At 61.8% G+C, this 57671-nt stretch carries 41 protein-coding genes (1 of these 41 cut by a window edge); 34 read left to right on the top strand and 7 right to left on the bottom strand.

From position 1 onward, the window contains the following. The 6 genes in view from ABLE92_RS12375 to ABLE92_RS12350 are tightly spaced (at most 34 nt apart) and all read left to right on the top strand, a layout consistent with a single transcriptional unit that may run on beyond the window. A protein-coding gene (locus ABLE92_RS12375; protein WP_348805056.1) for an AfsA-related hotdog domain-containing protein crosses the window boundary here: on the top strand, window positions 1–940 show its 3' portion. Its footprint begins 98 nt before the window's first position; the window shows 940 of its 1038 coding nt (coding positions 99–1038); the start codon falls outside the window, past its left edge; its stop codon occupies window positions 938–940. After that, window positions 937–1644 carry an HAD family hydrolase gene (locus ABLE92_RS12370; protein WP_348805055.1) on the top strand — a complete coding sequence of 236 codons (708 nt, stop codon included), beginning with the start codon at window positions 937–939 and terminating at the stop codon, window positions 1642–1644. The genes ABLE92_RS12375 and ABLE92_RS12370 overlap by 4 nt, the downstream gene beginning before the upstream one ends. After that, entirely contained in the window at window positions 1641–3215 is a 1575-nt protein-coding gene (locus ABLE92_RS12365) for an MFS transporter (RefSeq protein WP_348805054.1), read from the top strand. Before ABLE92_RS12370 ends, ABLE92_RS12365 begins: the two co-directional genes overlap by 4 nt. After that, a complete protein-coding gene (locus ABLE92_RS12360) occupies window positions 3212–4435 on the top strand; it encodes a cytochrome P450 (RefSeq protein ID WP_348805053.1) in 1224 nt (407 codons plus the stop codon). Before ABLE92_RS12365 ends, ABLE92_RS12360 begins: the two co-directional genes overlap by 4 nt. Before the next feature lies 1 nt (window position 4436). After that, complete coding sequence (locus ABLE92_RS12355) at window positions 4437–5942, top strand: FAD-dependent monooxygenase (RefSeq protein WP_348805052.1); 1506 nt, start codon at window positions 4437–4439, stop codon at window positions 5940–5942. A 34-nt stretch (window positions 5943–5976) separates the two neighbouring features. Then, a complete protein-coding gene (locus ABLE92_RS12350) occupies window positions 5977–6819 on the top strand; it encodes a GAF domain-containing protein (RefSeq protein WP_348805051.1) in 843 nt (280 codons plus the stop codon). Window positions 6820–7412: 593 nt separating this feature from the next. Here the strand turns inward: ABLE92_RS12350 and ABLE92_RS12345 are convergent. Together ABLE92_RS12345 and ABLE92_RS12340 are read right to left on the bottom strand one after the other, a co-directional pair. After that, on the bottom strand, window positions 7413–7886 hold the full coding sequence (locus ABLE92_RS12345) for an SRPBCC family protein (RefSeq protein ID WP_348805050.1): 474 nt from the start codon (window positions 7884–7886) through the stop codon (window positions 7413–7415). A 108-nt stretch (window positions 7887–7994) separates the two neighbouring features. Beyond that, window positions 7995–8402 carry a hypothetical protein gene (locus tag ABLE92_RS12340; protein ID WP_348805049.1) on the bottom strand — a complete coding sequence of 136 codons (408 nt, stop codon included), beginning with the start codon at window positions 8400–8402 and terminating at the stop codon, window positions 7995–7997. Between the two features lie 315 nt (window positions 8403–8717). On the opposite strand from ABLE92_RS12340, the gene ABLE92_RS12335 reads away from it, so the two are divergent. Genes ABLE92_RS12335 through ABLE92_RS12325 form a run of 3 tightly spaced genes read left to right on the top strand, consistent with a single transcriptional unit; the run spans window position 8718 to window position 10369 of the window. Then, entirely contained in the window at window positions 8718–9392 is a 675-nt protein-coding gene (locus ABLE92_RS12335; protein WP_348805048.1) for a hypothetical protein, read from the top strand. Beyond that, window positions 9385–9891 (top strand): hypothetical protein, encoded by a 507-nt coding sequence (locus ABLE92_RS12330; protein WP_348805047.1) that lies wholly within the window; start codon window positions 9385–9387, stop codon window positions 9889–9891. The genes ABLE92_RS12335 and ABLE92_RS12330 overlap by 8 nt, the downstream gene beginning before the upstream one ends. After that, the gene (locus ABLE92_RS12325) at window positions 9875–10369 is read left to right on the top strand and encodes a DUF7689 domain-containing protein (RefSeq protein ID WP_348805046.1); all 495 of its coding nucleotides are present in this window, start codon (window positions 9875–9877) and stop codon (window positions 10367–10369) included. The genes ABLE92_RS12330 and ABLE92_RS12325 overlap by 17 nt, the downstream gene beginning before the upstream one ends. On the opposite strand, the gene ABLE92_RS12320 is transcribed toward ABLE92_RS12325, so the two are convergent. Then, window positions 10338–13463, bottom strand: a complete 3126-nt coding sequence (locus ABLE92_RS12320) for a hypothetical protein (protein WP_348805045.1) — start codon at window positions 13461–13463, stop codon at window positions 10338–10340. The two genes, ABLE92_RS12325 and ABLE92_RS12320, sit on opposite strands and share 32 nt — an antisense overlap. 258 nt (window positions 13464–13721) lie before the next feature. Here ABLE92_RS12320 and ABLE92_RS12315 point away from each other — a divergent pair, with 258 nt between their 5' ends. Then, window positions 13722–15209, top strand: a complete 1488-nt coding sequence (locus tag ABLE92_RS12315) for a hypothetical protein (RefSeq protein WP_348805044.1) — start codon at window positions 13722–13724, stop codon at window positions 15207–15209. 48 nt (window positions 15210–15257) lie between these two features. Beyond that, the gene (locus ABLE92_RS12310) at window positions 15258–17084 is read left to right on the top strand and encodes a winged helix DNA-binding protein (protein WP_348805043.1); all 1827 of its coding nucleotides are present in this window, start codon (window positions 15258–15260) and stop codon (window positions 17082–17084) included. Window positions 17085–17121: 37 nt separating this feature from the next. Here the strand turns inward: ABLE92_RS12310 and ABLE92_RS12305 are convergent, their stop codons facing one another. Then, window positions 17122–18327 (bottom strand): hypothetical protein, encoded by a 1206-nt coding sequence (locus ABLE92_RS12305; RefSeq protein ID WP_348805042.1) that lies wholly within the window; start codon window positions 18325–18327, stop codon window positions 17122–17124. Window positions 18328–18927: 600 nt separating this feature from the next. Here ABLE92_RS12305 and ABLE92_RS12300 point away from each other — a divergent pair. The 5 genes from ABLE92_RS12300 (at window position 18928) to ABLE92_RS12280 (ending at window position 22571) form a co-directional block, all read left to right on the top strand. Then, entirely contained in the window at window positions 18928–19566 is a 639-nt protein-coding gene (locus ABLE92_RS12300; RefSeq protein WP_348805128.1) for a response regulator transcription factor, read from the top strand. 52 nt (window positions 19567–19618) lie between these two features. Continuing rightward, window positions 19619–20839, top strand: coding sequence for a sensor histidine kinase (locus ABLE92_RS12295; RefSeq protein WP_348805041.1), 1221 nt, complete (start codon window positions 19619–19621; stop codon window positions 20837–20839). Further along, window positions 20836–21879 carry a DUF8320 family protein gene (locus ABLE92_RS12290; protein WP_348805040.1) on the top strand — a complete coding sequence of 348 codons (1044 nt, stop codon included), beginning with the start codon at window positions 20836–20838 and terminating at the stop codon, window positions 21877–21879. Before ABLE92_RS12295 ends, ABLE92_RS12290 begins: the two co-directional genes overlap by 4 nt. Window positions 21880–22068: 189 nt before the next feature. Further along, window positions 22069–22332, top strand: a complete 264-nt coding sequence (locus ABLE92_RS12285; RefSeq protein WP_348805039.1) for a type II toxin-antitoxin system RelE family toxin — start codon at window positions 22069–22071, stop codon at window positions 22330–22332. Further along, the gene (locus tag ABLE92_RS12280; protein ID WP_348805038.1) at window positions 22329–22571 is read left to right on the top strand and encodes a type II toxin-antitoxin system Phd/YefM family antitoxin; all 243 of its coding nucleotides are present in this window, start codon (window positions 22329–22331) and stop codon (window positions 22569–22571) included. The genes ABLE92_RS12285 and ABLE92_RS12280 overlap by 4 nt, the downstream gene beginning before the upstream one ends. Before the next feature lie 214 nt (window positions 22572–22785). On the opposite strand, the gene ABLE92_RS12275 is transcribed toward ABLE92_RS12280, so the two are convergent. Then, window positions 22786–26739, bottom strand: coding sequence for a hypothetical protein (locus ABLE92_RS12275; protein WP_348805037.1), 3954 nt, complete (start codon window positions 26737–26739; stop codon window positions 22786–22788). 653 nt (window positions 26740–27392) lie between these two features. On the opposite strand from ABLE92_RS12275, the gene ABLE92_RS12270 reads away from it, so the two are divergent. From ABLE92_RS12270 to ABLE92_RS12250, 5 genes are all read left to right on the top strand, one after another. Further along, window positions 27393–28943, top strand: coding sequence for a hypothetical protein (locus ABLE92_RS12270; RefSeq protein ID WP_348805036.1), 1551 nt, complete (start codon window positions 27393–27395; stop codon window positions 28941–28943). Next, window positions 28940–30379 (top strand): glycosyltransferase family 2 protein, encoded by a 1440-nt coding sequence (locus ABLE92_RS12265; RefSeq protein WP_348805035.1) that lies wholly within the window; start codon window positions 28940–28942, stop codon window positions 30377–30379. The genes ABLE92_RS12270 and ABLE92_RS12265 overlap by 4 nt, the downstream gene beginning before the upstream one ends. Beyond that, window positions 30372–32393, top strand: coding sequence for a hypothetical protein (locus ABLE92_RS12260; RefSeq protein ID WP_348805034.1), 2022 nt, complete (start codon window positions 30372–30374; stop codon window positions 32391–32393). The genes ABLE92_RS12265 and ABLE92_RS12260 overlap by 8 nt, the downstream gene beginning before the upstream one ends. A 110-nt stretch (window positions 32394–32503) precedes the next feature. Further along, entirely contained in the window at window positions 32504–34123 is a 1620-nt protein-coding gene (locus ABLE92_RS12255) for a glycosyltransferase family 39 protein (protein ID WP_348805033.1), read from the top strand. A gap of 799 nt (window positions 34124–34922) precedes the next feature. Continuing rightward, a complete protein-coding gene (locus ABLE92_RS12250; RefSeq protein WP_348805032.1) occupies window positions 34923–35045 on the top strand; it encodes a hypothetical protein in 123 nt (40 codons plus the stop codon). A gap of 219 nt (window positions 35046–35264) precedes the next feature. Here the strand turns inward: ABLE92_RS12250 and ABLE92_RS12245 are convergent, their stop codons facing one another. Next, the gene (locus ABLE92_RS12245; RefSeq protein ID WP_348805031.1) at window positions 35265–35945 is read right to left on the bottom strand and encodes a chymotrypsin family serine protease; all 681 of its coding nucleotides are present in this window, start codon (window positions 35943–35945) and stop codon (window positions 35265–35267) included. Between the two features lie 637 nt (window positions 35946–36582). Here ABLE92_RS12245 and rfbA point away from each other — a divergent pair. Then, window positions 36583–37449, top strand: coding sequence for a glucose-1-phosphate thymidylyltransferase RfbA (gene rfbA / locus ABLE92_RS12240; RefSeq protein WP_348805127.1), 867 nt, complete (start codon window positions 36583–36585; stop codon window positions 37447–37449). A 30-nt stretch (window positions 37450–37479) separates the two neighbouring features. Here the strand turns inward: rfbA and ABLE92_RS12235 are convergent, their stop codons facing one another. Beyond that, the gene (locus ABLE92_RS12235) at window positions 37480–38142 is read right to left on the bottom strand and encodes a TetR/AcrR family transcriptional regulator (protein ID WP_348805030.1); all 663 of its coding nucleotides are present in this window, start codon (window positions 38140–38142) and stop codon (window positions 37480–37482) included. Window positions 38143–38744: 602 nt separating this feature from the next. Here ABLE92_RS12235 and ABLE92_RS12230 point away from each other — a divergent pair. The 12 genes from ABLE92_RS12230 to ABLE92_RS12180 all read left to right on the top strand — a co-directional run bounded on the left by ABLE92_RS12230 (window position 38745) and on the right by ABLE92_RS12180 (window position 57582). Next, entirely contained in the window at window positions 38745–40244 is a 1500-nt protein-coding gene (locus tag ABLE92_RS12230) for a sugar transferase (protein ID WP_496560794.1), read from the top strand. Window positions 40245–40564: 320 nt separating this feature from the next. Continuing rightward, a complete protein-coding gene (locus ABLE92_RS12225; protein WP_348805029.1) occupies window positions 40565–41689 on the top strand; it encodes a DUF1972 domain-containing protein in 1125 nt (374 codons plus the stop codon). A gap of 15 nt (window positions 41690–41704) precedes the next feature. Next, window positions 41705–42892 (top strand): Gfo/Idh/MocA family protein, encoded by a 1188-nt coding sequence (locus ABLE92_RS12220; RefSeq protein WP_348805028.1) that lies wholly within the window; start codon window positions 41705–41707, stop codon window positions 42890–42892. Beyond that, complete coding sequence (locus ABLE92_RS12215) at window positions 42892–43758, top strand: hypothetical protein (protein WP_348805027.1); 867 nt, start codon at window positions 42892–42894, stop codon at window positions 43756–43758. Before ABLE92_RS12220 ends, ABLE92_RS12215 begins: the two co-directional genes overlap by 1 nt. Before the next feature lie 1433 nt (window positions 43759–45191). Further along, a complete protein-coding gene (locus ABLE92_RS12210) occupies window positions 45192–46736 on the top strand; it encodes a lipopolysaccharide biosynthesis protein (protein ID WP_348805125.1) in 1545 nt (514 codons plus the stop codon). After that, complete coding sequence (locus ABLE92_RS12205) at window positions 46737–48095, top strand: polysaccharide pyruvyl transferase family protein (RefSeq protein WP_348805026.1); 1359 nt, start codon at window positions 46737–46739, stop codon at window positions 48093–48095. 235 nt (window positions 48096–48330) lie between these two features. Further along, window positions 48331–49158 (top strand): nitroreductase family protein, encoded by an 828-nt coding sequence (locus ABLE92_RS26165; RefSeq protein WP_496560793.1) that lies wholly within the window; start codon window positions 48331–48333, stop codon window positions 49156–49158. Window positions 49159–50711: 1553 nt separating this feature from the next. Further along, the gene (locus tag ABLE92_RS12200) at window positions 50712–52079 is read left to right on the top strand and encodes an acyltransferase family protein (protein WP_348805025.1); all 1368 of its coding nucleotides are present in this window, start codon (window positions 50712–50714) and stop codon (window positions 52077–52079) included. A 272-nt stretch (window positions 52080–52351) separates the two neighbouring features. Continuing rightward, window positions 52352–53776 (top strand): tyrosine-protein kinase domain-containing protein, encoded by a 1425-nt coding sequence (locus tag ABLE92_RS12195; protein ID WP_348805024.1) that lies wholly within the window; start codon window positions 52352–52354, stop codon window positions 53774–53776. Between the two features lie 120 nt (window positions 53777–53896). After that, window positions 53897–55156: a glycosyltransferase gene (locus tag ABLE92_RS12190; RefSeq protein ID WP_348805023.1), complete on the top strand. Its 1260-nt coding sequence runs from the start codon at window positions 53897–53899 to the stop codon at window positions 55154–55156. Between the two features lie 11 nt (window positions 55157–55167). Continuing rightward, window positions 55168–56274 carry a glycosyltransferase gene (locus ABLE92_RS12185; protein ID WP_348805022.1) on the top strand — a complete coding sequence of 369 codons (1107 nt, stop codon included), beginning with the start codon at window positions 55168–55170 and terminating at the stop codon, window positions 56272–56274. 30 nt (window positions 56275–56304) lie between these two features. Further along, complete coding sequence (locus ABLE92_RS12180; protein WP_348805021.1) at window positions 56305–57582, top strand: glycosyltransferase; 1278 nt, start codon at window positions 56305–56307, stop codon at window positions 57580–57582. The last annotated feature ends 89 nt before the right edge of the window (window positions 57583–57671 follow it).

Genomic DNA, 57671 nt, shown 5'->3' with positions numbered 1-57671 from the left:
CATCTGCGACCGCTACCCCAATTTCCGTGTCGGCGTGCACCTTCCGAAGTCGCACAGCTACTACAGCGATCATGTGGGTCCGGCCGCACTGCGCTACGACCCACTGCTGCTGCTCGAATGCTTCCGTCAGACATCGATTCTGATCGCCCACCGACACGTCAACGTCGGCTTCGATCAGTCGTTCATCTTCAACACCGGTGACGTCACCATCGTCTCCGACGACGCCCTGACCATCACCGACGCTCCCGGCAACGGCGAGCTGAGCGCCGTCATCGTCGACGAAAAACTCCGCGACGGCGAGATCATCGGCATCAGCCTCGAGATGCGGCTCCAGCTCGGCGGATCCGCTGCGGCCATCATGGACATGGTCATCCAGTGGATGCCACGCCCCGTGTGGGCGCGAGTGCGCACCAAGGGCCGCCGAGCACTCGGGCTCGACGAGTACCGCCACGGCATCGCCCCGCAGCCGGGACGGGCGCCGCGCACCGACCGCGGCTTCCACGCACCGGAAACGCTCGGCCGCCGGATCGACCGGAACGTGGTGATCGGCGAGGTCCGCGAGAACGCAAGTGCCGCAAACCTTGAGATCGACGTCCTGGTCGACCAACGCCACCCCAGCCTCTTCGATCATCCGCTCGACCACATCCCCGGCGCGGTCCTGTTCGAAGCCATCCGCCAGTCCGGACTCCTTGCCGCACATGACCTCTTCGGACTCAGCGCCCGCCGTCTGCGCATCCGCTCCTTCGGCGCCGACTTCACCCGCTTCGGTGAACTCGACCTCCACACGGTCGCCACCGTCACCCCCGACGACGACCCCACCGGCTACGGCTTCCGCGTCGACCTCACCCAGGAGGGACAGCAGATCGCCGGCGGTCGTATCCATTTCGACACCCTGATCACCCCGCGTCGCATCGCTCGACCCACCGGAGGTTCCCGATGACCCTGTCCGTCCCGGCCACCGGCCACCAGATCCCCCGCCACACAACCGAATCGCCCTACGACGCGGTGTTCCTGGACTTCGGCGGTGTGCTGTCACCGCCGATCGACGAGCTGTTTCTCGATTACCAGGCCAAGACCGGCATCTCGCCCACCGACCTCAAGGGCGCCATGGCCGGCGTCGCCGATCGTCTCGGGGTGGAGGTGCTCGCCCCGGTCGAACTCGGCCTCCTCTCCGAACCCGAATGGGTTGCCGGACTGCACTCCTGGCTCATCGCGCGTGGGGTGGATGTCTCGCGGTCGGCCGTCGACTTCGGGCGTCAGTGGTTCGCCGGACACCAGGTGAACTCGACGATGCGCAGCCTGGCACTGACGCTCAGGGACTCCGGCTACCGCGTCGGGATCCTCACCAACAATGTGCGTGAATGGGAGGCACATTGGCGTGCGATGGTGGATCTCGACGATCACGTCGACACCATCGTCGACTCCTACGACGTCGGCGTCCGCAAACCCGATCCGGCGATCTTCGCGCTGTCGGCCGAGCGACTCGACGTCGATCCGACCCGGGCGATCCTCATCGACGATCTGCCGGAGAACTGCGCGGCGGCACGCGCATCAGGGTGGAGCGCAGTACAGTTCGTCACCAACCAGCAGACCGTCGCCCAGTTGATCGGGCTGCTCGGCAGCGCATCGGAGACACAGCGATGAGTACCGGCAACCCGCGTCCCAACGTTCTGCTCGCCGGCATCCTGCTGGCCGTGACGGTGGTCCCGACCGGCGTCTCCGGAACCGGTGTGGCCCTGCCGCACATCGCCGCCGACCTGGGTGCCCAACCCGCCCTGCTGCAATGGGTGGTCAACGGCTTCAATCTCACCTTCGCGGTGTTCAGTCTCGTCGCCGGCTCGGTCGCCGACCATCTCGGTCGCCGACGAGGACTGCTGCTCGGTGGTCTGATCTTCTGTGCTGCAGCCATTCTCAGCGCACTCGCACCCAACCTGCTGCTTCTCGACATCGGTCGCGCATTGTCGGGTGTGGGTGCGGCGATCATCTTCGCCTGCTCCGGCGCACTGCTGGCCATCACGTTCTCCGGTGCTGCGGCAGCACGGGCCTTCGCACTGTTCGGCACCGCCGCCGGCGTGGGACTCGGTCTGGGACCGACGATCTCCTCGGCCGCGATCGCCGCGGTCGGCTGGGCGGGTATCTTCTGGTTCAACGCGATCGCCATCGCCGTCTCGATGGGTCTCGTGCTGGCCTCGCGGGTGCACGACACCAGGGTCACCGGCGCCGGCCGACCGGACTACCTGGGGGCCGCTGTGTTCGCGGCATCGCTGTCGCTGGTGATTGCCGGTGTGGTGCAGAGCAATACGTGGGGATGGGCCTCGGCCGGCACGTACGCGATGATCGCGGCCGGCGTCGTGCTGTTCGCGGGCTTCGTGTGGTGGCAGATCCGCACCGAGCATCCGCTGCTCGACCTCACACTCCTGCGCTCACCGCGCCTGGTCGGGCTGCTCGCGGTCCCGGTGGCCGGGGCCGTCGGCTTCGTGACGCTCCTGACCTACTACCCGACGTTCCTCACCACCGTGTGGGACCTGGGCACCGGGGTCGTGGGTCTGGTGATGCTGATCATGACCGTTCCGGTGATCGTCGGACCGCTCATCGCCGGCGCCCTGCACACACGCGGAGTGCCCGTCTGGCTCATCCTCGGTGGCAGCGTCGCGCTGTTCGTGGTGGGTGCCGCCCTACTCATCCCCATCGACACCACCGTCTCCATTCCGTCGTTGATCGCCCCGTTCGCATTGCTGGGCTTGGGTTTTGGTCTGGGAGTGGGACTGGTGGACGGGCAGGCCATCGGGTCGGTGCCCGAGGAACGGTCGGGCATGGTCTCCGGCCTGGTCGCCACGGTGCGTCTCGGTAGCGAGGCTGTTGTGGTCGCCGTCTTCGCCAGTGCGCTGTCGGCGGGTGTGGGTGGCCGGGTTCGCGATGCGTTGCCGGCGTCGCTGGACCCGTCTCAGAGTGGCGACATCGTGAACAAGGTGGTCACCGGTGAACTCGACACCATCTCCGGCGCAATCGATCTCGACGCTCTTCGAACCGCCTTCGCTGAGGGGATGGTGCCGCTGCTGTGGGCCATCGTGGCGGTCAGCGCGGTCCTGACCGTGGCGGTGGCCGCGTTGCTCCGCCGCAACACCACGCCCGATCCCGACTCTGCGCACGCCGTCACTGTCGACATCGCCGAACACGATCCGCTCGCCATCCCCACCGAGGAGGCCCTCCGATGACTCTCACCCTCGCCACCAACCCGCTCGTCACCGACATCCCCGGACTGGACACCCCCGACCCGTACGTCCGGGCCTGGGCCGGCGACGACGGACTCACCCGCATCGAGCTGCCCAGCGGACATGAAGCCGTGTGCCTCACCGACTATCAGCACGTCAAGACGCTGCTCCTGGACCGCACCGCCAGCCGCAGCCTGTGCAACGTCGACGGTGGTCCCAGCTTCATGCCCACCAACTGGGCGCCGGAGGTCCTGATCAACCTCGACGCCCCGGTGCACGGCATCGTGCGCGAGTTCGTCTCCCACGAGTTCAGTGCCCGCGCGATGGCCGAGCTGACACCGACGATCCTCGCCCTCACCGACGAGGCCCTCGACGCGCTCGCGGCGTCGTCGAACCCGGACCTGGTGACGCAGGTGTTCCGGCTGGTGCCGGCACGGACGGTGTGCCGCCTGCTCGGGGTGTCACTCGAGCACGCCGAGTGGATGAACGAGCTGGGTCGCCGCATTCCGATGGCCCCGCGCGACAACATCGCGCTGATCGTCGACTCGTGGACCGAGTTGTACGGCTGGGTCAACCGGCTGGTGGCCGGCGAGGTGGAGCACTCCGACGACGGTCTGGTGGCCACCTATCGCCGACGTGCGGCGCAACCCGAGTACGCCGACGTCGACGCCAGCCTGCTCGCCGGAACGGTGATGGGCATCGTGCTCGGCGGCGACAACAACGTCGCCACCATGCTCGCCAAGACCGCGTATGCGGCGTTGGCCGCGCCCGCCCTCTACGGGTCGTTGGTCGACGGCAGCGTGGCGGTGGCCGACCTCGTGGAGGAGATTCTGCGCCTGATGCCGCTGGGCACGCCCGGGTCGTTTCCGCGGGAGCTGACCCGGCCGCTGGTGGTGGGCGGCACGGAGCTCCCGGTCGGGTCCATCGTGTATCCGCACATCAACGCCGCCAACCGGGATCCCGGTGTGTTCGGCGACCCGTTGCGGATCGATCCGTCCCGCCCGGGTCGGCGTCATCTGCAATACGGTTACGGGATGCATCGGTGCATGGGGTCGGCACTGGCGCAGGCGGAGATCATCACCGTGTTGCAGCGCATCGTCGACCGGTTTCCCGGTCTGCGGCTGGCGGTACCGGCGGAGTCGGTGCCGTGGGATCTGGGTATCGGGCTGCGCCGCCCGGCGCAGCTCCCGGTGGTGCTGTCGGAGAATGAGGAGGGTCGCTGAGGTGTACGACGTGATCGTGGTGGGCGGCGGCCCGGTGGGCATGCTCGTTGCCAATGAACTTGCTCTGCATGATGTTTCGGCACTCGTGCTGGAACAACGGGGCGATGTCAGCGAGTACCCCAAGGCCGGGACGTATCACTCGCGTGCCATCGGAACGCTCGCTCGCCGCGGTATCGTCGCCACACCCCGACAGACCAACGACCACACCACGATCACCTCGGAACCGTTCCAGTTTGCCGGGTACCCGTGGATCACGGTGCGGGGGCGCACCATCGACGGTGCGGTGATGCTCGGCATCGCCCAGGCAGACCTCGAACGCGCCATCACACGGCACGCCGAATCTGAGGGTGCACACCTGCTCCGGGAGATGACCGTGACATCGGTTCACCAAGAGCCGCAGCACGTTACGGTAGTTGCCACCGACGCCGGCGGAGTTGAGCGCTCGTTCACCGCCCGCTATGTGGTGGGTGCCGACGGTGGTCGCAGTATTGTCCGACGTTCCGGTGACTTCGCCGTCACCGAGTACCCGCCGACGATGCGCGCGATCCTCGGCCTGGCCACCATCCCGCATCCGCACCAGTTGCGGCCCGGGTGGAGTCACACGCCGCGCGGCTGGACGTTGTTGAATCTCAACCGATATGGGGAGAGTCGGCTGATCGTGTTCGAGTTCGACGGCCCCGTCGACGACCGGTCGGCACCGGTCACCGCCGAGGAGTACTCCGCGGCCATCGACCGGGTGGTGGGTTCGCATGTCGACGTCGTCGAACCGCATTACCTCAATCGGTTCAGCGATTACAGCCGCATCGTGCACAACTACCGTGACGGCCGGTTGTTCGTGGCCGGCGACGCCGCCCACATCCACTATCCGCTGGGCGGGCAGGGACTCAACACCGGCATCGTCGACGCGGTGAACCTCGGATGGAAACTCGCCGCGGTGGTGACCGGCGTCGCAGACGATTCCCTCCTCGATACCTATTGTGCGGAACGGCAATCGGTGGGTCAGTGGATCGTCGACAACACCCGGGTGCAGTCGATGTTGATGAACCCGGCGTCGTCGAACGATCCGCTGCGTAGCGTGTTCGCGCAGATGCTGTGCTCGTCGGATGCGCATGACTGGCTCGCCGACAAGCTCAACGGCACCTCTCTGCGCCACGAGGTGGGTGGTAGCATCGACCCGGACCTGGACGGCATCTTCCTGCCCGACCACGAGGTGTCGGTCGATGGCGAACGGACACCGGTCTCGAAGCTGTTGCAGGACGGTCGATTTGTCCTCCTGGCGGCACCGCGGGTGGTCGACGAACTGGCCCATCAGGTGGCGCTGCCGTTCACCCGGGTGGTCGCCGCCGACGGGTTGCCCGCGGAGTATCCGGAGATCCTGGTGATCCGCCCGGACGGGTATGTGGCGTGGGCGGGCAACCGGGTGTCGGTGAGCGCGATGATCGACACGCTGCGCGAGCGGTTCGGGTTGGCGTGCGCTCCGGTTGACGATGCGGTGATGCTCGGCTGAGCACCATTCGGCCGAGCAGCACTATGGTGTGACCGTGGCAGACGGATGGTTTCTGGTGGAGACCGCGGGGGAGGCACCCGCGGTGCTCATGATCGGCGCCCGCTCCAAGCAGTGGCGACCCCTGTCGAACGAGTTCCGAGGATCGGTGCACAAGACCGTGCTGCGGCTCGTCGACACCGTCCTCAACAACGTCAAGCAGTCGCAGGTGCTGCTCGACGTGGCCGGCCCCCGCCTGGCGTTGGCGTCGCCGGTGCTGGGGCCGGGCCGCCAGGTGCACGGAGTACTGATGTGGATCGGCGACCCCACCGCCCAGCCACCCGCCGAACCGCCCAGCCAGGCATGGGAATGGACCCTGGAACAACCCCCTCGGCTGATCGCGTCGCCCTCGACCGATCCACGACACCCCCTGCCGCAGAGCATGACCGAATGGCTCTCCGGGTTCGCCCGCCCGAGTGACGTGGTTCGGATGGCGCACGAGATGCGCGCACCTCAGGTGGGATGTCACACGACCGGGGAGTGGGTGGCACTCGACGGAACCGTCCACCGGTACGCCCACCGATGTGTCGCAACCTTCGACGGCCCGCGCATGCTCGGCGTCTCGGTCACCCTGCCCGACACCGTCATTCCCGAGAACAACGACCTGCTCGCCCGAACCCTCACCGACACCACCGCCGCCGCCACAGGACTCGCCCCCGCCCTACTGTGGCCCGACGGCCGGGTGGTGGCATGGCTGTCGTCAACGCGCCCCGACCTCGACGACGACGCGCTTCACGGCCGGGCCGCGGCCCCCACGCCCGCCCACACATCCGAGATGGCCGGTGCCGCAGGCTTTACCGTGGTTTTCTTCCCGACCCGCCGCCCACCGCTGGTCGACTAGCCCCGCCCATCCCGCCGGGCGAGCTCTTACAGTAACTCGTTGGTCGAGCCGGGCGGAGCGCCAGCCTTGCGTTGAGCTCCGTCGAAGCGGAGCCCGCGTCGAGACCTTACTTCGTTGGTCGAGCCGGGCGGAGCGCCAGCCTTGCGTTGAGCTCCGTCGAAGCGGAGCCCGTGTCGAGACCTTACTTCGTTGGTCGAGCCGGGCGGAGCGCCAGCCTTGCGTTGAGCTCCGTCGAAGCGGAGCCCGTGTCGAGACCTCGCAAGACGACAGCGCAACGCACGCAACACCTTCCGATCCCGCACGCGACCAGCACCCCAACCCGCCGGTCGAAACCCTTACTTCGTTGGTCGAGCCGGGCGCCCATTCCGCCGGTCGAAACCCTTACTTCGTTGGTCGAGCCGGGCGGAGCGCCAGCGGAGCCCGTGTCGAGACCGCGTAAGCCGAAAGCGGTACGCATGCAACACCATCCACCAGCATTCCGTCAGACAGCCGAGCGCCTCATCCCGCCGGCCGAGCCGGGCGGAGCGCCAGCCTCACGTTGAGCCGCGTCGAAGCGGAGCCCGAGTCGAGACCTCAGGAATCAACGCTGGAACTCACCCACCCACCGCCTCAAGCACTTCCGGGTCCTCGCAGCCACGGGCGAATCCGGCGATGCGTTTGTCGATGTCGCGACCCAACCACCACATACCGATCCGTTCAGCGACCGGGGCGAGCCACGCGGGACGGCAACTGAAGTTGTAGCGCCAGGTGGCGAGCGTCGCCCCGTCGCCGTTGTCGGTGAATCGCCATCCACCGGCGAGCTTTTCGAAGAACCACGGTCCGCGGACCATCTTCATGCCGACGGTGGTGGGTGGCCGATACGACACGTACTCGCTGACCATCGAGAAACCCATGCGATGCCGGGTGAACGTCTGGACACCTTTGCCCGGTTCGGTGGCGTCGCCGAGGAAGTGCTGGTTGGCGATGAACGGATCCCACCGCAACCGGACCTCACCGGTGGTCTGTGACACCGCGAAGGCGATGTCGGGGGTCACCGGCACGACGACGGAGGATTCGACGACGGGCATGGCTTCACCCTATCCGGGAGTGACTACCAATCGGCACAGGTGATGCATCCCGCGGGGGTTATCTGTCGAGAAGTCGTCCGGTAGCCGTCCCGACCTCGGCGCCAGGTCTCACTCGCACACTTCGCTGATGTTGAGTGTGGCACCGTAGAAGTGCCGCGGATAGCTGTAGCCGGAGATGGTCACCTGCTCCAGCCGGGGAGCATCGGACTGGACCTGCGCATCGGGGTAGGCGCGGGCGGCGGCAGCCAACTCGCGAAGAGCGGGATTGATCGCCGCCGGCTCTGTGCCACCGTTGCGGACGGTGACGGCCGCAGCGGCGTCGTAGGCCGCGCAGAGTTCGGTCCGAGTGGTTGGGCCGTTGTCGGTGGTGGTTGCGCCGGAATTATCCAAAGGGTCTGTCACGACAGGCAGATCCACGTCGACGGCCGGCGGTGTGGCCGTCTCGGTTGCGGTGGCGGTGCTGCGGGAGTCCAGGACGATCCACCCGATCAACGCGACGAGGAGAACTGCCAGCACCACAGCAAGGCCGATGAGAACGTTGCGTGTCGTGCGAGACCCTCCCGCCTGGGGCGGATGACCGGGTCCATACGGTGGTTGCGACGTCATCTGTCGACGGCCTCGGGGTCGCATTCCATGGGTGGAGGCTAACACCGTGACGGATCTATGGCGCTGCGATGGTGACAGATCCGAGGAAGCTCTCGACGCCCGGAATCAGGTGCACAACCCGGCGTACGCACCCGCCTGTGGGCAGATCCTGGCAATGGACGCGAGATGTGCCATGATCGTGGAGTCGTCGTCGTGACCTGCAGGAAGAGGTTGGACTTGGTCAGCATGGACGCAGTGCGGGTGCCCCGGGCGGGCATCCCGGTATTCCACGCGCTCGCAGTGCTGGACGAAGTGCGTTATCTGGATCTGATCGGCCGGCTTTCGACGCGAGATCTGAACACAATCGCGCGCATGCTGTCGGAGGTCCGATCCGTAGTCGGGGATGTCTGGTCAGAGCGGCTATGCGCCGCGTTCGTGACCCACATGGTGTCCATGGCGACGCTGCGGACGAGCAATGGGTTCGACGTGGCCGAGATGGCTGAACACTTGGCCTCCGACATTGACGCCGAGCTCGACGACGCGACGACGAGCACTCAGCTGACATCGAGGCTGCGCGACATGCTGACGGTCCTGAGCCTCGCGGCTCTCGGCAAGGCCGTCGATATCTCGCAGCAGGCGGATCGGATGCTTCACATTCCGCGGATCATCACGGACACGCGGCCGGTGTTCGATGAGGATGCGGCGCTCGGACCGATTGGTGCGGTCATTCAGCACACGCTTCGTGTGGAGTTCCTCGAGGACGGTGAGTATCGTTCGACGAGTTTCACACTGACGCCAGGCGACCTGCGCCGCCTCAAGGTGATGGTGGAGCGTGCCGAGATCAAGGAGGCATCGTTGGCGCATCTATTGGACCAGACGGACCTGACCCTCTTCGACCTGTCCGGTGACCGCGATGACTGACCCGCGTTCAGTTGATTCTAGTGAGGGACAGGACTTTTCGATTTCCTCCGAGCTTCCGATTCCATCGGCGGTTGCTCTGGCCCACTGCGCCCACCAGTACATCGACAACTCGGAGATGTCCTACGATACGACGCCACGAGTGCCCGGGTATTCGGAGGTTCTGTCATCGCAACAGGCCGATGACGAGATTCGAAGTACGAGTGAAACAGCCCGAATTGCAGACGAGTTCGCAGAATTGCGCGATCGTTGGCGGGAGAAAACCGGTCACTACTCGGTCATGATGGATGCGGTGATCGTGCCGGAGTATCAACGCATCATCGGCATGGGGGAGGCTGCCCTTCCACTCATCATCGAGTGTCTGAAAGAACCCGGTCCCGAATGGTTTTGGGCGTTGATCGCCATTGTCGGTGTTGATCACGCGGCGGGGGCCACCACGGTGACCGAAGCGTGTGATCGGTGGATCGAGTGGTACGAGAAGGACCGTGCACAGCTTCACTGAGCGCCAACTGCTGGAACGCCGGGTTCCCGTTCTCTACCGCAGGACGTACGAGATCACGTCCCCGCCAGATGGCAGCTACAACTGTGCTGCATGGGCCGCTGAGGACGATTCGCAGTGGTGGGAGCCCACACCGAATCCGGTCGGTGGATGGTTCTGGCCCGCTGGTGTGCCACGGGTGAAGACAATTGATGCTTATGTCGAGGCATTTGAGAGCATCGGCTACGAGGTCTGCGACGACGACAGCCTGGAGGAGGGCTACCAGAAGGTGGTGCTCTACGGCTCCCGAGGTTTCTTCCTACACGCAGCGCGTCAACTGCCTGATGGTCGTTGGGCCTCCAAGTTGGGCATGTGCCAGGACATCGAACATCCCACAGCCGACACCCTCGAGGGCGGGGACTACGGCAACATCCTGGTGAGATTGCGCCGGCGCCGAGAGCGGGCCGACGTCACCCCACCGGCTGACACACCAACGCTTTGAGCGCACTCAATCCCGGTGAACGGGAGCCGTCCGCGCCGCACAACGCACCGGTTCCCGCCGCATTCTGTAGTTGTCGGACGCTGGCCTCGGACAGCGTCCACCCCAGTGGCACTTCGACGTTGGGCAGCAGCGGCGGCGCCGCTGTGATCACCGAACCACTCAGCGTGGCACCCAGCGGACCCTTCACCTGCGCGAGCAACTCCTGGCGTGCGTCGTCGCAGGCAGTGTCGACGGGTAGCTGCGTCGTCGGCGACTGTCCGGGCGACGGCGGCCGGCTACATGTGAGCGCGAGCGCGTTGCTGATGCGTTGCGTGGAGGCGGCCGTACCGGCCAGTGCGGCATGCGTATTGAGGTATCCGGTCACCGGGACGAGCGTTTCGACGGTGGCTTTCGGATTCTCCGCGCTCGCGGGGTCCTGGGGCTCGTCGTCGAGGTAGACGACGAGCGGAACGATGTACCCCCGGGCGTTGCCGGCGCTCACTCGCGCATTGTGTTCGGCCGCAAGGACACTGATCTGCGGAGCGAGGTCGGCGATGGTCGCCAATCCGCTTCCGTCGGCGTACCCACCGTCGATGAACTGCCAGGCGTTGTCCTCGCACGGGCCACTCGACGCGCTGACACGTCCCGACGGCGTGACGTAGGGGAAGCGTGCCGAGAGCATCGCAGCGGTTGCCCACGACATCGTCGGAAGGCACGGCGCGAAGAGGTCCGCGAAATCGACCGCCGCAGCGGGCTGGCCATCGGCACTCGAGCACCCGACGGTGTCCGGGTCGCCGGTGTTCTCCCGCCCCGCCTCGGCGTCCGAGGGCGGCACCGGGATCGTGACACCTGTCTGGAGCTGACTGACCAGCACGCGGCAGTGCGGGCCCACCGACGTGGAGTTCAGGATCAACGGTCCGGTCGGTGAGCCGGCAGCCGTCCACGGGAACGTCTCACCGAGAGGGGGAACCTGTGTGGCCCAGCCCTGTTCGATGAGTGCCGCGCGATCCGACCATTGTGGGCCCGAGTTCTCCAGTTGGGCACGGATTCCGGTGCCCGACGCGACGGGATCACCGATGACGGTCCCGGCAAGCCCGGCTGCGATGACGTCGGGATCGGCCAGGTTCGCACCCGCCTGCCGGATGGCCCGTGCGGCGTCGATGGACTGCCGGACCGTAGGCGTGTTGTTGCCGTACCGTGCGTAGGCCTCGGCGCGGGTTAGCGCCAGCCCCACCGAGCCGCCGCTGACTCCACTGGACGCGAAAACAGCACTGCGACAGTTCTGCTGGGCATCGTCGGCGTCGTCAGATGCTTGCGTGATCGACGCCATTGCGCTTGCGGTCCACACCGCGGCACGGATGCCGCCACCACTGGCGGCCACGATCACCAACGGCCGCGTACCCGGGCAACCGTCCGTCCGGTCGACCCACGACGTGAATGCGGCCGCGACGTCGGTGCGATCACTCGGTGAGTCCGAGGATCCCGGCCGTGCCTTCACCGCGTGCAGATCGGGGTCGCCGCCCGCCCAGCCGACGATCACCAGCAGGATCGCCGTGAGTGACAGGACCGGGGCAGCCTCCATCCGGAAGAACGTGAAGATCTCCGGCGGCCGCCGGAACTGCAGGCCAATGATGATGGCGCCGAGCAGGATCGGCCACACGCCGATGCCGATCGTGACCGTACCCATGACGCCGAAGAACTCGGAAATGTGGGCGGGCCACGCCACGTAGGCAAGAACGAATCCGCTCCCGACAACCATCAGCAGAGCGACCGACGTGCGGAAGAACTCCGGCTTGGTGACGGACCCTGCGAGGTCGATCAGCCGGTCCCAGAGGACGGCGACGACCACCGATCCGACGCCGACGAGAAGCCATCCGGCAATCAGCACGGCGACCTGTGTCCAGACGAGAGGTTCCGGGCCGGTGATCCCGACGACCACCGGCGCGGTGAACGCCCGGATCAATCCGATGATGGCGACGGCCAACACCAGAATGACCGACACGTTGCCCACGACCTGAACCTGGCGGCCGGTGATCGGTGGAGGCGGTTTGGTGGTGGCGTCGTCGGCGGCGTCATTGCCCTGGGGTTCCCGACAAAGTCGTCGCCGGGCCGCTGACACGACGACGGTCACCACGAACGCAGCGATGAAGATCCAGAAGCTCTTGCCGTCGACGAGGTACGAACACCCCGTGGCGAACAGCCACACCCCGGCGATCGCCACGACGACAGGCGGAATCAGCCACGGCCACAGCAATGCCCGTGCGGTCAGCCCGGCGTTCTTGTCGGACTCCTTCTCCGCCGCCAGTTTCGCGCGCCATGAGCCGATGACGTAGAGCGCAACGGCGATGAGTGCGAACAGGAACGGAAGGAACCAGTAGTAGCGTGGGCCCTCGTCGAGGACGCGGCGTTGTGCATCGGGGATCTGATCGAGCTCTCCCGGGATCGGTGGCAGCGTCAGCACGCCCAGGAGTACCGCGGTCAGCACGGACAGTCGTTGCACCCAGACGGGGCGATACCAGGTGCGACACCACGTCCGCACATGACCGCGAAGGTTGGTGTTGCGGCCGATCGTGACCGCCAACGCGATGACCGTCGCCCACTTCACCAGCGCGACGATGGCGATGGCCGACCGTAGCGCCCCGGGCACCGCCCCGCCGGATACGCCGACCGCAGCAGCGATCAACAGGATGGCCTCGACGACCTCGGCGGCAATCAGTGCGGCAAGGATGCCCAACGCGATCCGGTTGGTGCCACCCGTGCGTCGGGGAGCGAACAGAAGAATCAGCCGACACAACAGATACCCGTAACACACGAAAAACACTGCGTCGAAAAGGGTATGGAATCCGATGAGCCCAGCGACTCCATCCCCGAGGTTGGCCATGGTCGCGGTGCCGGGAACCATCGTCGACCCGAGATCGGTCCACGAATCCCAGCCGCTACGGTTGCCCCATGCACCCGGACCCACGATGGCCGCGATGGTCGAGTGGGTTCCCGACACCGAACTGCGGCCGATGATGCGGTCGACCTCGGTGAGCGCGATCAGCGCGGAGACCCCACCGAAAAACGTTACCCAGCCGAAGATTCGGTGAAGCATGGTCGTGTTGCCAACGCTCATGTCCTGCTCCCGTGTCCGGTTCAGCTGACTCGGCAGCCATCGTTCCACAGTGGCTGCAGGCGCAAGCGTGTATTGGATGGGTTGCGCCGGCGACGAACACCACCCTCAGCAAGGCGAAACGTACCCACCCGACTGACCCCCAAGCCGGCGCGGGCGACGGAAGCCCTAAACCAATAGCCGCTCTTACGATATCGCGGCCCAATGAGATGTCTTACCTGACTGGTAGCGTCCGCTCGACCACCCGTACCAGGAGGAAAGATGGCGAACCCCACAGCATCCGAGGGCCCCGACCTTGCCGCACTATGTGCACGCATCGCAGCGTCGGTCGACGTCGTCGAGGTGTTGACCGTCCTACTCTCGTTCTGTCGAGCCAACGCTCACGTCTGTGCGGCGATGGTCCAGTCCAGCGAAGGCCGATCGACGATGGCCGCCATCGCCAATAGAGCTCGACGCCGTCTGCGGTCGTCCTACCTATCCGCGACCGATCGGGATGCGATCATCGACGTTCTCGCATCGCATGATCCGATATTGGCTGCCCGCGGAATCGCCGTGGGTATCGACCAGTTCGTTCACGGCATGGGCTATCGGACGTATCGCGCGCTCCTCGTGGGGCGGGGGCCAAGGGATCTGAAAGACGAATCACCCTATCCGACGACACCTGTCGACTTGACGACTCTCTACCCTGGGCTCCGCGGGTTCACGTCGTTGCCACGCGACGCGGGCAGTGTCCTCGCCGTCGATCGAGTGGGCGGGTTGGCGTTGTGGAACGCCGCCGAGTTCGGTTCATTGCGCGTGATTTACGATCCTGATGCCGGCGCTGCGCTGGATCACGCTCTCGGTGACAGCGTGTCGGCGCTCCTGATGACCCCCAATCAGCGATTGGCGCAGGAGTTTACTATTGACGAAGTGTCGACATCAGGCTTCTTCGGCGTGAGGGTGGTCGACAAGGCTCGTCAGAATCAGATCTTCGCGTGGGCGCTCGACCACTGCCGAACCAATGGCGTTGAGCTACTGATGCTTCCGGAGCTGTCGGCAACCGAGAGCTTCGGTGACATTGTTGATGCGGCCGTGAACAGCCATGAATCGAAGAGTAGCGCTGCGTTCTACCCGTCGGTTGTCCTCGCGGGTTCTGAGCACACAGAGGCGGACGGACGTCGCGTCAACCGGATGTCGATTATGTATCCCCGTGACCGGCATCACGTCGTTCACGACAAGATTGGGCGATATGTCAACGGCCCCAGCGAAGTTCGTACGGCAGACGGGTGGACCACAAATCTCGCGGGAGAGGAGAACATTGACAGATCGACAGTGTTGCATGTGCACGCCGGTATCAGGTGGTCGATGATTCCACTGATCTGCGCGGATTTCCTCGACGAAACCGTGGTCGATGCGGTTGCAGCCTTGCATCCGACATTGGTGCTGGTGTCGGCGATGACCGAGAAGACCGGGGGATTCGAGAACTCGGCGGGGACTGTCATCTCCGCAGGCCAGGCCACGGTGATGGTTGCCAATGGGCCGGTGGACTGGTCCGCGGAAGACTCTCCCGACACTTTCGGTGGTGTCGCGACCGCGTTGGTGGTGATGCCGTTCGCGGACAGAGAGGTGGCGAGAGTGCGGCACGTGCCGCGCCCCGAAGATCCTGCGCCGCGCGCCATTGGGTTCAGCATGGCCAGTGCCGGTCTTGAAGTGATCACAACGCCGGACTTTGACTCACGTGCTGACGTTCACGATGATCAGGTCATGTAAGTGTCATGTATCCTGGATTTCTACCGAATGGATGGGTCGGAGGATGGAGTGAATGCATCGGTAAGCGCGCTGCTGGACCTGCTTGATGACGTCGCGACTGTGGAGTCACAGAGCGTCGACCACCTCTTGGGGCAGGTGTCGGCTGAGGTGTTGGCGAGTTCGCCGACGACTGATGACATACAGAAAATCGCAGCTCGCGCACAACTTCATCGCTCACACGTCGGTTCGTTGTCAGAGCAACGCCGGGCTGCTCTCGGCGTCGTCGCCGGACTGTTTCACGCCTTGCAGGCGCAGCGTGCTGCGGGGGCGGATGAGAGTCAACAATCAGTCAAGGAGCGGCTACTGTTCGAGTTGTCGGAGGGACCTGCCGGCCCGACAGCGCTGAGTGAACGCATTGGGAGTCCAGTGGCGGTGACGTCACGTGGTCTGAGTGCGCTCAGGGATCAGGGTCTCGTTCGCCATGTGAACACCCCTGATCCCACCGACCGTCGCCGTCGTATCTATGCGCTGACTCCCCTCGGCGAGACCTTCGTGATGGACCGGCTGGGTGGTGACTACTCGTCTCAGTTGGCTGACACCGCCGGCGAGGCGATGGCTGAGGGGAGCCACCCCGAGGAGGAACTGAGAAACCTCCTCACGGTCATGAAACGAACAGGACCCCGCGACCCGATGACCGCATGCGCCTTGGCACCGACAGTGAACCGTTTGCGCCGACTCGTCAAGGATGCGCGGCTCCAGGCTGAGGCGATCGGGGAACTGAGCGTTGTCGCCCGTACGACCGAGGGCTGCTTCAGTCGCGATGATCTGCGTCTGTGGTACGAGGAGCTCAGTGACCTTGCGGCCGTGCATCCTTCGATCGAGGCCCGTGCCCTCTACGATCGAGGGAGGTGGCGAATGATGTACGAAGACCCAGAGTCGGCGGCGTCGACGGCCGCCGAGGACTTCCGGGCCGCGATTCGCGTTGCGTCGAACTGTGATGACACGGACGATCGACATCATCGAATCGGTTGGTGCGAGTACCAGTTGGCGATGATCGAGTTGCATTCCGGTGATCCCGCAAGCGCGGTGGAAGGCGCCGAGCGTGCGCGAGAAGCCTTCAGCGCCATCGACAACGAACGGTGGGATCCTCGTCAGGGTGAAGTGGCAAGCATGATCCTGCGGGCCCGCGCGCATGCCGCGCTGGGCGGCGACGGGATCAAGGCCGCCCGACGCCTACTCGAGGACATCATTCCGGTCGCGGACGAACATGGATACGTGCGGCAGATGGCCGACGCCCGATTTCATCTGGGCAAACTCGAGGCAGACGATGACCACGAACTCGCAATCGAGAACCTTCACTCGGCGGCCAAGAGATTTGTCGCAGCCGGCAACAACGACAGGGCGGCACTGGCCGCTGCCGCGCGAAGTTCGGTCCGCTTCGCCAGTACAGAGCGATCAACCTTCGACGCGGAGTTGTTCCGTCGTGAACTCGACAGTGTTGCAAAGCGTTTGAATGATCCTGGCCAAGGTGCGTACCCGTCGGCGCACTACTGGCAGCAAGGCACCGTGTGGCACAGTCTTGCCGTACTGGCAGCCGATACCGGCCACGAATCCGAGGCAATGTCCGCGTGGAAGAACGCCTTCGACAGCTTCGGAAAGGCTCGGAGCGCCCGACACCAAGCGCGGGTACTTGCAGCTATGTGGAGGCGCATCGGTAAGTCAGGAACCCCATCCACTCAGGATCTCCACGATCTCGCTCATCGTGTCGGTATCGGCAGGCTCGATAGTGCAGTCGTGGCTGCGGCACTGGCTGATGTGACGGAGGTCGCCATGCACGGTCCTGAACTGCCCGCGCCAGGTACGGATGAGATCATTACGTCCCTGCTGAGGTTGTGAGACAGTTCGCGGGCGAGGGAGGCCTCCGTGGGGATATCTATCCTAGACCAAACTTGTTCACCCGCTGCACTTCCGCAGTACGTTCCCGCGCACCCAGGAGCTCGAAGGCAGCCAGGATATCGGCGTCGTTGCGGATCTTGACGGCAAGACCGTTGTCGATCGAGTAGGCGGATGCGAGAAAAGTGTTGCGCTCCTGCGGCGATGGGTAACGACCCCACGAGCGAATGAAGTGGAAGACCGAGTAGACGGCCAATCCCACGATCGCGACGACGAGGAAACCGATGGTGATGGGATCGGCGCCGTCGGCCGAGGAATCTGCGAATCCTGCGATGATCTTGAGCGTGGGAGCAGCGATCACCAAGACCAGCGCAACCACGGTCACCAAGAATCCGGTCGAATTTCGACCCTCGGGCTCCGGCCAGGAGACCGCCTCGCCGACCTCGGCTCGGCCAATCGTGTGAAGGGCATTGGCCCGGGCTCGGGCGACGGCCTGCGGGTCGGTTGAGCTCTTTCCTTCCAGGATCGACCACGCCGAGTACATCCAGCAGATGAAGCCGACGACGGTCGCGATCACCCCGTACATGAACATTGTGCCCTTGAGGGTTTCCGGGATTCCCCGCACACCAAGGTCGGAGAAGGCGATGATGGCGCCCGCGATCAGGGAGGCGACGCCAGTGAGGAACAGTGCTGCCGAGGCTCGGCGACCGCGCGGGTGCGGATCGCGATCATCGATGGTGGTTCGAAACGCCGCCACCACCCAACCGCAGCCGAATACTGCCGCGGCGAGAAACAGAGCCTCCTCCCACCACCACGGTCCGCCAGGTGTGCGAAACAGCCCGGCGATGACGATGATCATCAGTGTGCCGAGGATTCCGGCAGCAAGGAACGGCTCCCGAAAGATCGACCGCCGGGGTATGAAATCATGGTTGTACCAAGCGAACTCGGTGACAATCACGGAGCTTGTGCCGGGCCGCATGAGGTTCGCTGCGCCATTGTTCGCCCATGCCGGCAGATGGTCGTCGACGATGCACAATGCAGCGCGTTCGGGACTCCGCGTCAACCAGACCGCCGGACGATGCTCCGACAGAACGTCGATTTTTCCCGGTCCCAGATGTGTGCTCATGGCATTTCGGGTCGCGTCGGGGGAGTGTGGACTGAGGGAACAGGTGCGGACCGCGAAGAGCCCATCATCACCGCACGGAATTTGGTGGCGGACTAGCGTGTGGAACGTCGGTGTGGTCATGTCGGCAACTCCTGTGACGAGGTCCCGGAGATGATCATCTGCGCTCGGGATGCACTGGGCGACAGCGTAAACAAGGTTGTGATCGATGCCGCCGCTGCGGGCACACGGCGTGCGTCGTCACCATCGGTGCGTGGCATGGGCCAGTCGGTGTCGTATGGGAACGACCCGATGGTCGGATGGGCGTCGTCGGCAGGATCTCACGCGTTGGCGTCTTCGGACACGGGCCGTCGCGAAGTCTCCTGAGGAGGCTGACCATCCACCTACGCATCGCGACTCCCGGTACGGATCGGCCCCGACAACCAACGGCGAATCTGCCGTCATGATCACTCTGATCCGGATCGTCGTCGTCGATCAATGATCGATACCGAAGTTGGTCCACCCGGCCGACGCATCTTCTGGGGACATCGTTTGTCTCCCTAAGGATTAGGCGGTCAGGGGAAACCACCACGACTGGAGAGGCGCAGTGACCGGAACCCGCACCAACTGACCTGCCCAAACCACCCGCACAAACACACCCAATCGGACATGATGACCCCTATGCCCGACGAGCGTGCACCGGCCGACCAGCACCCATTGGCCGATGAGCCCCCACCGGCCGACATGCCGCGGCGCATCGGCGTCGTCGACGATCACGAGCAGATCGTCCGCGGCCTGCGTGCGACCTTTGACGAGTGCGTCGACCTCGACGTCGTCGCCGGTGCCGACACCGTCGACGCATTGCTCACCCAGACCACCGACCTCGATCTCGTCCTGCTCGACCTGCGTCTTGGTGACGGCAGCACCCCGACATCCAACATCTCCGCGCTGCACGCGGTGGGCCTGCCGATCCTCATCTACACCTCCGGCGACGAACCCTTCCTCATCCGGCAGGCCGCGAGCGAGGGGGTGCTCGGCGTCATCCGCAAGAACGTCCGCGAGAAGGACCTCGTCGACGGTATCCGGCACGCGCTGGCCGGTAACACCGTCGCCGGCATCGACTGGGCGTCGGCGATCGTCTCCGACCACGAGTTCGTCAGCTTGTCGCCTCGGCAGCGGCGCGTCCTGGAACTGTATGCCGCGGGTGAGTCCACCGCGCGCGTCGCCGAGGAGCTGAACCTCTCACCGGAGACGGTCACCGAATACGTCAACCGCATCCGGGCCCGCTACGCCGAGGCCGGCCGTCCCGCGCGCACCAAACCCGACCTGCTCAAACGCGCCATCGAGGACGGGTGGGTACCCATCCCACGCCGGCGCCGGTGACGGGCCCGGCGGAGACGGCAAAGCATGACGGGCAGACGGTGACAGGCCGACGATGAACGCGGTGTCGGCGGTCGAGCACGCGGTCGGCCCAGCGGACCGACAGGCCGGGGTGCGTATCCTCCGACTGATCCCGCAATACCTGGCGCTCGGCTACCTCGTCTATAGCATCCTGCTGTTGCCGACGATTCTCGCGTCGCGGGAGTACATGGCGACGTGGTGGACGGTTGTCTGTTGTGCTGTCACCCTCGGCGCCGGCATCCTGATGGGCCCGCTCAGTTGGCGTGGCGACACCCGACGGCTCCGCATCATCGCCGCAATTCCCATGGCGGGCTATCTGTTTGCGTTGGCGACCTTCGGCTTCGCTTGGAACGGTGTGCCTTTCGACGTTCCCCGCGGGCTGTGGCTGGTGCACTTTCCCGGACTGGCGGTGCTTGCCGCCGGTTTGGCGTTGCGCCCGGCCGCCGCATACGCGGTGCTGATCGTGGTCGGCGTCGGTGTCGGAACCATCAGTCACCTCATCCGACTGGAGGATCTGCGCAGTCCGGTGATCGCGTCGATCGCCTGGGGGATCGGCTTCAGCCTGATCTTCCTCTCGGCGGAGGTGATGGCGATCCGTGCGGCACACACGCTCGATGCGACCCGCGCGCAGGCCTACGAGACCGCGGCGGCCACCGCGGCCAGTCAGGCGCGTTCCGCGGAACGCGGCCGGTTCAATGCCCTCACCCACGACACCGTGATGGCGACTCTGCTGTTGGCCGCGCGCCGCGACCAATCACCCGACCTGGCCCGCAGCGCCGACGCCGCCCTGGCCGCCATCGACGAGGCCGGCGGGCAGGGACCGTCCCGGCAGATCACCGCGGCCGTCGCGTCGAGTCACATCCGCGGCGCCGTCGCGGTGGTCGACCCCACCGTGGCGGTCACCGCGCGAATCGACGACGAGAACGCCACCTGCCCGGAGTATGCGCTCACCGCGATGGCGGCGGCCACCGCCGAGGCCCTGCGCAATGTGGCACGTCACGCCGGCGCGGAGGCCGTCTGCACGGTCACCGTCATCGCCGACGACGATGGATGTCGGGTGCAGGTGCACGACGACGGCATCGGCTTCGATCCGGAGCAGGTGCCGCCCTCGCGGTTCGGTATCGCCGCCAGCATCATCGGACGGATGCAACGCGTGGACGGGGGAGTGGCGCACGTCGCCTCGGAACGTGGGCGGGGCACCACCGTCGACATCGTCTGGACACGCACCGCCGTTCCCGTGGACGTCCGACGATGACCTCGCGAGGCTATGACATCCGCGACGTCCTCGGTATGAAACGCTGGGGCGTCTGGCTCGTCCTCGTCGGATACCTGGTGGCGATTTGGGTGCCGATCGTGGCATCTCGGCACGAGTTCACCTGGCTGGTACCGCCATTGACGGGCGGTGTGCTCATCTCGGCGATGGCGATCGCGGTGGTCATCATCCCCGGTGACCCGATGCCCCTGTGCGCGGCCTGCATGACGGTGGCCGCCGGACCGGTGGCCACCGCGCTTGTTCTGATGGAAACACCGACGAGCAAGGGCAACGCCGTCACGGTGTCGCACAGCGCGGTGATCGGGGTGTATGTGTTCGTCATCCTGCGGGGAGGCCGCGTCCTGCCCTGGTGCGGGCTGGCGGCGATGGCCGGTGTGTATGCGTGGTGGGGCACGCGTACCGGGCAGTCACCGATCGGTGCCGCATTGATGCTCGTCTTCGAGATCGGGCCGCTGGTGATCGGTGTGCTGCTGTCGTCCACACTGCGTTCGACTGCGCGCGAGGTCTTTTCACTGCGTGAGCAGATCACCGATGACGTCGGGAAGACGGCCGCCGAATCGGCCGCCGCCGACGAACGCGCCCAGCAGGTGCACTACCTCGACGCCACCGCACGACCGCTGCTGGAACTGATCGCCACCGGTGCACCGCTCGCCGATGCCCAACGGCTGGATTGCGAAGTGCTCGAAGCACATCTACGCGACCGGATGCGCGCACCCCTGATGACCGAGCTGCACCTCGGCGAGCCGGTCTACCGGGCACGTGTCCGGGGCGTCGACGTCGTGCTCATCGACGACTCCGGCCGCGATCGCGACGACGTGTCGGATGCATTTGCTGTGTCTGTCGCAGAGGCCATTTCGCTGATCGCGACCGAGGTGCTCGACGACGCCGACGACGGCGAGGTGTTCATCCGGATCCCGCCGCCGGGACGTGGGGTGGCCGCCTCGATCCTGCATCGCGGCGCTGACGGCGCGAGTCGTCGCGTCGAGGTCGCCGACGACGGGCAGGTGCGGCTCGCCGGGTAGCCCAACCACCACGAGCCGATCCGCTCGGCCACCGGCGCGCCCCACGAATTGCCAACCGCCGCCGAACTCTCGGTCCGTAACTCGAGGTTCCAGCCAGCATCGGTGATGGTGTGATGCGAGCGAAATGTGGTCCACACTTGTAGTCTGCATCCGTTGCGTGAATGTGGTCCACATTAGTAGACTACTTTCATGAGCGGATACGAGGTGCGGATCACGACCAGCGCGGCAAAGTCGCTGGCCAAACTCCCCCGAGTCGAGCAGAAGCGCATCAGTAGTGCGATCACTGCCCTGCCCGAGAACCCGCGTCCCCACGGCGTGACCAAACTGTCGGGCACCACCGACAGCTACCGCATCCGCGTCGGCAACTACCGCGTCGTCTACACGATTGACGACGGCGAATTAATCATCGTGGTCGTCCGTATCGGCCACCGAAGGGAGGTCTACACCCGATGAGCTACTCCATCCGCGAGGCGAAAGCCAAGCTGTCCGAGCTGATCCGAGATGCCGAGGATGAGCCTACGGTGATCTCGAACCACGGAAAGCCGGCCGCGATCGTACTCTCCCCGGAGCGCTACGATGGCCTGCTGGAGGAGATCGAGGACCTTCGCGATCGACTCGCCGTCTACGAGTCGCGCGACGAACCGACGATGCCGTTCGAGAAGATGGTCGCCGAACTCGGACTGAACGACTGAGGCAACATCAGGGTGATCGGTTGCTTTCGTCCGACCTGATCTGAGATCGTCGCACTCATGGTGCTCTGAGCCGCAGGGTGATCCGATTTGCGGCCTCTCGAAGTCGGGCCAGTGTGAAGAGCCCAATTTGCTGGATCTTCACCTCATGGTCCTAACCCACGTCAGCCTGTCCTATCCGACAGAAGACCTCGACCCACAGAGGGCGATCGGCGCGTCAGCCTGGGGGGATGAGGTAGGGCACCGCCAACGTGAGGGCGTTCCGGTCCGTGGCGTCTTCTGACCAGTACATGGTATGGCTCTGGAATCCGTAGAACGCCAACAGATTCATGAAGGTCGGCTCGATCTCGATATCCCAGCGGAGAGTGTAGGGAGAGCCAGAGAGGCTGGACCCAGCAGCGGATGACGCCGCTGTCGCAGGCGGGGTCACCATTCCGAGCTCTGCCGTCAAGGGATCCTTCTGGTCACTGAAGTTTGAGCCGAGTAGGTCGATGTTGGCGTACATATTGATCCACGTGAAGTCCGTCGGATAGCGCTGAGTCGTATGCCAAATGGGTTTGAATGCTCTGGCGAAGTCGAAAGGTGCGCCGATGGTGACGAGCCTCTTGACCTTGGACAGGATCGCGATCTCCCCCGATGTCGGAAACAACGTGTCGATTGCTACCAGTGCGCCAAAGCTGTAGGCGACGATCGTGATTTCGCGTTCGGGTTCCTTTTTGGAGATCTCTGAAATGAGGTCGGTCAGTTGCGCCGCGGAAGTGCCCTGCCCGTCGCCGAGGTTGAGGTAGCTCTGCGCGATGGCGAGGATCTCCCCAGACCGAAGGAGCCGTGCCACGTGTTGTCGGGAGAGCGTGAGAATCACTCCGCCGGCGACGGAGGTGCCCACCATGAGTCGCTGCCACAACGTATCAAACATCGGCAAGACTTGATCCGAGGCTTCCGGCGATGAGTTGGCTTGTGTCGCAGCCTCAGACGTCGTGGTTGGACTCGATGTCGCAACCGCCGATGTCGCGGCGGCCTCCGTAACGCCTGCCTGTTCGGTGGTCGTAGTCGGGGGCGGCGCTGCGGTTGGAGATGAGGCCTGTGACGTCGATGCTTGGCCGGGGTTGTCATTGCTCGCCGCTGCTCCCCGCACGGCCGCGACGAACAACATGAGTGCCGTGATCACGAGGAGGACGAAATAGGCGGCCAGAGCGACGACCATCAGCGACGCCGCGATCAGTTGCGTGCGACCAAGGGTGTTCTTCCTGCCTGCGGTCGTGAAGAAGCGCAAGAAGGGCACAATCCGCATCAAAGCCGGTAAGAGGCTGAGGATCCGAACCGCGACGTTGCGCTTATGCCATTTATCGATGAGTGCCGAGGCCCACTTCAAGTCGTAGATCGCCGCAATCTCTGGTGGCTCGGAGGGCGGTTGTGGAGTTGCGGTGGCTGCGGTGCCTGCGGCCGGTGGAGTTGTGGTCGTCGTGCCAGTGCCTGGCGAAGTCTGATTCGAGGGCGCCCTCTGCGTCGGTTTGGCAAGAGTGAGCTTGGTGATGGGCTGCGGATCACCGAATGTGGTGGAGTAGGACATGGAAAGTGCTGTGGGGCCATAGGTTCCGGAGTCTGGGAACTGGTGTGTGCACGCCTTCAACAGATTCCTCGCGAATCCCTCGGCGGTGCACGTAGGCTCCCCGGCGGACGCAAGTCCACCGAGAAAGACAATGGTCTGTGCGCCTGTAGGTTCTGGGGGCGGTGGGGGTGGGTTGCCGGGCAATCCACCCGTTACGCCAGGAGTCGACGGCCCTGAACCCGCGGTGGGAGTAGCTGTGTTCGGTTGCGCGAGTGGTGAGCCGGGTGGCGTCGGTCCCGACGGCGACGGCTGTGGAATCGGCCCAGATGTGAGTTCGGCAATCCACTGATCCCACGTTGGATCGGACGTGTATCCAGAATGCTGCCGCGTGCGATCACCGGGCCATTCCTGTCCGGACGGGTCAGGGAGCCAGACCTCGGACGAGATCCACAGGCCGTCCTCTGGGAAGCAAAGTTGCTTGACGCGGACGCCATTTGGTTGTGGGTTCCATTCTCTTCCCGGACGGCCGTACCACGCCATACCTCCTCGGCGCACCGCCGAGAACACACCATCGCCGAGGTAGTCGGTGAATCGCGCGAGGTTGATCCACCGCCCGCCCAAACCATTGCCGAGGTCTTTCATCGAATTATGGTCTAGCGCTGAGGGAAACGCGCGGCCATATGCCCAGCCCAACTGAGAACCATAAGTCAACAAGCTCACGTCGGTGGCTTTGTCGAACGATGCCAGACGGTGCGCGACGGCGTACATCAACAACGATCCCTGGCTATGGCCGCACAGCACGAGATGGCTGTCCTTCAGATCCTCCAGGGTCGCATAACTTTCGAGATCGCGGATGGCCCGTGGCGCGTACGCCGGCGGAACCAATGGATGCGCTTCACGAGGCCAGAACGATGCAAGATCCCACAACACCCCCAGGTTGCGTCCGGCGCTCCGCGGCTTGCGGATCGCGTTGTAGATCGACCACAACAACGCGATCTCGGCGACGAACAGCGCGATGATGCCGACCGTCTGGAGCCAGGAGCTGCTGGTGATCCAACCCGGTCGGAACAGTTCGATCGCGCCGACGACGAGGAAGGCGAGCGTGATCAGCCCGATGGCCTGCGGGATGTGTAGTTTCGCCTCGGCCAGGGCCGCTTGGAATCGCCACCGCCTGGAATCCTTCGGCATCAACTCGTTGTTCAGTCGGTTGCGTTCTTTGCCTCGTATCCCGCAGTAGATGATCAGCAGCACAGCGATCGCGCAACCGGCGCCGATGACAACGGCTCCCCAGGCCCACGCCACATGTGTGTACGTCTCCGGGACAGTGAAGCCGGACTGTGAGATCCATTCCTGCCCAACGCTTTGAGTTATCCAGCTCCAGACCTGCTTGACCACGTCCTGCGGCTCGGTGGGATCGGTGGTGATCACTCCTGCCGCGACGCGCGTCAACGCGACACCCGCACCCGCTCCGAGGAGCACGGCGATGGCGGCGACACACGGTGCATGAAACCCGAAGAGCCAGACTCCTGCGCGGCCATAGGGGCGAGGATCGGCGCCTGGAGGCGACCTGTGCAAGTAGAGGACGAGTAGGACGCACAACGTGGTCAACGCAGCGGCAGCAATCAGTATGTAGGTGACCACTTCACCGTTTCCCAGACCGTGCGCGGCAGTGCGGGCCTTGCCGGTCGAAATCTCCGAGCTTTGGGTGAACACCGTCGCCATGCGGTCGGGGAGAATCCACCCCGTCACGATCGCCAAACCCAGTGTGCTGAAACCGATCCAGAACATGGAGCGGTATCCGCCGAACCAGCGCCAGACGATTCTCAGTCGAGAGTCGGGGCCGCCCCACGTGTACGTACCTCCCGACCCACGAGGATCGTCGCACAACACGGTGACGACGATCGCGATACCACCCAAGACCAGGCATGCGACCTTGAGTGCGGTGTAGCCGTGGAAACCGCCCGCGAGAAAGACTGCGGGCGTGACGATCGCGATCATCGCATGAGTCGTGAGCAGTGTGGGTGCCCGAGCATCCCGGGGCTTCACGAAGTCATCGCTGGCGATCTGCGGAATACCGGCGGTAGGGGGCGTGTGGCCGTCGTTGTCGCAGCCGCGCAGATCCCGATCATGATCAATCGACATCGCCAGCACCCCGCCCACGGCGAGGATGGCGATGATGATGATGAACACCAGCCACGACCGCACCTCGGTACCGCGCGGTTCCGCCCAATCGGCCTGCAGCCAATCCCAGCACCGCGTCGATGAATCCGCGAGCCTGAGGCTCACGCATTGGGTGAGGACGACGTCGGCAAACAGGATGGTCAGCTGCACCATGACCAGCGCGGTCATCGCAAGGCCGATCAGTCGGAATGATGCCCGGGCAAGGAAGAGTAGTCCTCTGTCGATGGAATCGCGCGGTGCGGGCAGCATCCACGTTGCGACGTTGACCAGCGCGAACGGGACGAACAACGCCCACAGTGCCTGCACCGCAAGCCCTGAGGTCATGTCACCCCATCGATAGGCGACGTGGCGATGGTTATCGCTGTCTTCGGCAGGCGCCGGTGTGGTGAAGAAGCCTTTGCCGTCGCGGGTGATGTCCTCCCCGCTGCGGTCGGCCTTCACCCGGGGACAGTCGAGAATGGCTTCCGGGGGAGTGCCACTCACACCGTGCGTGCGTAACTCGACAATTCTCTGACCGGCCATGGACATACAACTCCAGCGTTGTTGGCGTCGGTCGGCGGCGACGCACCTGCGGGTACGTTACCGCCGTATCTCACTGCGCCGTCCGGTTTTACCGATTCGTGCCCGGTCCTATGCGGATCGTCTATCGAGCATTAGCTGTGCGGAAGATTCGCATTGCAGACGGTATACGGTGCCGTCGACCACCGTCGAAGACCGATCGTGCCAACGGAATCGTCCGGTCGGGTCGAGTGGGGGCCCTTATTCGAGGCGACCCTGTTGTCGCGCATCCAGCACAGGCGAGTCCGCCTCTGACCATCACCACAGACTGTCCATCAAGTAAGTTCCACACAATTGACAGCCATTGCTTGACACTTCCGAAACCCATTCCGAGAATGCCCATTCCATCGCGATAGGAACACCACCGCGACCTCCACAAAGACCCGAATCCCCAGCCTTTCTTCCCAATCAGAAGCACTGCATTCACCGACAACCACCGCTAACATTTATCGCGTCTGTGGTTCAGCAAAGCCGTCGGGGGAAGCGATGCGACGAGCCGCGCCTCGCTCACCGCTCCCGGAAAGACATCCGACCGCATGACCACTCGACCTGTGCGCGCGCAACCGCCGTCGGCGCCACCGCCGTATGACATCACCGAGCGGGTTGGCGCACCGACACGTCCGCCATCACCGGGGTGGCGATCGGTGGCGCGGCGACTGACCCGACCGCGCGACATGCCGTTGGCGGTGCGTTACTTCACCGCTGTGGGTTCGTCGGTGCTCGCGTTCGCCCCGATCCTGGTCACCTACATCGAGCAGGCCACGCTCGGCTCTCCGGGAACGTATCTGTTGTTCATGCCCTTCTGGGGGCTGCTCATCGTCCTCGGTCTCGATCCGCGCTCCCACGGCCGCGAGATCAATGATTCTGAGTTCGACCGGATCGTGGCCGTGGTCATCGGCGCCGGCCTGATCACCGCGGTCTCCCTGGCGGCTCCGCGACTCCCTGCAGCGGCCGCCTTTTGGCACGCCGAGGTGATCCCCCTGCTGATCTGGGTGTTCGCCGCGTCCATCGTCATCTTCGGTATCCGACGAGTGGTGCGGGACTACGTGGTCTGGCTGTTTCTGCTGGCGTGCTTCCCGCCCAACATCCTCTTGTTCGCGCAGATGCTGGGAGGTACGACCCTCGCGGTGGGCGCGGTCACGATCATCCTCGGCGCGATCGCGACCGGGCTGGCCTTTCGGCATTCCGCGGTGGCGATTCCGGCTGCCCTCACCTATGCGGGGGCCGGTATCGCGATGGTGTTCGCCCTGCGGGAGCATCCCGCGCTGGCCTACACCGTTCCCGCCGCCATTCTGACCGCCGTCGTGATTGTTGTTCGCATACGGGTGGGTCCCCATCAGGCGACGGGGTCACTACCCCGACACTCGATCGTGACCATCACCGCCGGGTGGGCCGCCGCGCTGCTGGTGCTGGCCTTCGCGCCCCGCCCCCTGCCCCTCATCGCACCGTCGGATCTGCCACTGGCACAGTCCAATTGGGTCGACGAGATTTCCGATCTGCCGATGATGCTGGTATCGAACCCGATCACCTACTCCTGGGGTCCCCGTGTCCTGGGTGACGGCGGATCGGTGCAGCGTTACCGGATCACCGCGCGCACCACCGCCTCCCACGATTCCCAGATCGCGTTCCTGGACGTGTTCACCAGCCGGGATCTGGGCCGGTTCGCCGACTACCGTCGCGGTGTCTGGTACGCCGCGGCGCCACCGGCCGTCTGGACGGCGTACCAGGCCACCACCGATGCCCACATCACCACACTCGGCGAGATGCGCGCCGCCACAGAGGCGGTTCGCACGCCCGACGACGACTCCCTGTGGACGGCACGGCAATGGGGCTGGAAGGTGCAGGTCGACAACAGGATCTGCTTTCAGGGGATCTACCTGCTGGCCTCGTTGGACACCCACCGGCCCGACGCCGTGACCGCACCACAGCCCCCGAGCTACCGCAGCGTGGTGGTGGCCCCGATCACCTGGCTCATCACCGACCGGTCGACCCCCGGTGACATCGGTCCGGCCATCGCCGGCCCCGTCGAAGAATCCCTCACGGCGCTGGCGTGGCGTCTGGTGCGCACCGGTGAGGGACAACGGTGAGCACCGACCCGCCGGCGCAGACCAATCTCGCACCTCTCGCCGATCACCTGACGGCACGCACACCGCTGAGCCGCGCGCAACGGGTCCTCTCGGTGGCGTTCGTCGCGCTGCTCATCGCCGGATTCGTGCTGTCCTGGCATCTGACCCTGGCGACCCTCGCCGCCACCTGCGCGGTGTATTTCTTCGTCTCCAGCCTCGACAAGATCATCCTGGTCACCCGGGGCATGACCGGTCGTGGCATCATCCGCATCTCCGACGCCGCCGCCCGTGCCATCCCGGATGCCGACCTACCCGTCTACACCGTGCTGCTGCCGGTTTATGGTGAACCCGAGATCGTCACCAACCTCGTCGCCGGTGTCTGCCAAATCGACTATCCGGCAGACAAACTCGACATCCTTCTGGTCCTCGAGGCCGATGATCGGGAGACCATCGACGCCGTCTTCGCCGCCGACATCGACGGTGTCATCCCGGTCCTGGTTCCCGCCGGCGAACCTCGCACCAAACCGAAGGCCTGCAACCATGCGATGAACCTGCCGAGGGAACGCAGTGACATCGTCACCATCTACGACGCCGAGGACATCCCGGACCCGCTGCAACTCCGGAAAGCGGCGGCGGTGTTCGCGGCCAGCGCGCCGGAGGTGGTGTCGGTGCAGGCACGGTTGGGGTACTACAACGAACGCGACAACCTGCTGACCCGATGGTTCTCCCTCGAATACGACCAGTGGTTCTCCTACATGCTGCCGGCGCTGAGCGCATCGAAATGTGTGATCCCGCTCGGCGGGACGTCGAATCACTTTCGTACCCAAGCGCTTCGGAAGGTTGGTGGGTGGGACGCCTTCAACGTCACCGAGGACGCCGATCTCGGGTTGCGGCTGGCCCGGCACGGCTACCGCACCGTCGTCCTGGACTCGCTCACCGAGGAGGAGGCCAACGCCGACGTCGTCAACTGGGTGCGGCAACGCTCCCGCTGGTACAAGGGCTACCTGCAGACCTTCCTGGTGCACGCCCGCCAACCGGTCAGCCTGGTCCGGCAACTCGGCGTCATCCCCACCCTGCGCGTGGTGAACCTGACCGCCGGTATGCCGTTCGCCAACACCGTCAATCTCGCATTCTGGCTCTCGCTCATCGTCTGGTATTCCGGCCGTCCGGACTTCCTGCACGGACTGTTCCCCGGCCCCATCTACTACCTGTGTCTGCTGATGTTCACCGTCGGCAACCTCGCCTCGGTCATGCTCGGTGTGGTCTCGGCCCGCGCCCGCAACAAGCCCTACCTTCTCGTGGCCGCGCTGCTGGTTCCCGGATACTGGTTCCTGCAGTCGATGGCCGCACTCAAGAGTGTCGCCCAACTCATCTACAAACCCTCGTACTGGGAGAAGACCGTCCATGGGTTGTCACCGCAGCTATCGCCGTCCGCATCCGAATCCGACGATGACTGACCATCACCGCCGAAGCGGACGCGCACTGCTCACCACGCTGGTCACCACCCTGGTGCTGGCGATCAGTGCCGCACCGGCGGCCGCCGCGCCCGGTGATCCGGTGCAAACGACGTTGGGGTGGCGGCAACTCGGTCTCGGTACCTCGGTGCAGATCACCGCCGCCGACGCCCCGCAGACCATCGGCATCCCGGTACCCGACGGCACCCGACCGACCACCCTCACCGGTGTGGTGGCCTCGGCGGTCAACGTCACCGACGCCTTCCTGCAGGTCACCCACGCCGACGGCACCATCCTGGGCACCATTGAGGTTCCCGCCTTCGGACCCGATCAACGCAGCATCCCGTTCACGGTGCCGCTCACCGGTCTTCCGGTCCTCAACGGACACACCGAACTTCGTGTGACACTGCGCAATCCGGGGATCGACGCCATCTGCGGCCCGACACCCGAGGTGAATCTGGCCAACCTTGCCGTCGCCTATGCCGGCACCGAAACCGCACCCACCACCATCGAGCAGTTCTTCGGACCGGTGCTGAACACCATCACCCTCTACGTACCCCCCGACCCGAGTTCGGTTGTCGCGCAGACGGTGGTCGATCTGGTGACCGCCCTCACCGGCCACTACCGACCGCAACGCGTCACCATCACCGTCGCCGAACGTCCCACCTCCGGCGACCCACCCACCCGAGGCCCCCTCGACCGTGCGGTGGTGATCGATCAGACCGACGGCGCGGGCGGCATCGGGTTGCGTAACGCCGGTCAGGCCAACGCCTACCTGCAGATCAGCGGCAACGCCCAGGCCCTACCGATCCAGACTGCGTTGTTCCGTGACGATATGACCGCGCTGGCCCAGACCGACTCCGTCGCCGTCACCGGTCTCGGACAGCGCGAGGTGCAGGGTTCCGACGTCATCACCTTCGGCCAGTTCTCCGACCGGCTGTCGGCCGAGGTCCTCGGCACCACCACCCTGGTCCCCGGATTCAACCCCACACAACTGGCTCTCGGTCGGCCCGGGCAGGTGCGGATTCACCTGCGCGCCACCTACACCCCGGTCCGCCAGGACGAACGTGCCACCATGCTCGCCGTCAGCGGAGGTCAGGTGCTCGACACCGCCACCCTCGATCAGAGCGGTTCCCTCGACACCGATTTCCTCATCCCTGCCCCACAGGTCGCGGCCAACGCACCCCTGGAACTGCGGTTGTCCTACGAGCCGGCGCCGGCCGCCTGCACCCCACGCACCGTGCCCTTGACGTTCCAGATCGATCCGTCGTCGACGGCGCAGGCCGAAGCAACGCCGGTCCAGATGGGTGGGTTCTCCTCGGTGCCGCTGGGCTGGCAACCCAGCGTGCAGGTCGCCCTCACCGAGGGTGACACGTACCAATTAAGTATTGCCGCAGCACTTCTCGCCTCGGTGCAGCGCACCTCGGCGACGCCGATCAGTCCGATCGTGGTGCCCCTCGACCAGGCGATCGCCAGTTCCAGCGGAGCGCTCATCATCGCCGATGCGGCTGCCGCGCACCCCCTGAACCCGCCGGTCAACGTCACCGAGGCCACCACCACCGTCGCACTGCCGCAACAGGTTCGATTGCAGATCCCCGGCGGGCTGGGCACCATCCAGGCGTTCGGCCAGGACTCGCGGACGGTGCTGCTGGTGAGTACCTCCGGTCCGTGGACGCTGGTGGATCCGCTGATGGGCTACCTCGACGCCTCCGACGGTGAACTCGGCGACCTGCGTGGGGATGTTCTCGTCGCCGGCCGCGACCGTCAGGCGCGACTGCTGACCGTCCGTGCCGACGGCCCGGTCACCCTCGTCTCCGACGTCGGCAACGCGTGGGTGCTGTGGGTCGCCGTCTCCGCGATCTTGCTGGCCCTGATCGGCGCCGGTGGCGTGGCCGTCACCGTGATCCGCCGCCGACGCGGTGGCCGGGTACGCCGGCCATCCACCGACCCACCCGACACCGACGACACGGCGGTCGACGAGACGGGTGCCGAACCGGATCCGCCGTCCTCGCGGTGACCGCCACACTCGTCCCGGCGGCAGGCCCGGTCCCGGACCTCGTCGATGGGCCCTCCGATCCACCGGGTGCGCGGCTTGACCGCGAACAATGGTGGGGGATAGCCCTGTTCGTGACCGCACTGATCGTCTACCTCGGTGTCGGCGTGTACCTGTACGTGGTGACCGGCTACATCAATCCCGATGCCGGCAGCCGCGTCGGCAACGCGGCGTTCACCGTCCTGAGTCGCGATCCGCATCTCGGTGCGATCGGCTTCGTGTGGAATCCGTTGCCCAGTCTCGTGGAGATCCCGCTCGTGGAGGTCTTCGAGCACTGGCCGGCCAATCGGTGGCCGCAGTTGCGGCGCGTCGGATTCGAGGGCGCCATCATGAGCGCGGTCTTCATGGCCGGTGGGGTCTGGCAGGTCCGCCGGATCGCGCTGGATTACTCGGCCGGCCGGGTGGTGCGGTGGGCCGCGGTCCTCGCCTGCGCCGCCAATCCGATGATCCTGCTGTACGGCGGAATGGGGATGAGCGAGGCCCCGTTCCTGTTCTTTCTGCTGTGGACATGCCGTCGCGTGCTGTGCTGGGTGCGTCGTCGCGGCGTGGGCGACCTCGTGTGTGCCGGTGCCGCACTGGGATTGGGGTATCTCACGCGGTACGAGGCGATCGTGGCGGCCGTCGCGGTCACCGTCGGGGTGTTCTGCGTGTCGACGCTGCGTCACCGATCGAACTCGGCAGCGCGCCTGCAGAACTACCGTGCCGGTGCCGCCTTCGGCATGCACGACGCGGTGATCGTCGGACTGCCCACCGCGTTCGCGTTCATAGTGTGGGCCGGCGCCGGCTGGATTCTCGACGGAAATGCGTTCTCGCAGTTCTCCTCCCAGTACGGCAACGCCGCGCAGGTGGCGGCACTGGGGGTGGTGTCGGTCGACGACGTGGGGGTGGCACCCGTCCTCACGACCGCGGCAGCGGGGCTGCTCGGCATGCAACCCCTGCTGCTGGTGGTGGCCGTCGTCGTCTCCTGGAGGGCGATCCGCACCCGCACCGTCGACGCTGCCGTCGTCCTCGCGGTCTTCGGGTCGATCCTCGTGTTTCAGATCGCCGCGGTGATCGTCGGGTCGACGTTCGGGTGGTTCCGGTTCTACCTGACCGTGATACCGCTGGTGGTGATCGCGGTGCTGGTGGCCGGCGGGGTGCACCGTCAGCGCTCCGCACAGGGGTGGCCGCGCATCTCGGCCGTCCTGATGGTCCTGGTGCTGGTGACCAGCATCCCGGTGACGGCGCAGACGATGCTGTCGCCGGGAATCGCGAAGGAGGAGTACGGCATTCGATCGGCGTTCTGGCCACAGCGGTACCCGCCGGAGACGTATTGGTTCTATTGGTTCGGCGACGTCTCCCGCAACGTCGCGCGCTGGCTCGACGATCAGCATCTTCCCGACGGTTCGGTGCTGGTGGACACCTTCGGGTTGGCGCGAATCTGGCTGTTCTCGGATCGGCCCGAGCAGTTCGTCATCCGCAGCGACCTCGACTTCTTCTCCAAACTCAACAGTCCGGCCACCCGCGGTGTGCAGTACATCGTGTCGCAGCGGCCCACCGGTCTCGGCGCGCTCGACGCGATCAATGTCCGCTACCCGAGCATGTGGGATGACGGGGCACAGATCGCGACGCCGGCGATGACGGTCGTCGGCCCCGACGGCAGGCCACAGTTCCGGCTCTATCGGGTGGCCGGCGCATCCCAGGCGACGAAGTGACCTACCTGTTGGCCGAGAGACCTCACCCGCCACAGGCCGAGTGACCCTCCATCTCCGCCGGCCGAGTGACCCGTGCGAGCGAAGCGCCTGGTGGCCGTATCGGGGCCACCCCCTGACATTCAACGCAATTATGTCCAACTTGCGTGCAATGGGTGCACTCCGGCTACTATGGAATCCGCAAGTCCCTGCGACGACCCCCGACTGTCGCAGGGACTTGCGCTATCTCCGGCCCTATCATCACGCGATCAATGGCCGTCACTCTTTCGGCCACCCCTTCCGCAGTGCACACCGCATGCCCTGGCAGTCCCACACGCGCAGGCGTAGCGTCGGGGCAGGGTCCAGACCGGCGCCCACCGCGGTCCGACCTGCGCAGCCGGCCCCGGTGACCGAACATCCTCCGATCGGAAACATCCACCGAGGAGTCCCGATGAGTCAGCCCGTTCCCGTCCCACCACCTCCGCCGACGCCGCAACCGGCGCCCGCGCCCATTCCCGAGCCGCCGTCGGAGCCGCCCATCCCGACGCCGAGCCCCAGCCCGGACCCGCAACCCGCACCACCGGCGCCAGACCCGGCCCCGCGGCCGACGGTCATCTGAGCGCCGCCAGGGGAGTACCGGCGTCGACGACGAGCGGTCGCACCGCGCCGACGCGGGTAGTCCTAGCGCGCGGTAGGTAGCCGGCCATCGGAAAGTCGCGTAGTGCGACCGCCTAACAAACCCGCATCCGGGGCGCGACGGTGAGGGGGTCAGAAATCGCCGGTCACCCGGTGACATCCACCCACGGTTTCCCAAGGCGCTCCCATGGACACCCTTTTCGACATGCTCGAGATCCTCGGCATCATCGCCGCCGTCTCGATGGTCAGTACACCCTCGGGTGACTTCTATTCACGGGCGATCTGCGCGGCACGACGGAGCTACTTCTGATGTGCCGCGCAGTGTCGAGTATCCGTCGACCACGGACGATGTCGGGCCACGCACACGAATGCGAGCGACAACAGCGAATCTGTGACAGTCCACGGCTGCGTCGTCCACGGCAGCGGCGTCGGAATGCCGAACCGGAAGCAGAGTGACCCCTCATTGAATCCTGCACAACTCACCCTCACTGACAACAACTTTCAGTGTCGACGCCGATCTCGAGGTCAGCTACGCCTCCGGCGTGAATGTTCCGCGGAGCGCACCGCGCTTGCGGGCATCGGCGACTGCGGCATCGACGCGGGTCATGATGCTGCTCGAGGCGAACGGTACCGCCGACGGGCGTGACACGATCCCGATGACGGTGTGCGGGGTGGTGTAGACGGGCCCGCCGGAGTCGCCGAAGATCGACCAGGCGAAGGCGTCGAACTCCAGGGGACCGATGCGGCCGATGACGCCGCATCGTTCACCAGGGAAGACGACGCCCTGGCCGTACTTGCAGGCCATCTCGCCGGTCCGTGGGATGCCGATGCGGGATGCGACGATCGGTGAGCCCGGCACGGGGCCGATGCGCACGCCGGGGCGCAGGCGGATCAGCGCGTAGTCGAGAACGTCGGTGACGAAGACACCCTCGCCAGGAAAGGTGCCGCGGGCGATCACGGTGCCCAGCGTGGTCGAACGGTCGGCGGTCCTGACGCTGGATCCGATGCGGGCGCAGTGGCCTGCGGTCAGCGCCAAGCGTGTTCCGGTGCTGTCGTGTCCGGCGGCGGTGAGCACGCAATGCCCCCACTGCCCGGGTTGGGGGCTGACGGCGATGACCAGGCCGGCGCCCACTGTCGGGGCCGGCGGAGACGTGGCCGACGCGGCTCCTGGATGCGTGAGCGTGACCATCCCGGCCGCCAGACATGCCACGATGGCCGTGAGAGAGTGTCGGCGAGGACGTCGTGTTGGGTGCATAGGTCGGCTTCCGAGCAGGGTATCGGACGGTGAACATCGTATGCGTCGGTCGCCGGGACGGCTTGCCTCGACACCGAATCGTTGCCCAGCCCATGCGCGTCCGCGTGTGCTGAAGCAGGGCGAAAGACGCTGTACGGCAATGATCGCGCCAGTACGGCGCCGGCACCGTTTCCGCCGCGTCTGAACCCGCCGCGCTCATCCCGGCGCTGGGCTGAGTTGGATCGGCGCGTACTCGATACCGGCAGCGTCGGTAGTCGACGGTATGGATGCTGCCAACGCGGTGCTCAAGCACCTCGGCATCGCCCCGTTTCCGCCGACGATCGGCTCTCGCGTTGGCCTCACGTCTACTTTCGCCGTGGGTGGCGCCGGTCCCCGGTTCGTGCCACAGCTCTTCGGCGGTCTCACACGGGGCGGAACGCGGGCCAGAAGGAGAGATCCTGTCCGGCCAATGAGCGGCATCACCGAGACGATCCTCAATGCCATCAAGAAGCTTGCACAGGAGCGCGGCATTCGCCGCTGTGGGACGAGCCGGCCGTCGACAAGCACTTGTGCAAGCGTGCGACTTCACCGCAGCGGTTCTACTCTGACCTCCATGCGCGGAATCATTCTCGCCGGTGGCACTGGCTCCCGGCTGCACCCCATCACGCAGGGCGTCAGCAAACAGCTCGTACCTGTGTACGACAAACCGATGATCTACTACCCGCTCTCTACTTTGATGCTCGCGGGCATTCGGGACATCCTCGTCATTACGACGCCCTCAGACGCCGCGGCATTTCAGAACCTCTTGGGTAACGGTGACCAGTTCGGTGTCGACATTAGTTACGTGCAGCAACAGTCACCCGATGGCCTAGCCCAGGCGTTCGTACTCGGCGCACACCACATCGGGAACGACTCCGTGTCCCTTGTTCTGGGCGACAATATCTTCTACGGACCGGGACTCGGAAACCAGCTTGGCGGCTTCGATGGACTCGACGGTGGTGCGGTATTCGCCTACTGGGTCGCCAACCCGCATGCATATGGCGTCGTCGAGTTCGATGGTGACGGGACGGCCGTCTCGCTCGAAGAGAAGCCGGACCAGCCCAAGTCCAATTTCGCCGTCCCGGGACTGTACTTCTACGACAACGATGTCATCGAGATTGCCAAAAACTTGCGGCCGAGCGCACGTGGCGAGTACGAGATCACCGATGTGAACGCGCACTACCTGGCGGCAGGCAAGCTCGCGGTACGGGTCTTGCCACGGGGAACGGCGTGGCTGGATACGGGCACCTTCGATTCACTACTCGATGCCGGCACCTTCGTGCGTACGGTGGAACAACGCCAAGGACTCAAGATTGCAGTTCCCGAAGAGATCGCCTGGCGTCAGGGTTTCATCGGCGATGACGAACTCGTCGCGCGAGCGGAGAAGCTCCGGAAGTCGGGGTACGGTGACTACCTCTTGGGGTTGATCGCTCGCGGCTAGCCGCCTCGGTTGGCCTGGAGGGCCGCACCCCTACGGGGCCGACGACGCGTCCGCCGCGCCGGCTCCACCACGCTCTCGATCCCGAATGCTGAACGCACTGTCGACTAGTGCCGCAATGTGTGTCGTCAACGCGAACGTGGGCCCGAACTGTGCCCATATCGGAACGGATGTCACCACCGCGGCGGCTGCACCAGCGGTGGTGTCACTCGCCAGGTTCGTGGCGACCTGGGCGGACGGATCGACGTCGCTCCAGCGCAACTCCGACGACACCACCGCCCAACAGGCACGCCACACGCCGTAAGCATCCGTGACGGAGGCCCCCGACTCGGTGGCACTCGCGATGAACGACTCGGTGAGCACCGACGGCGGTGCACCATTCGTTCCGCTGGTACGTAGCAGTGCGCCCATCCAGGAGATCTCCGACAGCCGCTGGTGAATATCGAGGACTTGGGCGACCAATCGATCGCGAATAGAACCGGTGTACTCGGGCCAGACGATCCGCTGACCGGTCTCGTCCACCACCATCGACAGCAGCGCCGATTTGTTGGGGACGTAGTAGTACAGCGACATCGGCCCCATGTTCAGTTCGGCGGCCAGCGCCCGCATGTTGAGTGCCTCGACGCCGCCACGTTCCAGGATGCTGATCGCTGCATCCACGATCTGGGTGCGCCGTGGCGGTTGCTGTACTGACACGATGATCAGCTTTGCTGATCGGCGCCAAGATCGCCACTTGAGGATGGTCGGTGAACCACCATGAACTACGGACGCGACGCGCCTCACATCGCTGTGCCCGTTCATGTGATTTGCACCATTAACGATCGTCAATAGAAATCGGTTGAATTCTGCAGCATTGACAATGTCTCTGGTGGGTTCGTCATCTGTTCGGGTGAATTAGTTGTCTGGGTGAACCCTCGAATGTTTCCACCATGTTGATTTGTGGGAAAGATGAGGACGACTGATCGTGGCCACTGATTGTCCCGAGACTCCCGGTCAACGATGAGATGCAGTGGTGTACAGGGCTTTACGTGATAGTTCCTGCTTCCGAAAGCCAGTCTGTCCCTTGTTCTGGGGACGACATCAGCGAGACAACTTCGAATTGTGCGATCGCGCCTGTCGGTTTACAGTTCTTTTCGTACACGTCCGAGTAAGCAGAACTCGGTCAGGACTCAATCGTATTTTGCGGTGTTCACGGGGGCTTTGGCTAGTGCAGGTGGGGGTGTGCCTGCGCACACGGACGAGAGGTCGGTGCCCATGTATGCTGCAGGCTTCATCGGTGTAACTCTTCGGGGGAAGTTGTGACCGCAGATCGTGACGATTTTCGTGATGCTCATCCACTGCACGCAGTGGATGAGGTCGCCAAACCCAGCACTAGCTGGGTGCACTCCTACCTGACGACCCTCGCAGTGAGTGATGCTCTGATCGTCGCCGCCGCCGTGGCCACCGCACAGCTGGTCCGGTTCGGTTCTGACGATCCGCTGCAACCCAACGGCAAGTTCGGTGCCCCGGCGCTCATCGTGTCGGCCGTCCTGATCGTCGCCTGGCTGCTTGCCCTCCGCGCGTTTCAGACGCTCGATCGACGCGTGATTGGGTCGGGTCCCGAGGAGTACAGCCGAGTGGTCACCGCTTGTCTGTCGGTGTTCGGTGTGCTGGCCATGCTCGACCTGCTGTTCCGGCTCAACATAGCGCGCGGATTTTTGTTGATCGCGCTCCCGCTGGGGACTGTCGGGCTCCTACTCGAGCGGTGGGGCTGGCGTCGTCGATTGAGCCGGCAGCGTCAGCGAGCTCGCCATCTGAACACACTGCTTGTTGTCGGCGGTGTGCGAGCATCGAAGCCCTTGGTCGAGCGTTTCATCGCCGATCCGTCTCTCGGTTACGACGTCGCAGGCGTATGTCTGCCACCCAGCCGACGCGGTACGCCCGAGGAACTTCGGGTTGGCGACCGCATGATCCCCGTGTTCGGCGACTTTGATGACGTTCGGGATGCGGTCATCCACACCGGTGCTACCACTGTTGCGGTGACAAGCACCGAAGCCCTCGGACACCAGGCGATGCAGGACCTTTCGTGGGATCTCGAGGGCATGAATGTCGAGATGCTCGTCTCTCCCGGAGTCACGGACGTCGCTGGCCCGCGGATGCTGGTGCGTCCGGTAGCAGGTCTGCCGCTGCTCCACATCGACAAACCGCGCTACGACGGCGCTAATCGGTTCCGTAAGGCGGCGGTCGACCGTATCGGTGCAACGTTGTCGCTGCTGGCGGTGTCTCCGGTGATGTTCATGGTCGCGTTGGCAGTGAAGCTAGATTCCAAGGGGCCAATCTTCTACAGAGCTACTCGGATCGGTGTGAACAACACTCCCTTCCTCATGTGGAAATTCCGATCGATGGTCCAGGACGCCGACCAGATCCGCGAGGAACTAGCCGACCTCGACGAGGGGGCCGGTGTCCTGTTCAAGTTGCGGGAGGACCCACGCGTCACCCGAGTGGGCAGATTCATTCGGCGGTACAGCCTTGACGAGCTTCCCCAACTCTTCAACGTAATGGGCGGAAGCATGAGCTTGGTTGGCCCGCGACCACCGCTGCCGGCCGAAGTGGAGCAGTACGACGGTAGGGTGGCCCGCCGCATGCTCGTCAAGCCGGGCATCACCGGATTGTGGCAGGTCTCAGGACGCTCGGATCTGAGTTGGGAGGAGTCGGTGCGGCTAGATCTTTCGTACGTGGAGAACTGGTCGATCATGCAGGACATCGTTATCTTATGGCGCACGACGCGGGCGGTAGTGGCGAGGGACGGTGCGTACTGACTGGCAGTTCAAATCCCCAAGCTGAAAGATGTGTCAGGCTAGCTCTGGCTCCGACGAGATTGTCAATAATATGCAATGGTGATTTTGATTCTAATGGCAGTGAAGTTGAAGAGGGCCGCATATCGGCAAACTCTGCCCGCCACTTATCCGATCCCACAGCAAAACCGCCACGCGCCCGTTCCATATCCGGTGACAGGTACGTACACACCTCCGAAGGCTGGGGAGCACGATTGGCCTGTATCTGAACGAAGCAACGACGTCAAGGTGGCGACGCGCCAACTAAGTAAGTGGCATCTAGCAAGGGAACGGCAGAGCCTATCATGGGTGACCAACCAACAGTCCGGATTCTCGGAACGCACGGTGTACCCGCCAACTATGGCGGATTCGAAACCGCAGCTGAGAACGTCGCCAGGCACTTGGTGACTCGTGGATGGCGAGTCATTGTGTATTGCCAGATAGAAGGCGTCGGGAACCTCTACGAAGATGTCTGGGAAGGGATCGAGCGTGTTAACATCCCAATACCCAATAACGGTTGGGTCGGTACTTCGCGATTCGACCTGCTGTCAATTAAACATGCCACGCACTTCAACGACGTGTGCCTCACGTTCGGGTACAACACCGCGATCTTCAACACATGGCAGCGTCTGAATAAAGTGCCCAACGTGATAAACATGGATGGCATTGAATGGTCGCGTGCGAGGTGGGGGAAGTTCCGCCAAGCGATCCTCTATGTCAATGAGCGCATAGCGTGCCACGTCGGCAACACACTTATTGCCGATCACCCAGACATCCGAACGTACCTATTAACTCGGGCGCCCGATCGGAAGATCGAGACAATCACGTATGGTGCCCACCCAGTGGGGGAAGTTGGTGACGCAGCCTGCGCAACGTACGATCTGACTCCCGGAAAGTACTTAACTCTTATCGCCCGACCTATTCCAGAAAACTCGATTCTTGAGATCGTGCAGGGTTTTACCCGGCGCCGCAGGGATGTTGATCTTGTTGTCCTGGGAAACTACGACCCAGCTAACGACGATTACCACGCTGCAGTCATGAACGCAGCAAATGACCGCGTGAGGTTCCCGGGCGGCATCTATGAGCCCGACGTGGTTCAGCAAATTCGCTTCAATGCGTTGGGCTATCTCCACGGGCACACGGTAGGGGGAACGAATCCGTCGTTGGTGGAGGCTCTCGCCGCTGGAAACCCGGTGATTGCGCAAGACAACGCTTATAACCGGTGGGTGGCGGGCGACGCGGCGCTCTACTTCGACGACGCAGCCGGTGTTGACGAGCACCTAACTCGCATCATCGACGATCCGAACCTGGCGGCACACCTGAGTGCAGCTGCTACGAAGAGGCACAATGAAGAATTCACGTGGGAACACGTTGCAGGGCAGTATGAAGAGGTCCTGAGACGGTACGTCAAGCGACCCGGGCGACGATAGAGAGAAGTGAATCCAATGAGAATCGGCTTAGTTGGGTTGGGAAAGATGGGTATCTCCCATCTAGCTATTGTCGGGGCACATACCGACTTCGAGATCGCTGGGATTTGCGATGCAAACACCTACCTCCTGGATGTTCTGTCGAAGTACTGCAGTTACACCCCGTATACGGATTTCGACGAGATGCTCGAAACGGCCGACCTCGATGCGGTACTTATCGCTACGCCGTCGCGCCTCCACGGTCCGATGGTCCGTAAGAGTCTTGAGAAGGGTATCCACGTTTTTTGCGAAAAGCCATTTTGCCTAAACCCAATTGAATCGGAAGAACTGGCGGCGCTCGCAACCGCTCGAGGGTTGGTGACGCAAGTCGGATATCACAACCGTTTTGTGGGCGCCTTCCGCGAAGTCAAGCGGTTGCTGGAGACCGAAGCGATCGGAAGGGTGACACATGTGCTCGCGGAATCCTACGGACCGGTGGTGCTGAAACCGAAGGGCGGAACCTGGCGAAGCAACAAGGCCGAGGGCGGTGGATGTCTTTATGATTATGCAGCCCATCCAATCGACCTTGTCGCCTGGTACATGGGAGTGCCTAACTCAGTGAGCGGTTCTGTTCTCGGAGCGATGTTCTCGCGTGAGACAGACGACCAGGTGCATTCGACGTTGTCATGGGATTCGGGGACGACGTGCCAGGTAAGCGTGAACTGGTCCGATGAGTCACAACGGAAGATGACCACAAAAGTGACTCTCTGGGGAACCGAAGGTCGGATCATGGCGGACAGGCAGGAGATCCAGGTGTATCTGCGTGACACCGCTGCGGCGCCGCACGGGTACGAGACCGGGTGGAATGTCAAGTACACAACCGAGCTCACCGAACCCGTCGATTTCTATCTGCGTGGCGAGGAATACTCAGCGCAAATAGACGCCTTCGCTGCCCGGATCAAGGCTGGGCAGGTCGACGGAACCAACGACTTCCCGAGCGCAGCAGGTACCGACAGGTGCTTGGCATCCATCGTCGAGGACGCGTGCCGGACGGACCGGACCCCCATCGATTCCGACCGGGCGGCGCCGCGCGCAACTCCTCAGCTGAGTGTGGAACGACCTGGGCGCGAGGTGAGAGCCGTTGCCGGCGATCTGGCTCGCGCTGCGAGCAGGGCTGCCCACGAGTATGTGCAGATGGCGCGCACCTGGTCCGCGAAGAGGAAGTGATGAAGATGGATCGAATCCTGTTTGGCGACAACCAGTTCTTTGGCGTCAACCATATGTCCGAGGAAAAGGCTCGGGCCCAGGCCATGAAGTTCCAGGACCTCGATGAAATCATGACGGTATTGCGCAGCGCCTACGACAACGGCATCACCACATTCATGTGCACCACCCACGCACGGATCGGTGACGTCATCGAGCGGATGAAACAGGAACCCGACGCATGGAGCAAGCAGACGTTCTACCCGTGCATGCCCTACGCCCATAAGTACGCCAACGCGATGACCGAAGACGGGATGCTCGGCGCCATCAAGAAGTTTCTTCCGGACAGCGGGCTGTTCGATGCCGCGCTGCGTGGGACCAGGTCCCTTGCTACCAAGGATATCGAGGGAATAACTACACTTCTCATTGATGCTGAGATGAAGATGTTCGATGGATTTCCAACGCCGGTGATCTTCCTTCAGAACGTGGTGGTGGATCTCCTCCTCGGACTTGGGTTCAAGGACGCATTCGCAATTTTTGCGGATCACGTTAAATCGAAATACAGAGCGGAGCCCGGATTCATCACCATGAACCTCCCGTTGTGTCTGGAGACCTTAGACACCGTAGGTATTGAGAACCCAATAGTATGCTCAAACATCAACAAAATCGGATTTCGGATGTCAGGTGGACTCGATGCGTATGAGCAGGCAATTGCCACTCACGAGTTCCGGGCGATCGCGATGTCTGTCTTCGCATCTGGAGCCCTGTCGCCATCCGAGGCACTGGACTGGCTGAAGTTGCAGGGTATCGATTCCTTCGTCTTTGGGGCCTCTTCAGGACACAATATCCGTTCTACAAGAGAAATCGCTACGAGTGTGTGGGCATCCTGATGGTTGAGCGACGTGGTGGTCTGTGCCGCACATCCGGCCAGGCGGGGTAGTGATGAATCGCAAGCTCAGATCGGTCTCTAAATCGACCAATGCGTCTGCGTACACGAACAGTACCTACTACGTCGAATGGGCGCTGATTTCAGCGGTTGGCGCCGTCCTCGTCGGATTCGTTTCGTTCTGGCCGATCCACGTGACGGCAGGTTGGTTCGATCAGAGTATATTTCACTGGCCAACCACAGAATCACTAGCACGACAGTTACCAGCACCCGAAATCTTTGACCTGAACACCGCTACGGGACCCACTTATCACCTGCTCGCTTCTTTCGTAGCGTGGGCGACTGATCTAAGTATGATGTGGACGCAGTTCATAGTCGGGTCCGTGTGCTGGGCTGCTGTCGTAGGTTCAGTGCTTTGGATAGCGAGGTCACTTCCGCGATCGGCGCGACTGCTTGCCGTTCTCGTGGTCGTTTCAAGTGTATATGTGCTTGAGAGCACACTCTGGATGACCACAGACGCGCTGACTCTTGCGCTTTCCACGGTTGCTCTCGGATTGATCCATAGGCTGGCTGACACCAAGCGATTCGATTTGAAAAATATCCTAGCAATTGGATTGCTTATCGCATTGGCGTGCTCAGTACGCCAGACAGCAGTATGGCTACTTCTAACATACGCGGTTGCGGCAGTAATCGCCTCGCCTTCGCGGGCGGAACGTCCGCGGATCATCATATTCGGTGCCACTCCTACGATCGCTGTCCTCGCGATACTCTTCACAAAGTGGGGCGGTTTCACGCCGCCGTCTGCGCGAGTTGCAAATGGAAGCGGACCGGAGCCGCTGGGTATCCCAGTGGGATTCTCGCTTTGGTTCTTCTTCGCGGCACCCTTGGTTATCTATATCTGGCAACAATGGTCGCCGAGAGCAATGCAATTTGCATTGCTTAGTGGAGCTATGTGCTCAACCCCGGCACTGATTTGGACGAGTACGTATACCTACCCGGATCGGATGGGAGGCTGGCTGTGGAAGATCGCGGAGCACTCGGGATCGTTGGGGAATAGGTCACCAGCTATAGTAACCTTGGCATTTCTCGGTGGAGTGGCCGTGTTTCTACTGCTAAACACGATACACGCTAACGGCGGTTCGCACTCAGCCTGGATTATAGGTGTTTCTATTTATGCGTCGATCGTAGTGTCGAGCGCCTCTTCCATGGCCTTGCTCAAGTATCGCGAGATACCGCTACTTGTGTGTTTTCCGCTTTTGGTCGTCCTTCTCTATAAGTACAGGAGAAATCCGTCCGTACCATTTCGCTCCAGGATAAGCATCTCGCTAACGGTGCCTGCCTTACTACAAGTTGCCGCCGCCGTCGCAGTCGTTGGACTTCCGATAGTCCGCTACATCGTTGATCCAGCGTCCGTCCCGGATCCAGAGTGGGTTCACAATGCGGGGTAGAACTACACAAGGTCCGTCCCAACAGCGATATACGGAAGACACTGCGATACCCCTCATCGATTCAGCTCGACCTTCAAGTGCGCCGCCAGATCGAAACACGACTATCCGTGCAGCCGCATCGACTATCTTGGCCCAAGCAATGAAGCTAGCCTTGCTGACGGTCAATATGGCCGTGCTTGGCCGACTCCTCACCCCAGCTGATTTCGGATTAGTTGCGCTCGCTGTTTCCGTAATTGGGATCGCCGAACTATTCAGAGATTTCGGTTTGTCTACTGCGGCGATTCAGGCAAAGGAATTAACAGCCGCGCAGCACTCGAATTTATTCTGGCTGAATACAGTTCTTGGTGGAATACTATGCGTATCTGTAGCGGCCCTTGCCCCTCTAGTCGCGCTAGCATTTCGGCAGCCACAGATGGTTGGTATTGTCGCCGTGCTGTCTCTCGTCTTCCTTCTGAATGGACTACAGACCCAGTTTCAAGCAAAGCTGGCACGTGACTTTAGGTTCAATCAGCTCGCGGGGGCTGATGTGGCGGCTCAGCTTGTAGGTACGTCAGTCGGAATCGCGATGGCCGTACTAGGCGCCGGAGTATGGTCGCTGGTTGGCATGCAGCTCGCTACCTCTGGTGCTCAGCTAGTATTGCGTGTAGGGCTCGCTCACTGGTTCCCTGGATGGTATCGGAAAGGTCAAGGGATTGGCCATCTGGTGAAGTTTGGCCTCAACCTAGGTGCCTCACAAGTACTTGGATACGTCGCGTCAAACGCTGCAACCATCGTGATGGGGCGACTAGAGACAGCGACTGTACTAGGCTATTACACGAGAGCCCAACAGATATCAACTATTCCAAGCAATCAAGTCTATTTTCCACTTACCAATCTCATCGTTTCGCGTATGGCGAAGGTTCACGACAAGCAAGTCTACAAGTTCGAAACTGGTAGAATCGCCGAAATTTCGGCAATATTCGGGGTATCTACATTTATATTTGGCGCCACATTCGCCGAACCGCTGGTTCAGGCTTTGCTTGGCAACCAATGGGGACCGTCAATTATTATATTGCAGTTGTTGTGCATAGCCGGATGCTTCCAATCGCTAACTTACGGCTACTATTGGATGTTCCTCATCCTGAACCGCACGGCCTCTCTACTGCGCTACAACGTAGTTACGAAGTCGGCTCTGATCGTTGCGGTTATTCTTGGCGCGGTTACGTACGGAGGCGTTGGCGCAGCAGCAGCCCAAGCTGTAGTTGTGTTCGTGTCGTGGCCCTTGTGTTGTGCCTGGTTGGCGAGCGACGACAGAATAGACGCCATTGCACACATGATGGCTGGGCTGAAGCTCATTGTAGTCGGTAGCGTCGCGTCAACGTTCTCGTTACTCGCGCGAATTCTACTGGAAAGGCTGGGAGTTGGAGAATTGGTGGGGTGGGGCAGTGGTGCGACCATATGGTTCGCAACATGGTCCATTATCATGATTGCTCTATACCGAAGAACTGCAATACGTATTCTGAATAGGCTCTCGATGAGAAGGCTAGGTAACTAGATGCGAATACGTCGCGTCACGCGCATGAGCGCCAAGAATCTCGTAAGTATCGCCCGGACGCGTTTGGCCAGATTCTATGATTCTGACTACTATGTGAATTACTGCTTCACGATAGATGCAGTGATCCTCGCCGCTGCTTCGCGATTGGTCGGGGCCCGGCCGGTAACGTGCCGAGAGCGTCCGTACTCCGTCGTTGTGCTCTTCTCGGCTGGAGGGAATACGGGAGACGAGGCTATGCTCTGCGCCTTTCTAGATAATCTCTCAACGACGCAAGATGTGCTGCTGATCTGTCAGGATGCGAGCCGATTTGCGGGGATCACGGATTCCGCTTCATCGGAGTCGCGAATCGTGGTTGGATATTCTATCCCAGGATTCGGAGTATCAGGGGCGATTTCGCGGTTGGTCCACACATATAGATTCGCGCGCGCTGTAAAACATGCTACGGATATTGGAGTAGTGGGTGCGGACATGGTGGACGGGATATACTCACCGTCAGGTTCGGTAAGCCGGCTTAGCATTCTTAATGCGTCAGCGCGACGAGGAGTTCCGGTCGCGCTTCTGGGATTCAGCTGGTCAAGTGGTGCACCGAAGAATGTCACTAAAGCGCTACGTCGTGTCAGCAATATGAGCAACGTAAATCTTTATGTGCGCGACCCAGCGTCGTATTCGCGTCTGCAATCGCTAGACATCTACCCTATCTGTCGCGTTGCCGATATGGCGTTCTCGATCGATGTTGGCCGAGCGGCATCCATTAGTACGCTTTCGTGTGACGCAATTCCGAGGAACTATTGCATAGTAAATGTGAGCGGTTTGATTGGTGCTCGTATGGGAGGTGGAGCTGTACCGGAATACTCAAACCTGGTGAATACAATAATTGAGTCTCTCGATATTGACGTCGTGCTGGTGCCGCATGTCGATAGGCAATGGGACAGTGATGTGGCGGCCCAATTGGAAGTTGCATCGCATCTTGTTGACGAACGGCGTATCCAATTGGTTGATCGGCGCGTTAGCGTTGCGGACGCCTTAGCGTTGGTTAGAAGCTCGCGCTTCGTCGTCACAGGTCGTATGCATTTGGGTATTCTCGCGTTGCGATGTGGCGTTCCCGCGATCATCTTGTCCACCCAGGGTAAAGTCGAAGGGCTCGAAGAGCTGATGCCAGGACTCGTTAGGAGTGTGCGTCCTGAGGTAGGGTTCGGTGCCAAGGTGGCCGAGGTGCTATTGCAGCCAGCTTTTCACCATCACGCCAGCGATCCTCGGATTGCAGACAGCAGTGCACTGGTAGACGCTGCGGAGGGCGCTGCACGGAGGAACTTCTCGTACTCAATCGTCGGCAACTCACTCTCGGGATCGGTTGTGTGACGTGAATACTGGCCAAGCCGGTTCATCCGCCGGAATAGATCGTCCAGGGGTGTCTATTTACGCAGGAGCTAAAGTGCGCAACTGTGTCAAACGAGCTCTCCTGAGGAACCCAGCAATACGGGGCCGAGTTAGCGAAGTCCGGCTCGCCCTCGAGTATGCGCGGGATTGGAATAGATATCGGCTCCATTCCGGCTTCCAGAGATCCGGAAGCCGCTCATGTTCTGCGCAACTGATTATGGAAGCTCACCGGTTAGAGAAGGGGCTGTCCCTTGAGTCTCCTCGTGCTTGGTTTGGGCAAGAGACCTTGGAGCAAATGCTCGTTAGCCTGTCGCAGTTGGAGGGGATTACAGATGAGTTTGCGGAATTTGCACGAGCAATGGCCGAAGGCGCGGTTGACGAGTACTTCACGTTCCACGCAAGTCACGCTGAGAGGGTTCATCCGCGACCAGCTTGGGTGAATTCGGTCGAAGCGCGCTTCATCGAAGTATTCCATCGCGGAAGATTGTCGACAGGGGGGACCAAGCCATGCAGCGTCCGTCCAGACATCGCTGCTGACCAGCTAGATGCTTTTTTCCTTTCACGTGAGAGCGTGCGAAACTTCAGCGAACGCCTTGTCAGTATGGAGGACATAGAGGATTCGATCGAGATCGCAGCTTCGTCGCCGACAGTCTGTAACCGTCAGGGTAGTTTCGTCCGCGTTTACCCCAGGGGAGAGAAAGCTAACTCCATTCTCCGGCTGCAGAACGGGAATACTGGATTCGGTTCCGGGGCTAGCCACATACTTCTCGTGACCCATGAGATAAGCGGCATGTTCTCCGCGGGTGAGCGTCACCAAGCGTATGTTGACGGCGGGCTATTCGCAATGACTCTCGTCTATGCACTTGGTGTCCGACATATTGGGTCGTGTTGTCTCAATTGGAGCGTCGTGACCTCGACAGATTCCGAGCTCCGAGTCGAAGCTGGTCTTCACGATAGTGAGGTCGTGATCATGATGATCGCAATTGGATATCATGATCGAATCAGGGTTGCTAGCTCGCCGACCTTTGAAGCGAGGCTCCGATGACTGAACTGTCCTCTGTCGACACCAAGAAAGCAATTAGTGTCTGCTCGCGCGGTTGGTCTATACGACGCTGCATGGCATTGACGAGTCCTTCAGGTCAGATCCTTGAAACAGGTGGGGGCGGGTCGTCTTGAACATAGGTACAATTCTGTCCGACCGCGCGCTCTTGGTCGCCGCGTTGGCAGTAGCAGTTGGACTAGTTACAGTGCTATTCTTGACCTTCGGTGGCGACAGAGTGGTAGTTGCGATAACCTTCTTCGTCCCCTTCACCTTTCCAGTGATTCTCTTTGGCGGTGCCGGGCATAGACATGTGGGCGTGGCACCGTCGAGCCCCGCGGTTACCAGCGCCATGCTTCTGTTCTCAATTTGTGTCCTCTACCTGACTATCTCTCGTGGAATCCGAACTCGGATTCCGTGGCCTTGGACACCGTTGACAATCTACTGCTGTTTCCTCGCCATCTTCTCGTGGGGTTTCGGTGATTTCCCAATGGCGGGCTACCTAGCGATAATTACTGCGACGCTCGGATGGACCGCGGGTGGGTGCATGTTCTCACTAGTGAGAGCTGGTCGCATTGAATGGCGTTGGGTCTATTCATCAATTCTCATCGTGCAGTCTATACAATTAATCGTTTGCGTTCTCCAGCGATCGGGATTCTCAATATTTCCGATGGACAGATCGACTGCTCTGGAGATGGCGTGGCGTGTCAACGGCACTTACTTTCATCCGACGGCACTCGGGAAGGTAGGCTTCGCGCTATCGATTCTGTCGGTAACGGGTCTAGTGGCGCCAGATCGGAGTATCAGGGCCGTATCCGTTGCCTCGGTGGGTGTCAGCGGTGCCTTGATGTTGTTAACTGGCGGCCGAGCAAACACAATAGCATTTTTGGTACTCTTAGTGCTATTTTTGGCGTTTAGCAGTCTTCGAAGCGCGCATCGTGGTCGGAAACGAAACTCGCGGGTGTTGTGGTTTGTGCTCGTGATTCTGATTGTCGCCCTAATCCCGATGCTCGGGTCCCGATTCGCGGTTGATCCCGAGGGTGGGCAGAGGGACCGATTATTGGCAGTAGGTCTCCGTCAATTAGGGAGAGTATGGCTACATGGAACTGGACCAAATACATATGTCGAGTCCGCGGGTGATTTGGATTCGCTAACGGCTAGTGGTTGGTTAGTTCACAATGCGTACGTGCTAATCGCCGCGGAACTCGGTGTTATCGGTCTCGGATTGTACTTGTTCCCCTATATTGCAGTCGCCTTTAGAGCTTTGAAGTCTCGGAATCGGACGGACGCGATTGGCGATATATCTCTGGCTCTTATGGCGTCTGTTCCTGGCTTCATAATTATTTGCTGGACTGGTTGGGGCGGCGTTCAATTCTTAATAGCTCCATTGTGGGCTTTTGTACTGGGTTTTATCTTTGAAGCGCTTGGTAGCAACGGTCGTCGCTCGACGGCGTTGGAGTTTCGAGAACAGGTTCGTGTCGACGTTGGGCGGAAGCAGAATAGTTCTGCTGCGGGCACCGCAACGGTGTTTGGAGCCTTAAGCAGATTGGAGAGATAGGGTGCGGCGTGGGTACCAGTTTGCTCGATTTGGTCGGGCCAACAGCCGGCCCGGGAGGCGGGGAAAAGAGCCACGGAGTGGAGTTTTCCCTAGATCGTTACTAGGGCGGGACCGCCGGGTACTGACGAAGGTTAACGACCCTGTTCATGGCCTGACTTCTCCCGTATCGCCATCTAGTGGTCGGAGGCTCTTCGGCATTGAAGGACTTCGGGCTATAGCAGCTATGGGCGTTCTGATCGCTCATTGCAGCGATTTTCTTGCGGGACCAGCTGTCACTGCGACCGTCGGCTACCCGCTAAAGTTAATGAGCTCTGGGCTTACTCTGTTCTTTGTTTTGTCGGGCTTCCTGCTGTATCGCCCTTTTGTCGTCTCTCTAGCCAATCGTCGATCGCTTCCTGGGCTTCGCAGGTTCCTAGAAAACAGAGCACTGAGAATATTTCCGGCGTACTGGGTGGTCCTTCTTGTTTGCGGCCTAGTGCTCGGAGTAGTCAATACACGTGCCTTGGATATCGGAGAAGAATTCGCTTCCTCTACTGGGTATCTCACAGACGGGCGCCTCTTCATTACAAACCTCCTACTTTTGCAAAACTACTATCCTGAAGGTGTTAAGACGGGCCTGGGGGTGTCTTGGAGTCTTGGGGTGGAGGTTGCGTTCTATGTAGTAATGCCGGTCGCATGCATCTATTTGGTCAAGTTGATCGGTTCACGAATGTCGGTAGCCTTTGCGCCAGTTGTTCTGTTCCTGATCGTCGGCACTTCGTCCCTCGTATTTCTTGAGCACGTTCTGAATTCCGCGGGGTCGGAGGCCGAACAAATGTATCTCCTGTGGGGTCAAAGTTGGACGGCGGTGCTTGCGCGAAGCTTCGTCGTTTGGTGCAGCCTCTTCGCTTTCGGTATGATAGCAGCGGTCTTGTTTGTTGCTCAGAGTGAGGGCAAGATCCCCAAGACCTTGGCTGGGCTTCAATTGACTGTGCTTCTCTTGCCTGTCTCGCTCCTAATTGCCGCCGGTTTGTTTCGGACGGCATATCGCGACCTAGGACTGGCATTATTCTTTGGCTGTCTTATTGTGTATGCAGCGACGCCAAGCGCTAATGGATCTGCCGTGCTTGCTTCGCGCATGCTAGAGCTGCCTCCCATTCGATATTTGGGTGAACTCTCCTACAGTATTTACCTGTGGCACGTTCCTGTAATCATTCTGGGCTTGAAGCTCCGGTGGCTAGTTCCCTCCTCTGATTCACTATCTGATTATCTGAAGGGATTTGTGATTGTAGTGATTGTCGTAGTTTCCCTATCTTCCTTAACGTATCACTTGGTGGAGAAGCCCGCCCTGAGGTTGAAACGTGCAAGCGTATCGAAATCCGGGAGTTGAGGACTTTCCTACCCTTAGGGGATAGCCGTTCATTTGCCGGTAGGAGTCGAGTTCGCATCTGTAGACCTGACCTTGCGGGATCTGCTATGTGATCCCGCAAGGGGGCTTTGTGGTGGAGACAGTTCTTCTGTGGCTCCGATTTAGTTCTCCCAGATGGAGATTTCGCGGTGGATGTCATATAGTCACACGGTGTGCGCGAATTCTTTGGCGAGAAGTTCGCGGTGATAGGTCAGAGCGAGATTCGCGTGACGGTAACGTGGTAAGGCGGGTTTATGGAAATCGAGCGGAACGTGGACACTGGCCCGTCGGCTGAGCTGTCGGTTACTTCAACTCTTGATCGAGGTACGTCGATCAAGAGTTTTGTGCGCATGATAGTCCAGAGATGGGCGTGGCTCGTTGTTGCTGCGCTACTCTTCGGTGTGGCGGCCTTTGCTGTCACTTTCTCCCAGACTCCTGAGTATCAATCCACAGCTACGCTTTACGTAACGTCCGGCGTCGAGAATGACTCCAATAGTGCCTACCAGGGTTCATTGGCGTCCCAACAGAGGGTGGCGTCTTACGCACGGTTGATCCGTTCGGATGCGGTTGTGGCTGCAGCGCTTGATATCTCTGGGATTGGGTTGTCGAAGGAGGATGCTGCGGCTTCGGTATCTGCAGTCAGTGATACGGATACCGTACTGCTGAGCATAACGGCCACTAGGCCTGATCCGGTTGAAGCTAGTGCGTTGGCGAACGCGGTCGCTGCCGCGATGGTGAACTATGTGTCGACGCTCGAGAAGCCTTCCGATGGGGGTCCCGCGTTAGCCCGATTAACCATCGTGAGTCCGGCTTCGCCCAGTTCTGATCCAGTATCACCGAAGGTTGTACGAAACGTCCTTGTCGCAATTGTCGCGGGGGCTATTGTGGGATTGGCGTGCGTTGTTGTTCGCGACCGGTTGGATTCGAGCGTGCGCACGGCCAAGGATATAGCTGAGGTTTGTACCTGCCCGGTGCTCGCGGAGGTCCCCGTGGCTGAGCGCGCCGAACCAGGTAATATAGCGGATTTCAGCAGAGGTGGAATGGGGCCCGCTGAGGCATATCGGAAGCTCCGAGCCAATCTGGGGTTCGTGAATGTGGATTCCCCTCCACGAAGCGTGCTTGTAACGAGTACGCACGCTGGCGATGGTAAGACAACAACTGCCATAAACTTGGCGATTGCACTTGCTGAATCGGGTCAGCGCGTCGTTCTTGTAGATGCTGACTTGCGTAAGCCAACAGTATCGTCGCGACTGTCTATTAATGGGACTGTGGGTGTAAGTAGCTATTTGAGAAATGATGCGCCGCTGAGTGATTTACTTCAGCCTTCGGTGCTTGAAAATCTGTCTGTACTCGCTAGTGGTGAACGACCGCCGAATCCGTCCGAGTTACTTGGTAGTGATCGCGCCCAGGAACTCGTCAGTTCGCTAGAAGAGCTATTCGATTTTGTCGTTATTGACATGTCTCCTACACTGCCAGTTTCTGATGCAGCGGTCATGGCGCAATGGGTTGATGGCGTTGTTTTTGTTGTTCGGGATGGTTCAACGAAGAAGGCGGATCTGTCAGCGGCTCTTTTGGAGGTTTCTGCGTCACATACCCCGGTCGTAGGCGTTGTGCTGAACGCTGTTTCCTTCGCGGGTCGTGGCTATACTTACGACTACCGATACGGTGAGGAGGACTAGTCCGTCGTTTGGATGCGCTGTTTAAGCCAATGTGAATAGTGGGCGGTTACGTTAGTTCCGATCGTTTATACTATTCATCGTTGCCGTAGTTTTCGAACCCTATCTTTTTCTAGGAGTCGGATGCGAGTCCTGATTGTTAATAAGTTTCTTCATCATGTTGGCGGCGTGGAGACATATGTAGAGGCCCTTTCGGCGATACTGGACGGGCATGGTGCGGATGTATCGTTCTTCGGAATGCATCCACCAGAAGGCGAGTTGCTCATGCCGGCAATCGGGGGCCGTGCCGTGTTGAGCCCTCTACGGGATTTCAATGGCGCGCCACATGTAGCAGCTCGGGCTGCGCTGCATTCCGTCTATTCTTTCGAGGTCGAGCGACTTCTCGAGCGCCACGTGGCGAACTTCAGGCCTGACATCGTTCATGTCCATTCAACGTGCAGGCAGTTGACTCCGGCGGTCGCCAGAGTTCTTGCTCGAAATAGAATACCATCAGTATTAACTGCCCACGAGTATAAACAGGTTTGCGCGAGTCAGCGACTCTGGGATGACAAACGCGAGGAGATTTGCGTCGATTGTGTTTCGAAAGGTCTATTGGGTCGGTACCGTTCCATCGTCAAACGTTCGTGTGTAAGGGGCTCCCGCTCCGCGTCCTTGATTTCGCTACCGGAGATACCGTTGGCAGATAGGCTGTGGAACTCTGCTCGGTCTGTTCTTCATGCTCCGTCTCGTTTCATGGAATCGATACTGCTCGATGCGCCCTACATAAGTGGGCGCATTGTGTATTTCGATCTTCCATGGGGCGCTGAGCAACCACGTGCGGCAGCGAGCGACTGTGCGGAGCGGGTTCTCTACATAGGTCGACTTGCACCGGAAAAGGGCGTTGACACTCTGCTGAGAGCATGGCCTATGGTCAAGCAACTCCGGCCGGACGCGAAACTGTGTATCGCGGGTGACGGTGAGGCGGCGCCATTACTCCGTGATCTCTCGCGTAGTCTCTCCCTGTCGGGGGTCGAGTTTGTTGGACGTTACGACCCCAGCGCGTTGGCGGATTTGCTGAATCGGTCTGCGGTGACCGTGCATCCATCTCGATGGCACGAGAACAGCCCATTCACAGTTCGGGAGAGCTTGCAGCACGGGGTGCCGGCAGTAGTCACGAGCGTCGGCGGCTTGAAGGAGATGGTTTCGGAGTCGAGCGGAAGTGCGGTCGAACCAGATTGTCCCGAGTTGATGGCGGGGGCGATTGTTGCTGAACTTGAACGTGGTCGAGCGGGCTCCAAAGATCTGATTAAGGCCGTTCGACAACGTCGTGTTTCGGATGATGAGCATCTTCGGGAGCTGCTGTCGGCGTACTCATTGGCGGTCGCGGAAGTAGCGAATCGTTGAGAGGTGATGAAGTGATCTTATCTGATTCGAGGGGCGTACTTGTCAGAGCCATCGATGCTGTCAACGACGCTCTTATAGTAATAGTCACATATAACTCCGAGCCCAATCTCCCTACCATCCTGGAGACAATAGAAGGGTGGGTGTCGGTTGAGCACCGGCGGTGCGCAGTCGTACTGGATAACTCCAGCAGCATGGTGATTCGGAGCGGAATCGAAAGACTCTCGTCTGCCGATCATCATCTTGGAACTGTTATGTACATCGCGAACCCCAACAACGAAGGGTTCAGTTACGGCGTGAACATCGCGGTCAATCGAGCTGAGTCGTGTTGGTCGCGGTTTGGGCGCATCGTCTTGATTAACCCTGACGTATCTGCGGAGCCTGGAGTTGTTTTGGAGTTGGCTCGGCGCGTTCAGGCTAGCAATGATATAGGCGTGGCTGGCGCATTCTTGCGGACCGGGGAAGGGCGACAAGACAATGGCTGTGCGAGGCGGAAGTGGAACAGGCGCCGTCTGTTCGCGGACGTGTCCGGTGCGCGTGCTTTGGTTCGTGTCTTGGGTACAGATTCCCGGAACATCGAAGCAGAGGTCGAAGAAACCGATGTCGACATTGTTAGTGGGGCACTTATGTGCATACGTCGAGATATTTTCGCGGAGGGCCTTGATACCCGCTTGCCGATGTACCTTGAAGATCAAGAGATCTGCCTGCGTTCCAAAAGAGCCGGGCGACGTGTGGTATCGTTCAGCGATATTTCCGCTATTCACGGCGGTGGAGAGAGCAGGGTATCGGCTCGTGACCGCGCGCGTCCGCTGAGATGCCTCGAACTTGCGGAGGCTCCTACGATGATTATGAGGGACTGGGATGGCTACTCAGTTGTCTCTATTAAGGCCGTGATAGCAACCGCAGCCCTCGTCCGCGCTTCACTTGCGGTTCCGCTTTTCGGAGTGATGGTCGCGCAGTCCAGGCGTCTAAGAGATCCGCTGGCCTACTTGGCGTACAACCTGCATCTCACGGTGTGGTTGGTGCGTTGGAGCATTTTCGCGGACCCGATGCGTGAAGAGCGGCTCACACTTTCTGAGTACTTCGATGTCGACGCTCGTATGGGTCTGAATCGAGGTTAGGTAGATGATCTTGAATGGAGGTTGCTCCGGGTGGGCAGGAAACTTCTCTCGCTAACTCTGAAGCTTCCGTATGAGGGAATCGATAATGCGGGTGGTGCTCTCGTTGTTTCGCATTATTCGCACCTTTCTGAGTATTTTGATATATCGACTTGGGCACCTGATTCTGCGGACAATAGGACTGCAGAACGTTCCGGCGTGGTGGGCGCCCGAGATGTGAATGTGGTGCAATCATCCTGGGCCAGGCGAACGGTGCTCGGCAAGGTTGTAGCGCTTGTGGTACGGGTTGCGTTGCCGGTGCTACCTGATGTTGATTTCTTGCTTCAATGTCTTTTTTGTCGGCGGCTGCGTCGCGTGATCAAAGATGCGGAAGTGGTTGAGTTCCAGTGGTTTGAGTATATGAGTCTGGGTCCTATTGTTCGTTTGCTGAATCCACGTGCCGCTCGCATAGGTGTTGTCCACGATGTAGTTTCGCAGAGTATTGAGCGGCGTACTAGTTCTCTTCCCGAGCCATTGAGACGCGTGTATCTGGGGATGGTTAGAATTCAGGAGTCGTTTGTACTCCGGTCGGTTTCCGATGTCGTCGTATTGAGTGCGAAGGACAGAGATCTCGTGTGCGATCGGTTTCCCGGTGCGCGAGTGACTATTCTTGATCCTCCACTTTCCGGCTACGAGAGAGAACGGTCGGAGTCAGCGTGTTCGTTGGCCGCTAAGGGTGCCGTGTCGGAGGGGTGCACAGCATCGGTTTCCTTTGGAATGTTTGCAGCATTCCACCGAAGTGAGAATGATGACGCGGCCAACTGGTTGTTGAAAGAGTTGTGGTCTGACGTTATTAGGGAAGTGCCAGCCGCCCGGCTGTACTTGGTAGGCGGAGGGCCTTCGGAGAGACTCATTCGGACGGCGTCAGCGATGCCTTCGGTTCAGGTCACTGGTTACGTGAAGTCCATGGAAGATTATTATTCGCTGGTGGATAACGTGATTATTCCACTTCGGCTTGGGGCGGGCGTGAAGTTCAAGACAATTGAAGCGATGATCCGCGGGAAGAACCTAGTTTTGACTAGTGTGGCGAGTGAGGGCGTGGCGGCGTCCGAATGCTTTTTTTGTTTGTCTGACGAGGCGGTGGAGATTTCGGCAGCAATGGTGGAGTTGGCTTTGAATCTGAATCCCGAGAAGGCCAGGGCCGCCCGCGAGAACGCGTTGCAGGCCCTGATCGGTCGTTACGAGTTGGACAGTTATAAGAGCGGACTCAATACCGTCTACGGCTGCGCCGACCGGTCCGGACTCGGGAGTTCTCCGAGTGCAGGGGTCTGAATGATGTTAAGGGACTCGCCGGAGTTGGGTGTGACGCTGCTCGGAAAGTGCACACACGAGTTGAGCTTTCGATCAGCGAAGAGTCCCTG

Origin of the sequence: Gordonia oleivorans (assembly GCF_040044975.1) — a bacterium.
In the GTDB taxonomy this organism is placed as follows: domain Bacteria; phylum Actinomycetota; class Actinomycetes; order Mycobacteriales; family Mycobacteriaceae; genus Gordonia; species Gordonia oleivorans.
Note: the sequence above shows the minus strand (reverse complement) of the source record. Positions and strands in the feature narration are given on the sequence as shown.

Bases quoted from the DNA above. Each gene is read 5' to 3' on its own strand.
- ABLE92_RS12370 (WP_348805055.1), top strand. From the start codon at position 937: ATGACCCTGTCCGTCCCGGCCACCGGCCACCAGATCCCCCGCCACACA.
- ABLE92_RS12365 (WP_348805054.1), top strand. From the start codon at position 1,641: ATGAGTACCGGCAACCCGCGTCCCAACGTTCTGCTCGCCGGCATCCTG.
- ABLE92_RS12360 (WP_348805053.1), top strand. From the start codon at position 3,212: ATGACTCTCACCCTCGCCACCAACCCGCTCGTCACCGACATCCCCGGA.
- ABLE92_RS12345 (WP_348805050.1), bottom strand. From the start codon at position 7,886: ATGCCCGTCGTCGAATCCTCCGTCGTCGTGCCGGTGACCCCCGACATC.
- ABLE92_RS12335 (WP_348805048.1), top strand. From the start codon at position 8,718: ATGGACGCAGTGCGGGTGCCCCGGGCGGGCATCCCGGTATTCCACGCG.
- ABLE92_RS12330 (WP_348805047.1), top strand. From the start codon at position 9,385: ATGACTGACCCGCGTTCAGTTGATTCTAGTGAGGGACAGGACTTTTCG.
- ABLE92_RS12320 (WP_348805045.1), bottom strand. From the start codon at position 13,463: ATGAGCGTTGGCAACACGACCATGCTTCACCGAATCTTCGGCTGGGTA.
- ABLE92_RS12315 (WP_348805044.1), top strand. From the start codon at position 13,722: ATGGCGAACCCCACAGCATCCGAGGGCCCCGACCTTGCCGCACTATGT.
- ABLE92_RS12305 (WP_348805042.1), bottom strand. From the start codon at position 18,327: ATGACCACACCGACGTTCCACACGCTAGTCCGCCACCAAATTCCGTGC.
- ABLE92_RS12300 (WP_348805128.1), top strand. From the start codon at position 18,928: ATGCCGCGGCGCATCGGCGTCGTCGACGATCACGAGCAGATCGTCCGC.
- ABLE92_RS12295 (WP_348805041.1), top strand. From the start codon at position 19,619: ATGAACGCGGTGTCGGCGGTCGAGCACGCGGTCGGCCCAGCGGACCGA.
- ABLE92_RS12290 (WP_348805040.1), top strand. From the start codon at position 20,836: ATGACCTCGCGAGGCTATGACATCCGCGACGTCCTCGGTATGAAACGC.
- ABLE92_RS12285 (WP_348805039.1), top strand. From the start codon at position 22,069: ATGAGCGGATACGAGGTGCGGATCACGACCAGCGCGGCAAAGTCGCTG.
- ABLE92_RS12280 (WP_348805038.1), top strand. From the start codon at position 22,329: ATGAGCTACTCCATCCGCGAGGCGAAAGCCAAGCTGTCCGAGCTGATC.
- ABLE92_RS12270 (WP_348805036.1), top strand. From the start codon at position 27,393: ATGACCACTCGACCTGTGCGCGCGCAACCGCCGTCGGCGCCACCGCCG.
- ABLE92_RS12260 (WP_348805034.1), top strand. From the start codon at position 30,372: ATGACTGACCATCACCGCCGAAGCGGACGCGCACTGCTCACCACGCTG.
- ABLE92_RS12250 (WP_348805032.1), top strand. From the start codon at position 34,923: ATGGACACCCTTTTCGACATGCTCGAGATCCTCGGCATCATCGCCGCC.
- rfbA (WP_348805127.1), top strand. From the start codon at position 36,583: ATGCGCGGAATCATTCTCGCCGGTGGCACTGGCTCCCGGCTGCACCCC.
- ABLE92_RS12225 (WP_348805029.1), top strand. From the start codon at position 40,565: ATGGGTGACCAACCAACAGTCCGGATTCTCGGAACGCACGGTGTACCC.
- ABLE92_RS12220 (WP_348805028.1), top strand. From the start codon at position 41,705: ATGAGAATCGGCTTAGTTGGGTTGGGAAAGATGGGTATCTCCCATCTA.
- ABLE92_RS12215 (WP_348805027.1), top strand. From the start codon at position 42,892: ATGAAGATGGATCGAATCCTGTTTGGCGACAACCAGTTCTTTGGCGTC.
- ABLE92_RS12210 (WP_348805125.1), top strand. From the start codon at position 45,192: ATGCGGGGTAGAACTACACAAGGTCCGTCCCAACAGCGATATACGGAA.
- ABLE92_RS12205 (WP_348805026.1), top strand. From the start codon at position 46,737: ATGCGAATACGTCGCGTCACGCGCATGAGCGCCAAGAATCTCGTAAGT.
- ABLE92_RS26165 (WP_496560793.1), top strand. From the start codon at position 48,331: ATGGAAGCTCACCGGTTAGAGAAGGGGCTGTCCCTTGAGTCTCCTCGT.
- ABLE92_RS12195 (WP_348805024.1), top strand. From the start codon at position 52,352: ATGGAAATCGAGCGGAACGTGGACACTGGCCCGTCGGCTGAGCTGTCG.
- ABLE92_RS12190 (WP_348805023.1), top strand. From the start codon at position 53,897: ATGCGAGTCCTGATTGTTAATAAGTTTCTTCATCATGTTGGCGGCGTG.